The sequence below is a fragment of the Nocardia yamanashiensis NBRC 100130 genome (assembly GCF_001613325.1).
Classification (GTDB): domain Bacteria; phylum Actinomycetota; class Actinomycetes; order Mycobacteriales; family Mycobacteriaceae; genus Nocardia; species Nocardia yamanashiensis.
This window is the reverse complement of record NZ_BDCD01000014.1, coordinates 54,704-110,775: the sequence shown is the minus strand read 5'-3', so window position 1 is coordinate 110,775 and position 56,072 is coordinate 54,704. Positions and strand designations below refer to the sequence as shown.

57 protein-coding genes and 1 pseudogene (2 of these 58 running past the window's edge) are annotated in these 56,072 nt (G+C 66.8%); 32 read left to right on the top strand and 26 right to left on the bottom strand.

What is annotated here, in order from left to right:
- Both NY1_RS15080 and NY1_RS15075 read right to left on the bottom strand, forming a co-directional pair.
- Positions 1-761: the 5' portion of an amidase family protein gene (locus NY1_RS15080; protein ID WP_067712784.1), read on the bottom strand. It extends 649 nt beyond the left edge of the window; only the first 761 of its 1,410 coding nucleotides appear in the window; it begins with the start codon at positions 759-761; its stop codon lies off the left edge, out of view.
- Between the two features lie 92 nt (positions 762-853).
- Entirely contained in the window at positions 854-1,792 is a 939-nt protein-coding gene (locus tag NY1_RS15075; protein WP_218028359.1) for a LysR family transcriptional regulator, read from the bottom strand.
- A 117-nt stretch (positions 1,793-1,909) separates the two neighbouring features.
- Here NY1_RS15075 and NY1_RS15070 point away from each other — a divergent pair, with 117 nt between their 5' ends.
- Together NY1_RS15070 and NY1_RS15065 are read left to right on the top strand one after the other, a co-directional pair.
- Entirely contained in the window at positions 1,910-3,220 is a 1,311-nt protein-coding gene (locus NY1_RS15070; RefSeq protein ID WP_067712781.1) for an FAD-binding oxidoreductase, read from the top strand.
- Between the two features lie 38 nt (positions 3,221-3,258).
- Positions 3,259-3,723, top strand: a complete 465-nt coding sequence (locus NY1_RS15065; protein ID WP_267888417.1) for a DUF4267 domain-containing protein — start codon at positions 3,259-3,261, stop codon at positions 3,721-3,723.
- 590 nt (positions 3,724-4,313) lie between these two features.
- On the opposite strand, the gene NY1_RS15060 is transcribed toward NY1_RS15065, so the two are convergent.
- The gene (locus tag NY1_RS15060) at positions 4,314-4,649 is read right to left on the bottom strand and encodes a hypothetical protein (RefSeq protein ID WP_067712779.1); all 336 of its coding nucleotides are present in this window, start codon (positions 4,647-4,649) and stop codon (positions 4,314-4,316) included.
- Positions 4,650-4,807: 158 nt separating this feature from the next.
- On the opposite strand from NY1_RS15060, the gene NY1_RS15055 reads away from it, so the two are divergent.
- Complete coding sequence (locus tag NY1_RS15055; RefSeq protein ID WP_067712776.1) at positions 4,808-5,305, top strand: NUDIX hydrolase; 498 nt, start codon at positions 4,808-4,810, stop codon at positions 5,303-5,305.
- Positions 5,306-5,315: 10 nt separating this feature from the next.
- A pseudogene (locus NY1_RS42000) lies at positions 5,316-5,549 on the top strand (transposase); the annotation flags it as partial.
- Positions 5,550-5,740: 191 nt separating this feature from the next.
- On the opposite strand, the gene NY1_RS42925 reads toward NY1_RS42000, so the two are convergent.
- From NY1_RS42925 to NY1_RS15035, 4 genes are all read right to left on the bottom strand, one after another.
- On the bottom strand, positions 5,741-6,025 hold the full coding sequence (locus NY1_RS42925) for an RpnC/YadD family protein (protein ID WP_157762253.1): 285 nt from the start codon (positions 6,023-6,025) through the stop codon (positions 5,741-5,743).
- A 9-nt stretch (positions 6,026-6,034) separates the two neighbouring features.
- A complete protein-coding gene (locus NY1_RS15045) occupies positions 6,035-6,307 on the bottom strand; it encodes an Rpn family recombination-promoting nuclease/putative transposase (protein WP_067712773.1) in 273 nt (90 codons plus the stop codon).
- Positions 6,308-6,445: 138 nt separating this feature from the next.
- Positions 6,446-7,339, bottom strand: coding sequence for an SMI1/KNR4 family protein (locus NY1_RS15040; RefSeq protein ID WP_157762252.1), 894 nt, complete (start codon positions 7,337-7,339; stop codon positions 6,446-6,448).
- Positions 7,340-7,465: 126 nt separating this feature from the next.
- The gene (locus tag NY1_RS15035; protein WP_169815355.1) at positions 7,466-7,816 is read right to left on the bottom strand and encodes a DUF732 domain-containing protein; all 351 of its coding nucleotides are present in this window, start codon (positions 7,814-7,816) and stop codon (positions 7,466-7,468) included.
- A 274-nt stretch (positions 7,817-8,090) separates the two neighbouring features.
- On the opposite strand from NY1_RS15035, the gene NY1_RS15030 reads away from it, so the two are divergent.
- The 5 genes from NY1_RS15030 to NY1_RS15010 all read left to right on the top strand — a co-directional run bounded on the left by NY1_RS15030 (position 8,091) and on the right by NY1_RS15010 (position 14,046).
- Positions 8,091-8,756, top strand: a complete 666-nt coding sequence (locus NY1_RS15030; RefSeq protein WP_369690440.1) for a response regulator — start codon at positions 8,091-8,093, stop codon at positions 8,754-8,756.
- Positions 8,753-9,352, top strand: a complete 600-nt coding sequence (locus NY1_RS15025; protein WP_157762251.1) for a hypothetical protein — start codon at positions 8,753-8,755, stop codon at positions 9,350-9,352. Before NY1_RS15030 ends, NY1_RS15025 begins: the two co-directional genes overlap by 4 nt.
- A gap of 42 nt (positions 9,353-9,394) precedes the next feature.
- Complete coding sequence (locus NY1_RS15020; protein ID WP_157762250.1) at positions 9,395-10,555, top strand: sensor histidine kinase; 1,161 nt, start codon at positions 9,395-9,397, stop codon at positions 10,553-10,555.
- Positions 10,556-10,747: 192 nt separating this feature from the next.
- A complete protein-coding gene (locus NY1_RS43735) occupies positions 10,748-12,055 on the top strand; it encodes a hypothetical protein (protein WP_169815354.1) in 1,308 nt (435 codons plus the stop codon).
- Positions 12,052-14,046, top strand: a complete 1,995-nt coding sequence (locus NY1_RS15010) for a tetratricopeptide repeat protein (RefSeq protein WP_067712751.1) — start codon at positions 12,052-12,054, stop codon at positions 14,044-14,046. Before NY1_RS43735 ends, NY1_RS15010 begins: the two co-directional genes overlap by 4 nt.
- A gap of 3 nt (positions 14,047-14,049) precedes the next feature.
- Here NY1_RS15010 and NY1_RS15005 read toward each other — a convergent pair whose 3' ends face one another.
- The 3 genes from NY1_RS15005 to NY1_RS14995 form a co-directional block, all read right to left on the bottom strand.
- The gene (locus NY1_RS15005; RefSeq protein WP_067712748.1) at positions 14,050-15,360 is read right to left on the bottom strand and encodes a bifunctional o-acetylhomoserine/o-acetylserine sulfhydrylase; all 1,311 of its coding nucleotides are present in this window, start codon (positions 15,358-15,360) and stop codon (positions 14,050-14,052) included.
- A gap of 31 nt (positions 15,361-15,391) precedes the next feature.
- Positions 15,392-15,907, bottom strand: a complete 516-nt coding sequence (locus NY1_RS15000) for an OsmC family protein (protein WP_067712745.1) — start codon at positions 15,905-15,907, stop codon at positions 15,392-15,394.
- A 108-nt stretch (positions 15,908-16,015) separates the two neighbouring features.
- Entirely contained in the window at positions 16,016-16,495 is a 480-nt protein-coding gene (locus NY1_RS14995; protein WP_067712741.1) for a winged helix-turn-helix transcriptional regulator, read from the bottom strand.
- Between the two features lie 77 nt (positions 16,496-16,572).
- Between NY1_RS14995 and NY1_RS14990 the strand changes: the two genes are divergently transcribed.
- Positions 16,573-17,001 (top strand): tautomerase family protein, encoded by a 429-nt coding sequence (locus tag NY1_RS14990; RefSeq protein ID WP_067712738.1) that lies wholly within the window; start codon positions 16,573-16,575, stop codon positions 16,999-17,001.
- A 38-nt stretch (positions 17,002-17,039) separates the two neighbouring features.
- Here the strand turns inward: NY1_RS14990 and NY1_RS14985 are convergent, their stop codons facing one another.
- The 3 genes from NY1_RS14985 to NY1_RS14975 form a co-directional block, all read right to left on the bottom strand.
- Positions 17,040-18,002, bottom strand: coding sequence for a helix-turn-helix domain-containing protein (locus NY1_RS14985; RefSeq protein ID WP_067712736.1), 963 nt, complete (start codon positions 18,000-18,002; stop codon positions 17,040-17,042).
- 287 nt (positions 18,003-18,289) lie between these two features.
- Positions 18,290-20,104, bottom strand: a complete 1,815-nt coding sequence (locus NY1_RS14980; protein ID WP_067712733.1) for an acyl-CoA dehydrogenase family protein — start codon at positions 20,102-20,104, stop codon at positions 18,290-18,292.
- A gap of 135 nt (positions 20,105-20,239) precedes the next feature.
- Complete coding sequence (locus tag NY1_RS14975) at positions 20,240-21,469, bottom strand: cytochrome P450 family protein (protein ID WP_067712731.1); 1,230 nt, start codon at positions 21,467-21,469, stop codon at positions 20,240-20,242.
- Between the two features lie 568 nt (positions 21,470-22,037).
- Here NY1_RS14975 and NY1_RS14970 point away from each other — a divergent pair.
- The gene (locus NY1_RS14970; protein ID WP_067713535.1) at positions 22,038-22,853 is read left to right on the top strand and encodes an immunity 49 family protein; all 816 of its coding nucleotides are present in this window, start codon (positions 22,038-22,040) and stop codon (positions 22,851-22,853) included.
- Positions 22,854-22,859: 6 nt separating this feature from the next.
- Here the strand turns inward: NY1_RS14970 and NY1_RS14965 are convergent, their stop codons facing one another.
- Positions 22,860-23,507 (bottom strand): nitroreductase family protein, encoded by a 648-nt coding sequence (locus NY1_RS14965; protein WP_067712728.1) that lies wholly within the window; start codon positions 23,505-23,507, stop codon positions 22,860-22,862.
- Between the two features lie 153 nt (positions 23,508-23,660).
- Here NY1_RS14965 and NY1_RS14960 point away from each other — a divergent pair, with 153 nt between their 5' ends.
- A complete protein-coding gene (locus tag NY1_RS14960; RefSeq protein WP_067712725.1) occupies positions 23,661-24,113 on the top strand; it encodes a MarR family winged helix-turn-helix transcriptional regulator in 453 nt (150 codons plus the stop codon).
- Between the two features lie 24 nt (positions 24,114-24,137).
- Here the strand turns inward: NY1_RS14960 and NY1_RS14955 are convergent, their stop codons facing one another.
- The 4 genes from NY1_RS14955 to NY1_RS14940 all read right to left on the bottom strand — a co-directional run bounded on the left by NY1_RS14955 (position 24,138) and on the right by NY1_RS14940 (position 27,440).
- Positions 24,138-24,719 (bottom strand): hypothetical protein, encoded by a 582-nt coding sequence (locus NY1_RS14955; protein ID WP_067712722.1) that lies wholly within the window; start codon positions 24,717-24,719, stop codon positions 24,138-24,140.
- A 244-nt stretch (positions 24,720-24,963) separates the two neighbouring features.
- Positions 24,964-25,203, bottom strand: a complete 240-nt coding sequence (locus NY1_RS14950) for a hypothetical protein (protein WP_067712719.1) — start codon at positions 25,201-25,203, stop codon at positions 24,964-24,966.
- A gap of 335 nt (positions 25,204-25,538) precedes the next feature.
- Positions 25,539-26,180 (bottom strand): DUF6585 family protein, encoded by a 642-nt coding sequence (locus NY1_RS14945; protein WP_157762247.1) that lies wholly within the window; start codon positions 26,178-26,180, stop codon positions 25,539-25,541.
- Positions 26,181-26,339: 159 nt separating this feature from the next.
- Positions 26,340-27,440 carry a carboxylate-amine ligase gene (locus NY1_RS14940; RefSeq protein ID WP_067712716.1) on the bottom strand — a complete coding sequence of 367 codons (1,101 nt, stop codon included), beginning with the start codon at positions 27,438-27,440 and terminating at the stop codon, positions 26,340-26,342.
- Positions 27,441-27,557: 117 nt separating this feature from the next.
- Here NY1_RS14940 and NY1_RS14935 point away from each other — a divergent pair, with 117 nt between their 5' ends.
- Complete coding sequence (locus tag NY1_RS14935; RefSeq protein ID WP_067712715.1) at positions 27,558-28,079, top strand: hypothetical protein; 522 nt, start codon at positions 27,558-27,560, stop codon at positions 28,077-28,079.
- Positions 28,080-28,097: 18 nt separating this feature from the next.
- Here the strand turns inward: NY1_RS14935 and NY1_RS14930 are convergent, their stop codons facing one another.
- A complete protein-coding gene (locus NY1_RS14930; RefSeq protein ID WP_067712712.1) occupies positions 28,098-29,102 on the bottom strand; it encodes a LacI family DNA-binding transcriptional regulator in 1,005 nt (334 codons plus the stop codon).
- Positions 29,103-29,258: 156 nt separating this feature from the next.
- Between NY1_RS14930 and NY1_RS14925 the strand changes: the two genes are divergently transcribed.
- The 7 genes from NY1_RS14925 (at position 29,259) to NY1_RS14895 (ending at position 35,871) form a co-directional block, all read left to right on the top strand.
- A complete protein-coding gene (locus tag NY1_RS14925; RefSeq protein ID WP_067712710.1) occupies positions 29,259-30,281 on the top strand; it encodes a sugar ABC transporter substrate-binding protein in 1,023 nt (340 codons plus the stop codon).
- Entirely contained in the window at positions 30,278-31,255 is a 978-nt protein-coding gene (locus tag NY1_RS14920) for an ABC transporter permease (protein WP_233434338.1), read from the top strand. The genes NY1_RS14925 and NY1_RS14920 overlap by 4 nt, the downstream gene beginning before the upstream one ends.
- An 8-nt stretch (positions 31,256-31,263) precedes the next feature.
- The gene (locus NY1_RS14915; protein WP_067712708.1) at positions 31,264-32,031 is read left to right on the top strand and encodes an ATP-binding cassette domain-containing protein; all 768 of its coding nucleotides are present in this window, start codon (positions 31,264-31,266) and stop codon (positions 32,029-32,031) included.
- Positions 32,028-32,969 carry a ribokinase gene (locus tag NY1_RS14910; RefSeq protein ID WP_067712705.1) on the top strand — a complete coding sequence of 314 codons (942 nt, stop codon included), beginning with the start codon at positions 32,028-32,030 and terminating at the stop codon, positions 32,967-32,969. Before NY1_RS14915 ends, NY1_RS14910 begins: the two co-directional genes overlap by 4 nt.
- 29 nt (positions 32,970-32,998) lie before the next feature.
- Entirely contained in the window at positions 32,999-33,388 is a 390-nt protein-coding gene (rbsD, locus tag NY1_RS14905) for a D-ribose pyranase (RefSeq protein ID WP_067712702.1), read from the top strand.
- A 105-nt stretch (positions 33,389-33,493) separates the two neighbouring features.
- A complete protein-coding gene (gene xylA, locus NY1_RS14900) occupies positions 33,494-34,687 on the top strand; it encodes a xylose isomerase (protein WP_233434337.1) in 1,194 nt (397 codons plus the stop codon).
- A complete protein-coding gene (locus tag NY1_RS14895; RefSeq protein WP_084534982.1) occupies positions 34,684-35,871 on the top strand; it encodes an ROK family protein in 1,188 nt (395 codons plus the stop codon). The genes xylA and NY1_RS14895 overlap by 4 nt, the downstream gene beginning before the upstream one ends.
- Positions 35,872-35,897: 26 nt before the next feature.
- Here NY1_RS14895 and NY1_RS14890 read toward each other — a convergent pair whose 3' ends face one another.
- Positions 35,898-37,355, bottom strand: coding sequence for a cytosine permease (locus NY1_RS14890; RefSeq protein ID WP_067712700.1), 1,458 nt, complete (start codon positions 37,353-37,355; stop codon positions 35,898-35,900).
- A gap of 107 nt (positions 37,356-37,462) precedes the next feature.
- Between NY1_RS14890 and NY1_RS14885 the strand changes: the two genes are divergently transcribed.
- Positions 37,463-39,016 (top strand): helix-turn-helix domain-containing protein, encoded by a 1,554-nt coding sequence (locus NY1_RS14885; RefSeq protein ID WP_067712697.1) that lies wholly within the window; start codon positions 37,463-37,465, stop codon positions 39,014-39,016.
- Positions 39,017-39,062: 46 nt separating this feature from the next.
- On the opposite strand, the gene NY1_RS14880 is transcribed toward NY1_RS14885, so the two are convergent.
- From NY1_RS14880 to NY1_RS14870, 3 genes are read right to left on the bottom strand one after another with little or no spacing between them, the layout of a single operon-like run.
- A complete protein-coding gene (locus tag NY1_RS14880; protein WP_067712694.1) occupies positions 39,063-39,932 on the bottom strand; it encodes a polysaccharide deacetylase family protein in 870 nt (289 codons plus the stop codon).
- Complete coding sequence (locus NY1_RS14875; protein WP_067712691.1) at positions 39,929-41,050, bottom strand: oxidoreductase; 1,122 nt, start codon at positions 41,048-41,050, stop codon at positions 39,929-39,931. Before NY1_RS14875 ends, NY1_RS14880 begins: the two co-directional genes overlap by 4 nt.
- A complete protein-coding gene (locus NY1_RS14870; protein WP_067712688.1) occupies positions 41,050-41,679 on the bottom strand; it encodes a DUF1989 domain-containing protein in 630 nt (209 codons plus the stop codon). Before NY1_RS14870 ends, NY1_RS14875 begins: the two co-directional genes overlap by 1 nt.
- 120 nt (positions 41,680-41,799) lie before the next feature.
- Here NY1_RS14870 and NY1_RS14865 point away from each other — a divergent pair, with 120 nt between their 5' ends.
- Entirely contained in the window at positions 41,800-43,134 is a 1,335-nt protein-coding gene (locus NY1_RS14865) for an amidase family protein (RefSeq protein ID WP_084534981.1), read from the top strand.
- Between the two features lie 10 nt (positions 43,135-43,144).
- Here NY1_RS14865 and NY1_RS14860 read toward each other — a convergent pair whose 3' ends face one another.
- Positions 43,145-44,338, bottom strand: a complete 1,194-nt coding sequence (locus NY1_RS14860; protein ID WP_067712683.1) for an alcohol dehydrogenase catalytic domain-containing protein — start codon at positions 44,336-44,338, stop codon at positions 43,145-43,147.
- A gap of 97 nt (positions 44,339-44,435) precedes the next feature.
- A complete protein-coding gene (locus NY1_RS14855; RefSeq protein WP_067712680.1) occupies positions 44,436-44,870 on the bottom strand; it encodes a nuclear transport factor 2 family protein in 435 nt (144 codons plus the stop codon).
- 15 nt (positions 44,871-44,885) lie between these two features.
- Between NY1_RS14855 and NY1_RS14850 the strand changes: the two genes are divergently transcribed.
- Positions 44,886-45,494, top strand: a complete 609-nt coding sequence (locus NY1_RS14850; protein ID WP_218028358.1) for a hypothetical protein — start codon at positions 44,886-44,888, stop codon at positions 45,492-45,494.
- Positions 45,495-45,499: 5 nt separating this feature from the next.
- Here the strand turns inward: NY1_RS14850 and NY1_RS14845 are convergent, their stop codons facing one another.
- Complete coding sequence (locus tag NY1_RS14845) at positions 45,500-46,717, bottom strand: MFS transporter (protein WP_084535030.1); 1,218 nt, start codon at positions 46,715-46,717, stop codon at positions 45,500-45,502.
- Between the two features lie 88 nt (positions 46,718-46,805).
- Between NY1_RS14845 and NY1_RS14840 the strand changes: the two genes are divergently transcribed.
- From NY1_RS14840 to NY1_RS14800, 9 genes are all read left to right on the top strand, one after another.
- On the top strand, positions 46,806-47,258 hold the full coding sequence (locus NY1_RS14840) for a winged helix-turn-helix transcriptional regulator (protein ID WP_067712675.1): 453 nt from the start codon (positions 46,806-46,808) through the stop codon (positions 47,256-47,258).
- A 127-nt stretch (positions 47,259-47,385) separates the two neighbouring features.
- On the top strand, positions 47,386-47,757 hold the full coding sequence (locus NY1_RS14835; protein ID WP_157762246.1) for a hypothetical protein: 372 nt from the start codon (positions 47,386-47,388) through the stop codon (positions 47,755-47,757).
- Between the two features lie 609 nt (positions 47,758-48,366).
- Positions 48,367-49,515, top strand: a complete 1,149-nt coding sequence (sfnG, locus tag NY1_RS14830; protein WP_067712669.1) for a dimethylsulfone monooxygenase SfnG — start codon at positions 48,367-48,369, stop codon at positions 49,513-49,515.
- Positions 49,512-50,735, top strand: a complete 1,224-nt coding sequence (locus NY1_RS14825; protein ID WP_067712666.1) for an acyl-CoA dehydrogenase family protein — start codon at positions 49,512-49,514, stop codon at positions 50,733-50,735. The genes sfnG and NY1_RS14825 overlap by 4 nt, the downstream gene beginning before the upstream one ends.
- Complete coding sequence (locus tag NY1_RS14820) at positions 50,732-52,216, top strand: LLM class flavin-dependent oxidoreductase (RefSeq protein WP_067712663.1); 1,485 nt, start codon at positions 50,732-50,734, stop codon at positions 52,214-52,216. Before NY1_RS14825 ends, NY1_RS14820 begins: the two co-directional genes overlap by 4 nt.
- Complete coding sequence (locus NY1_RS14815) at positions 52,213-53,589, top strand: styrene monooxygenase/indole monooxygenase family protein (RefSeq protein WP_067712658.1); 1,377 nt, start codon at positions 52,213-52,215, stop codon at positions 53,587-53,589. The genes NY1_RS14820 and NY1_RS14815 overlap by 4 nt, the downstream gene beginning before the upstream one ends.
- Positions 53,590-53,646: 57 nt before the next feature.
- The gene (locus NY1_RS14810) at positions 53,647-54,855 is read left to right on the top strand and encodes an SfnB family sulfur acquisition oxidoreductase (RefSeq protein WP_067712657.1); all 1,209 of its coding nucleotides are present in this window, start codon (positions 53,647-53,649) and stop codon (positions 54,853-54,855) included.
- Positions 54,856-55,075: 220 nt separating this feature from the next.
- Positions 55,076-55,351, top strand: coding sequence for a GlsB/YeaQ/YmgE family stress response membrane protein (locus NY1_RS14805; RefSeq protein WP_067712655.1), 276 nt, complete (start codon positions 55,076-55,078; stop codon positions 55,349-55,351).
- A 431-nt stretch (positions 55,352-55,782) separates the two neighbouring features.
- Positions 55,783-56,072: the 5' portion of a hypothetical protein gene (locus tag NY1_RS14800; protein ID WP_067713524.1), read on the top strand. 247 nt of this gene lie beyond the right edge of the window; only the first 290 of its 537 coding nucleotides appear in the window; the start codon lies at positions 55,783-55,785; its stop codon lies off the right edge, out of view.

The following is a 56,072-nucleotide window of genomic DNA, read 5'->3' as shown; positions in this document are numbered from 1 at the left end:
TCCCGCACCGTGATCCAGGCCGGATCACGCGGGTCACCGTCGCGCATGAGCTCGAACGCCAGCCGCAGATCCGCGATCGTACGCGCCAGCGGGCCGGGGGAAGCGAAGAGCTGATTGGTCGGCGCGGGCGCCGCACCGGGCAGGCTCGAGGCCACCGCGACCGCGCCGGGTGTGGTACGCAGCGAGGCCACGCCGCAGAACGCGGCCGGAACCCGCAGTGACCCACCGAAATCGGTGCCCAGGCCGAGCGGGACCATGCCCGTCGCGACGGCCACCGCGTCCCCGCCGCTGGAGCCTCCCGGGCTGCGGGTGGCGTCCCACGGATTGACGGTAGGGCCTGCGGCGTCGTTGTCGGTATGCCAGCGCGTGGCGAAGTCGGGCATATTGCCGCGGGCGATGGGGATCGCGCCCGCGCGCCGCAGGGCCGCCACCGCCGGGGCGTCCTCGGTGGCGATCGCCAACGCGGAGAACGCCCCGACACCCCAATCTGTCGGACTGCCAGCGAGATCGAGATTGTTCTTGACGGTGAACGGGACGCCGGCCAACGGGCCGCGCACTTCGCCACGGTCGACAGCCTCCGCCTCGGCGAGCGCGGCGTCGGCCAACACGGCGGTTGTTGCGTTGACCACCGGATCGATGTCGGCGATCCGCCTCAGATGCGCGGCAACGACATCGACGGCCGTCGCTTCGCGGTCGGCGATCAAGCCGGCCAGAGTCCGCGCGTCGTAGGTCCACAACGCGGTCGTTCGAGTGCTGGTCACCGTCGGCTCCCGTGCTGGTTGAGCGAGAAAAGGTCCATGCCCAACCTTCGGTCGCGCCGCCGGATTCGATCAACGGGAGATCGGCGAACGACTCATAACCCGGGCTTATCGGCCTGTGTCGGAACGCTTTCGGCGATGGCGGCGAAAGCGCGGATCAGATCTGTTTCCGCACCGCGTCGCCACACCAGCGCCCAGCGGGCGGGCGGTGCTTCCGGCATCGGGATGTAGGCGACATCGGGTCGGGAGTAGTACCGGGAGGCGTGCGCGTGCACGGGCGTGATGGCCTTGCCCGCCGCCACCAGCATGATCAAGTCCTGGAAGGTATCGGCCTGCGCGGTGCGCTCGATGGCGCGGCCGCTGGGGCTGGTGAAGGGGACCGCCGAAGCCATCCAGTAGTCCGGTGCCTGATCGGCGGGGTCGGGTGCGGCGCCCGGGCCGAATACCCCGTAGTCGGCGAGATCCTCGTAGGAAGCCGAATCCTGTTGGGCCAGTGGATTGTCCGCAGCGACGAGCAGCATGTACGGCTCTTCGTACAGGACCGGCCCGATGACCAGGTCCGGTTCCTCGATCGGCAGCCAGCTCACCAGAACATCGAGTTCGTCGGCCCGCAATGCCCCGAACGGATTGCTGAAGTGCACGTGCTCGATGTGCACGCTGCAGTGGGGGTACCGGTCTCCGAAGACCTTCAGTAGCGGGCGGAGTTCCTCGAGACTGCTGCTGGTCACTCCGATCCGCAGCAGGCCGTCGTCGCCGTAGCGCGCAGAGCGTCTCGCACGGTTCAGGCTCACGCGCAGGTCGCGGTAGTTGCTTTGCAGGTCGTCGAACAGCCGCCGCCCGACCGGGGTCGGTGCCACCACCCGGCTGGATCGCTCGAAGAGCTTGCCGCCGACCTGGTCTTCCAGTTTTCTGATCACCTGGCTGACTCGCGCTTGCGAGAGGTAGAGACGTTCGGCGGTGCGGCCGAAGTGCAGTTCGGCCGACAGGGTCAGGAAGATCTCGATGTCGCGCAGTTCGATATCGCGCAGATCCATAAGCGTTTCCGATCAATCAAGTCAGCTTATCCGTTCATATGAAGTCGCTCGTTGATCGACTCCGGCGGGGGCTCGAGGCTGTAAGGGCCAGGAAACGACCATCGACGAGAGCGAATCATGCTGTCCCACCATCGTTTGCGAACCATCACGCGCGGGAAGGTCGTGCTGGCGGGCGACGACGAATACGACGCCGCGCGGATGGCGTGGAATCCGGACGTCGACCAGCTCGCGGTGGCGGTCGTCCACGCGATGGACGTCGCCGACATCGTCGCCGTGGTCGGGTACGCCCGCAGTGCGGGACTTTCCGTCGCGGCACAGCCCACCGGCCTCGGCGCTTGCGGAAACGTCGCGGGGGCCATCGTGGTCCGAACCGACAACCTCGATCGCGTCGAGATCGATCCAGCGCGCCGGCGCGTGCGTATCGGGGCGGGAGTTCGGTGGGGGCCGATGCTGACCGTGGCCGGCTCGTACGGGCTCACCGGACTCGCGGGCAGCTGGCCATCCCTCAGCGCCGTCGGGCACCCGCTCGGTGGCGGTTTGTCGTGGTTCGGCCGCAAGTACGGGTGGGCCGCAGACCATGTGCGCTCCTTCGACGTCGTCGACGCCCACGGCCGCCGAGTCCGGGTGAGCGAGGAGTCCGACCCCGAGTTGTTCTGGGGAATGCGCGGCGGCGGTGGAGATTTCGCGTTCGTAACGGCGGTCGAGTTCGACCTTCTTCCCGCCCCGCCCTGCTATGGCGGCCGGATGATCTGGCCGACCGCGTACACCGCCGCCGTGCGCGAGGCATTCCTCGACATCACCGAGCACGCGCCGCTGGAGCTGACTGTCCGGCTCGACCGCCTCCGGCTGCCACAGGGGCCATCGGTGATCGCGATCGCCACCGCCTACCTGGGCGTGCCCGAGCGTGGACGAGAGTTGCTTCGCCGCTTCGACCGCATCGGTGAACTCATCGCGGACACTCGTCGTGAACGGTCCCCGGCCGAGCTGGGGCAGATCGACGACGAACCGATCATGCCCAGTTCCAGCCCGTCGCGGACCGAACTGCTCACCGTCCTCGACCAGGCCGCCACCGAGACTCTGCTGACCGTGCCGATCGATCCGCTGACAGGCATCCAGCTCCAGCAGTTGGGCGGGGCGCTGGCCGCACCAACCCGCGGCGCGAATCCGCCGGTCAGCGAAGCATTCGCGCTGTCCTTGCAAGCCCGCACCGCCGATCCCGACGAGGCCGCCGCCGTCCTCGCCGCCCAAAGGCACCTGCTGGCCGAACTCGGTCCGCGAATCAGCGGCCGCAAGCCCTACGCCTTCCTCACCACTGGCGATTCCAGCGCGCAGGCGTTCCCCGCGGCCACGCTGGCGCGGTTGCGAAAACTCAAACGCGCTCGCGACCCCCACGCGGTTTTCCGCGCCAACTTCGCGATCCCCGCCTGATTCACGCGTATCCACCTGAGAAGAAAGCAGAAAGTACTGTGCTACAGCAGGATTCACCCAAAACCTCCCGATCGGGACGCGAAAGCCGCACCAGAGCACTCGCTCTCACGCTCTCCGCTATCGGCGCCGGCTTCATCATCTTCACCGGAACCGGCTATCTCCTCGCACCGCAGTCGATGGCAGCCAATTTCGGGCTGCCCACCACTCCGGACGAAGCGGCCAACGGTTTTCTGAACATCAAAGGAGTCCGGGACATCGCCACCGGCTTGGTCATCCTGGCAGTACTCGCAACCCGTCAATACCGTGCGGTCGGCCCGGTCACCCTTGCCATCGCACTCATCCCCACCGGCGACATGCTCACCATCCTGCTGCGGCGGGGCTCCACCGTCACCGCCCTCAGCGTCCACGGCCTGACCGCGGCCCTGGTCGCGGCGACCGGCCTCCTCTGGATGCACACCATGCGCTCTCGCCGAACAACGCATCGCTCCACCAACGTGAAGTAGACATGCCCTACAGCCAGCGCGTCAGGGGACAGCTCGGACCCAATCCCTCCGCGCACGTGTGCGTTTCACTGGAGCGGGACCGTTCGACCCCGGGCCGCGCCCTGGCATTGATTTCCCAGAACCGAGCAAGGCGTCCGGTGACCGGCCGGTTGACGTAGATCTGCGTGAATGCCATGACGTGACTCCGAGTTCGGTCGGTGCGTGCCGGGGCGTTCCCGGCGACACCGCAAACCTAGGAGCGTCGCCCGAACTCGGTCTTGTACAGAAGCGACAACATCTCACCGCGTCGCGACTCACACCGTGTTGCCCATCTTCTGCAGCGCCAAGGTCCAGGCCGGAAAGCCGCCGGGGCGCACCGAAAACCCTGCCGGTGATCGCCTATACCCATGGCGCGGGTTAGGTTTGCCGGCGCGGGGCGAATCGAGGTCTACCACGCTGATGACGCGGTTGGAATGCGCGACTCGAAGAACCCTTCGGCCCGTAGTTGTTCTTCGCCCCAGAGCAGCGGGAGGTCTTCGTTGGCCTGGCAAGCCAGCAGCCCGCCGAGCTGAGCCCCTGGCCAAAACTCCTCGGCCGGGGGCTTTTCGCTGTCAGGACCTTTCAAGCATCCGGCGGAACTCCTCCGCGTGCGGCCCGGACAGCTCGTAACTCACGGTTGCCGGCGCCGCGGGGCCGACGCCCGGGGGCGTCGGCCCTGGAACCTCGGTGCTGACATCGTCGGCAAGCAGCGCGGCCAGCAGATCTTCTTTGCCGAACCAGTTGTGCCCGTTGGAGGCTGTGATGCGGGCCGCGTGTCGAAGCGTCGCCACTACCGAGGGCGCTCCGGTAACCGTGACCTGGCATTCGTCGGATTCGTCGGCCATGACGCCAGATTGGACTTCCAGCCCGGTGCAGGTGATCGTCCGGGAGCGCTCGTCGACCGACATCTCCAGGACGTCCTCACCGAAGGGATTACGCTGACTTATAGAGCATTGACCAGCTGAATCAGCGATTTCGCCCCATTGATGCCGAGATCGGCCCACCCCGTTAGGGTGTGGGCCGATCGTCGTTGCGATCACCCGAGCATCGGTGGAGGAACTCCCGCATGGCTACTGGTATCGAAGGCGCGAATGTCATCATCACCAACCCCCGAGGCCAGATCCTGCTGTTCCTGCGAGACGACAAGCCCGACATCCCGTTCCCGAACTCCTGGGCGCTGCCCGGCGGACACGTCGAACCCGGCGAGACACCGCTGGCCTGCCTGGTGCGCGAGATCGACGAAGAAATGTGCGTCCAACTCGATCCCGCGACCCCCACCCTGCTCTGCTCACGGCTGCGGCCCTGGGGCATGCTCGAACACACCTTCACCACAATGCTCGATCTCGACCTCGACCGAATCGTGCTCACCGAAGGCCAACAGTTGGGTTGGTTCGGCGCCACCGACATCGCCACGATCCGCCTGGGATTCGAGGAACACGACCTACTGACCGAATACTTCACCCAGCTGCGCGTCACGGCAGTCGACCTCGGACAGCGAGCCGTGCAAGCCCGTGTCGGATGCGTTGCCCACCACCGTATCCTGCTCGGGAACCCGCGACACTGAAATCGGGTCCAAGACCGTGGTCACCGAGATCGGGTGGGGTGCCATTGATGTTCCTCGGGACACGAGTTCTTCGTTCGATCCAAAGATCGTCAAGAAGCGGCAACAACGCTTGTCCAGGGTCGATGAGATCGCATTGTCTTTGACGGCAAAGGGTTTGAAGGCCGGGGAGATCTCGGCGCATTTTGCCGAGATCTATGGCACCAGCGTTTCCAAGGGAACGATCTCGGTGAATACATCGACGGTGGCGACCTGTCCGGTGTTCAGCGGGTCGGTCGCCGCCGAGGCGTTCGGCTACTCCGCAGCCTCGAAGCGAACCCTGTCGCCCTGCCCTATGACGACACAGCACCGTGGACCTTGCCCTACGACCGGAACATTTGCTCTCGAACGTTACTTCAGTCCCTTCGGGTGGGCCATCTTGCATCAGGTTCGAGATGGTCAGTGCTCGAATACTTCTCCGAGCGTGTCGGCGGTGAGTACGCGGGCTGTCCACTGCTGAAGTTGGTCGACGGATGCGTTGTGGACTCGGTCTGCGATCAGGCTGGGGACGGGTCCGAATCGTAATTCCAGCTGTTCGAGGAGGGTCGTTGCCCGGCCCTCGGCCAGGCCCTCAGCGCGGCCTTGCGCTTGGAGTCGTTCCGCGGTGGTCATCAGTGCCCCCTTGGCCTCGGGTCCGAGCTGGTCGACCACGGGCTCCAGATCGGTGCGATCGGTGTCACCCATATACAGAATTTACGTCAGCGCGGCCTCGAGTTCGCCTCCGCCAGCGCGGGCGAGTATGCCCAGACAGCGCATGATCGATCGCAGATCGTCGAGTCCGAGTCTGGGTTTGCTGGGCGCGGTCCAGGATCCACCGTCGGGGTCACAGAGCAGGACCACGGGTAACACCATCGGGACCGTGTGGGATTTCGGGTTGGCTTTGACCCAGCGTCGCCAGAACGCGATCTCGTATTCGGCGAGGCGGAGAGCCATCCGTGAGTCGGAGGTGCTCTGGTGCTCGAGCATTTCACGATAAGACCTGCGAGGCGGTCGGTTCGGTTGGCGCCTTCCCATGATCGGTCGGGCCCCTTCTCGGGGCGGGTTCGAACGGGATCCCCGGCAGTGGTCGCCTACGAGGTCCGGATCAGATGCTCTCGGTTCCTCTCACGCCGCCCACTCCCAGGAGTCGATGCGCCAGATCGAGTGTTCGCTGACCACTCCGACGCGCACCTCGTGTGGAGCCTGTCCGGTGGCCGGGTGGAAGAGCGCGGTGGCGGTCAGGGATTGCCTCCGGCTGTCTTGAAGATCGAACTCGATACCGCAGTAGTCGAGGACAGGTGCGGCGCCGTGGTACCAAATGCCTTGCCGTAGCTGGTTTATCGCCTGCAGCGGGAAGTGGTCGAATTCGGTGCGCCACCTGTGTGAGAGGGTGTGGCGGATGAGAGGGCTACTGCCGGTGTCGATCCCGCGGAGCAGGCGGCCGACTTGGGAATGCACCTGGGCGGACTCGTCTCGGTGGTTGTCATCGGATGGCTGCTCGTTCCGCTGTGTGAGTAGACGCAGGACGTGGAGCAGATCCCCGGAGAATTCCTTATCCCAGTGGTGGTAGGCGATTTCGGTGGTGGCGGCGAGCCCGGTGATCGGGAAGGCGGCGATCAGTGCGCCCGGCCTGGTTTCGTGCTCGCCGATCACCACGTGTGCTCGGCCCGGAGGCGTCAGTGGAAAGACCGGATCGATCACCACATCGTCGCTGAATTCGTATCTCGGCAGAAATGAGCGCAAATCGATTCGGCGGCTTTCGAATTGGCCGGTACGTTCCAGCCAGCGTGCCGATGCGCCGAGTTCCTCGAGAGGGTAGAGCACCCAGTTGTGCAACCCCTCGAACCCGTTGCAGTGCGACATGAAATTCTTGTAGAGGGTGTCGAAGTGAATGCCGAGCCGCAGCTCGGCGGCGTCGATCTGGTTCGAGGACGCCGGGCGCCCCGGTGTCGCTCCCGTTGTCACAATCCGAGTCATAATGTCGCGGAATGCCACAAACTCCGACGGTATCAGCGCCAACCGCGACTTGCCTCGGGGAGACGGGGCACGGTATCGAATCGAACGAGCCGCGAACACACGTTGACCCGGAATTTTGATCGGTCTCAGCGGGCATCACGTTTTCGCGAGTGCTGGGCGTGTCGAGACCTAGTCGGGCATCAGCATGGCCGCGTGGGCGTTCTCCGTGCAGAGGATGACCGCTGCGCTGGATCCGATCGTTCGTGCCTGATCCCTGCTCAAACCCCCGTCCATCGCGGCGGTGATCATGCCTTCCAAGGTCGGAACGTCGACGCCGCGCTTTTCGTACACCTCGCACATCGCATAGCCGATTTCCAGCAGACCGCTGTCCGACACCCACATCAGCGAAGGCGACCGGTCCCGTGCGGCTTTGAGGAAGCGCTGCTCCTCCTTGGGGCTTACCCCCGCATTCGCCCAGCCGGTGCTCGCCACGATCGCGGCGCACGCCAGCGCCGCCACCGCAGTGCTCTTTCCCAACATCATTCGTTCCTGTCTGTCGTCCGGCTTTGTCCGGCAAGCGTATGAAAGACATCCGACAGGAGCGGCAGCTGCGGCGAGCAGTGGATCCGTGGCGCGGGATGAACTCCGAAGGCGCAGTCGCCCAGACCCTTCGGCTCTGTGCCGAACGGGAAGTCAGGGGCCGTCGGCATTCTCGGTCGGCCGGACGCCATCCTGGCGTGGTATGCCTTGATACCACGCCGGTGCGATGACGCACACGCCCCGCGTCGGTCACACTCGCGAGATGAGCATCTCCGTGGTCGTCGCCGACGACCAGCCACTGATCCGCGCGGGAATCGTCATGCTGCTCACCGCCGAACCGGACATCGTTGTGGTCGGGGAGGCTTCCGACGGTCGCGAGGCTGTCGAGCTCGCTGCCGCGCGGCGTCCCGATGTGGTTCTGATGGACATCCAGATGCCCGGCACCGATGGGATCGCCGCTACTCGTGCGCTGACCGCAGATGACGCATCCCGCGAGGCCGATCACCTGACGAAGGTGTTGGTCCTGACCACTTTCGATGATGACGACGCGGTCTATGGCGCCCTGCGCAGCGGGGCCAGTGGCTTCCTGCTCAAGCATGCGGCGCCTGGCGATCTGGTCGTCGCGGTGCGCAAGGTCGCTGCCGGTGAGGCGTGGATCGACCCCGCGGTGGCTCGCAAGGTCATTGCCGCGCTCGGTGGCGGTAATGCGTCGGGGCGGCGATCGCCCGAACTGATCGAGCGGCTCACCCCGCGGGAACGTGAGGTCCTGGTGCTCATGGCGCTCGGCCTGTCCAACGCCGAGATCCGAGATCGCCTGGTCGTGAGTGAGGCGACCGTCAAAACGCATGTGGCGCGGATCGTCATGAAGACCGGGTCGCGGGATCGCACCCAGGCGGTCGTGCTGGCGTATCAGAGTGGCCTCGTCGTCCCCGGCCGTTGACGAGGCTCGTTTCTTCGTACGCGGGTGCCCGCGCGAGCGCACAATCTCTGGTGAAGATGCTTGGCCCCGACGTGGAACGTGAGGAACAAATGACGTCTGCTTCCACCGGTGTATTCGCCGCGCTGCAGGTGCCGGACAACCGGAATCGCCTCGCCACAGGCACTTTGGTCGCACCGGATGTGGTGGTGTTCCCTGCGATCGCGCGCGCGGCATTCGAACAGGTGCACACCGGCCACGTGCTGGTGATACCCGCGGCCACAGGTACTGCCGAACGCGTTGAGGTCGAACGGATCTCGGCGTACGGACCGGAAGACGCCGAGGAACTGTGCGCGGTGGTCCGGCTGGCCGCGCCCGCAGCGGTGGCACCGGATCAGGCGGTGACCGCCGCCGAGCTGCGCGAGGCGGTGCTATCCAATAACGGTGACCTCGGCCAGGCGATGCGGCAGCTGAACTGCCTCCCGGTCGTCGAACCTGCCGAACAGACCGATCCGGCCGACTGCGATGACCCCGATCCCGCTCCGGCCGCGCTCGTGCAGGTCCACCACGATCCGGAGCGGTTCGCGTTCTCACTCTGCAACTTTCTGCGTTTCTGCTGACCGAAGTCCTGGCGCGCGAGTCGAGGAGCAGTGGGGGCCGGGGTGAGACCATCGCGGCGCGACGCGGTGGTCGCCGGAGTCGCGGCGATCCTGGATGTCGTCGTCTTCTCCGATCTGCTGTTGCCGTTGCCGCCCGGCTTGCACACCGGCGCGGGGCTGGTCGTGCTGTGGGCCGCCGTCGGTTGCGGTGTGCTGCTGTGGCGGCGGACCGCGCCGTTGACCGTCGTCATCGTGCTGTGCGCGCATGCCGTCATCGCCGCGCCACTGCTGTCCTACCGGCCGGTTCTGCTGGTGTGCGTGGCGCTGGAAGCCGTTGCCGCGCTGCGCACACGGCGCGATGTCCTGCTCGCGCTGTCGGTGTGCACGGTGGCGGTCGCGGCATGGGTGGACGCCGAGATGCGCACGAGTCCGCTGGTGGTGAGCAATGCGAAAGCGGCCGGCGTCGGAGCGGTCTACTTCGGGCTGCTGCTCGCCGCGATCGGGCTGGGCCTGTGGCAGCGCAGCGGTGTGCGCAGGCATCGCGAGGTGGCGCGGCGCGGTGTGGAGGAAGCCCGCCTGGCGGTGCTGGCCGAGCGCCGCAGAATGGCGCGGGAGCTGCACGACATCGTCGGGTCGACCGTGACGGTGATGATGTTGCAGGCCGCGGGCGCGCGCCGGATCATGGCGACCGACCCGGCGCGCGCGGACGGCGCGCTGGCGGCGGTGGACGAGCTGGGAGTGCAGGCGATGGGGGAGCTGCACCGGCTGCTCGGCATCCTGCGGGCCGCCGAACCATCGAATGATGAACTCCAGCACGCGATTACGGATCTGCCCGGCTTGGCCGACGCGGACCAGCTCTTCGACTCGCTGCGTGCCGCGGGATTACAGCTCGGCGTCACCGAGGACGGGCGCCGCGAAAGACTCGACCCCAGTGTCGATCTCACCTGCTACCGCATATTGCAGGAAGCGCTGACGAATGTGGCCAAGCACGCGGGCGCGGGCGCATGCGCCGAGGTCCGGCTGAGGTGGGAGAAGCACACGGTCACGATCACAGTCGACGACGACGGCGGCGGGGTCGGTAATGCCGGGACGGTCGGCGGGAACGGGTTGATCGGGCTGTCGGAGCGAGTTTCGATCGCCGGCGGACAGTTCGAGGCGGGCCGCCGCGCCGGTGGCGGATTCCAGGTCTCGGCGACCTTGCCGTGCGGGCGCACCCGCGGTTGAGCGGCGACTCGGCGTACCGCGAGAAGTGGACGCCCGCATCGGCCTCCGACGGCACGGCGTAATACCTGCGCAGGCTGACGATTCAGGCTTCTTTTCTCGGCATTCTCGATTCGTGCCGATGAAGGGAGGTGATGTCGTGAAGAAGATCAAGGTGCGCAAGCCGGGAACGGTTCGCCTGACCGCTCCGCCGTATTGCTACTGCAACTGCTGCTGTGCGGCCGACGAAGCACAGTAGTCCACCCATTCTGGTTATCGCTCAGACGCAAGGCCGGAGACATCGGGTCTCTGGCCTTGTCCACCCTTTTCTCAGGACCGATCATGACTCTTCGCGCCGGCGAACACCGTATTCACTTCCACCCGTTGACTCTATTGCCAGAGGGCGCGGACGTGGTCGTCGGCCGTACCGATATCGATTCTTACGCGGTATTTCCCGCCGACGGCGCCGCGCTGCTCGAGGAATTGCGATCCGGACGCGGACCGGTGGACGCCGCGGAGTGGTATTTCCGGACCTACGGGGAATCGGTGGACATCGGCGAATTCCTCGATACACTGCGGGAATTGGATTTTCTGGCCGACGCGGACGTCGCCGCTGACGACCGCGAGCCGGTCCGTTGGCAGCGGCTTGGACTCGCGTTGTTCTCGACGCCCGCCTGGCTCTGCTACGCCGCACTGATCGCCGTCGGCATCGGCGCGGTGTGCGCCGACCCGCGGCTGCTGCCGCACCGGCACCACGTGTTCTTCTCGCACTACCTGCTGGTCGTCGAGGCGGTACTGTTCTTCGGCCAGCTGCCGCTGACATTGCTGCACGAGTCGTTCCACGTCCTCGCGGGCCGGCGGCTCGGCCTGCGTTCCCGCGTCAAGATCGGGCGCAGGCTGTATTTCCTGGTCTTCGAAACCGTCATCGACGGACTCGTCGTCGTCCCCAAACGCCGTCGCTATCTGCCGATGCTGGCCGGCATGCTCGCCGATGTACTCGCCATGGCCGCACTGACGACGGTCGCATGGCTGACCACGACGCCCGACGGGGCATTCTCGCTCGCCGGCAGAATTTGTCTCGCCCTGGTGTTCACGTCGGTGCTGCGCCTGGTCTGGCAGTTCTATTTCTTCCTGCGTACCGATATCTATTACCTGGTCACCAGTGTGCTCGGCTGCGTGGATCTGCACACGGTGAGCGGCCAATTGCTGCGCAATACCGTTCACCGGTGGACGGGCCGCACCGATCGGCTCGTCGACGAAAGCCAGTGGCACCCACGCGATCGGCAAGTCGCTCGATGGTACGCACCGCTGCACGCCATCGGCTATACCGCGATGCTGACCGTATTCACGCTGGTGATGATTCCGCTGGGCTGGCGGTTCCTCTCCGGCGCGTTCCACACCATTTTCTCCGGCACCGCGAACGTCGCCTCTTTCGTCGATGCCAGTGTCCTGCTCACTCTCAATCTCGGCCAGCTGGCCACGGCGCTGGTCATGTTCGTCAAGGAACGGAAGCAAAACCGATGACAACACACGCCCCGACCGAAACACGTGTTCTCGCGGTCGTCGATGCCGACCACCGCCTGCGCGGTCCGTACAGCGCGACAGGCAGCCTGCTCCGCGCGATCGCCCCGGACCTGCTCGACCATCATCCCGACCTGGTTCAGCGGCACGACGTCGAATTGATCGCGGCCGCACCGGAATTGGCCGACCTGATCCGATGCCGCCGAGCGACCCTGATGGCCACCGCGGCGCCCGAGGAACGCACCCGCTACTACCCGGCGGCCTATACCCAGCGCTTGGCCAACGGCATCGTCGATCTGCTCGCGGAGTACTGCCGCAGGCGCGCGGGCGGACCGTGGCAGGTAATGATCCACAATGCGGAGCTGGCCGACCCGACCGATGAAGAGCTGCTGGCGATCCTCGTCCGCCGGGCCGATCCGTCCGTGCTGCAGATCGTGATCCACCCCGAAGGCGACGTAGCCGAACACCTGGCGACGTCCGCGACGATGTCCGCCGTACAGCACAACCAGTGGGCGGCGGAACTGATTGCGCGCGAGGAATTCTCACTCCACCTAGGCGCGATCCCGTTCCACCTCGAACGCGGCTCCGACCCCGGCGGCGCGGGCGCGGAGGCCAACGAGCGCGCCTTGCAGCACTGCGTGATGCAGGGCTACTACGACGCCACCATCCGGTTCGGGCAGCGGGTGCTCGAACTCCTGGACTGGGAACGCGATCCGCAGCGATGCTGGCTGGCCACCGTGAAGATGTGCACCGCGCTGGCGGCGCTGAATCGTCCGGCGGAGGCCGAGGAACTCTACGACGAAGCGTGCCGGCGCAGCACACTGCCGAGCGTCCACCTGCACGCCGCCTACGGCCGGGCGATGCTCTACACCCGCTTCTACGCCGGTAACCGCGACCATGCGCGCGCGAAGGCCTGGATCAACACCGCCATCGCCATCGCCTCGCTCGGCAGTGAAAAACAGCGACGCGCTTACAATCTCACCTTCCAGGAGAACGGCCGCGCCCTGATCGAAATGCATCTGGGAAATCTCGCGGAGTCGCTGCGGCTGGTCGAGAACGGGCTCGCCAGGCTCGACGCCGAGGTCGATCCCGGCCGATTCGATCCGCACCGATCGGTGCTCAGCTACAACCGCGCCCAATTGCTGGCCCGGATCGGTTCACCGCAGCAAGCCCTCGACGCGTACGCCACCGTTATCGCCATGGACCCCAACCACTCCGAGTACTACGGCGAACGGGCGGGGCTCTACCGCAAGCTCGGGCAGATCGACAGTTCGCTCGCCGACTACGCACGCGCCATCGCGCTGAGCCCGCCATACCCGCAGGTGCACTTCAACCGTGGCGATCTGCTGATGGAGCTGGCGGACTACGCCGGTGCGATAGCCGATTTCGATCGCGCGCTCGAGCTGGACGACACCCTGGTGGACGCCTACGTGAACCGCGCCGCCTGCCACCTCGAACTCGGTGATCTCGATGCCGCGTCCCGCGATGTGGCGTCCGGCCTCGCCCTCGATCCGGACCAGGCCGAATTGCATTGCGTGCGAGGAATGATCGAGCAGCAGCACGGCCGGAGCGCCGCCGCCCGGCGCGCGTTCGACCAGGCGAGACGATTGGATCCCACCCTGGTCGCCGCGTGGGCCAACGCCGGCGTCCTGGCGTTCGATGACGGCGACACCACCGAATCGATCACCTGTTTCGACCGTGCGCTGGCGATCGACGACGATCCGGTGGTCCGGGCCAATCGCGGTATCGCACACGCGAGCCGCGGCGATCACGCGCAAGCGCTCGCCGATTTCGGCGCCGCCTTGGCCGACGGCGATCCGGACAGCGCGCCCGAGCTGCTGTATCGCCGCGGCCTCATCGAGTTGAGTTTCGGCGACCCGCAGGCCGGTCTACGTGACCTGCGGGCCAGTGCGGCGGCCGCGGATGACGAGTTCGCGCAGCGGGCCCGTGCGGAACTCGCGCGAATCGCCACTGCCGCGGCGCCGTCCGACTGAGACTCAGGAAGCCACCGCCGCGAAGCCGTTGCGCAGGTCCGCGAGAATGTCCTCGATCCCTTCGATGCCGACCGCGAGACGAACCAGACCGGGGGTGACGCCGGCGGCGAGTTGCTGCTCGGGGGTGAGCTGGGAGTGGGTGGTGGAGGCGGGGTGGATGACCAGCGAGCGTACGTCGCCGATATTGGCGACGTGGCTGTGCAGGGTCAGGGCATCGACGAAACGCTTGCCCGCGTCCACGCCGCCCGCCAGTTCGAATCCGACGATCGCGCCGACGCCCTTGGGCGCCAGCTGCTTTCCGCGTTCGTGCCACGGCGAGGTGGGCAGCCCCGCGTAGAAGACCGTGGTGACTTCCGGCCGTCCGATCAGGAATTCGGCCACCGCCTGCGCGTTCTGCACATGGCGTTCGATGCGCAGGCTCAAGGTTTCCAGGCCCTGGCTGATGAGGAAGGCGTTGAATGGGGAGATGGCCGCGCCGAGATCGCGCAGCAGTTGCACGCGGGCCTTGAGCGCGTAGGCGGGCGCGCCGAGGTCGGCGTAGACGACGCCGTGGTAGCTCGGGTCGGGTTCGGTGAAGCCGGGGAATCGTCCACCGCGCCAATCGAAGGTGCCGCCGTCGACGATCACGCCCGCGATGGCCGCGCCGTGGCCGCCCAGGTATTTGGTCGCCGAATGCACGACGATGTCGGCGCCGTGGGCCAGCGGCTGGATCAAATACGGTGTCGCGACGGTGTTGTCGACGATGAGCGGAATCCCGGACCCGTGCGCGACCTCGGCGATTCCGGGGATGTCGAGGATGTGGTTCTGGGGGTTGGACACGGTTTCTCCGTAGAACGCCTTGGTATTCGGGCGGATGGCGGCGCGCCACTGCTCGAGGTCGTCCGGGTCGTCGACGAAGCTCACCTCGATACCCAGTCGGGGCAGGGTGTACCGGAACAGGTTGTAGGTGCCGCCGTACAGGCGCGGGCTGGACACGATGTGGTCGCCCGCTCCGGCGATATTGAGAATCGCGAAGGTCTCCGCGGCCTGCCCCGAGGCCAGCAGCAGCGCCGCTACACCGTTTTCCAGGGCGGCGATGCGCTGCTCGACCGCGTCCTGGGTGGGGTTCATGATGCGGGTGTAGATATTGCCCGGCTCGGCCAGACCGAAAAGCGCCGCGGCATGGGCGGTGTCGCGGAAGGCGTAGGAGGTGGTCTGGTAGATCGGCAGTGCGCGAGCGTTGGTGGCGCCGTCGGGGCTCTGCCCGACATGGATCTGCTTGGTCTCGAAACTCCAAGTGGCGGTGGGGTCTTCGGGCAGGGCTGCTTCGGTCATCGGGGGCCTCCGGATGGTCGGGGGAGTGGGACTACTGGGTGACGAGGGTGGTGTGGACCGGCGTATGGCCGGTGCTGAGATCCAGGACCGGGCAGTGCGCGTCCACCGCACGCTGCAATTCGGCATAGCGTTCAGCGGTCTCGGGCCCGCTGATGCGGACATTGACCCGTACCGCCTGGAATCCGGCGCGGACGTTGTCGTCGAGGCCGAAGAACCCGCGCACATCCAGATCGCCCTCGGCGTCGATGGCCAGATCCTCGACCGTGATTCCCAGCCGTTGCGCCCAGAAGCGATAGGTGACCACCTGGCAGGCGATCAACGAGGCGAGATACACCTCGACCGGGTTCGGTGCGGTGCCCTCGCCGCCGAGTGCGGGCGGTTCGTCGACCCGAACCGTGTACTTGCCCAGTGCGATCGCGCTGCCCACGGTGCCCTCGGGTGTTCCCGAGGCCCGGAATACCACCTGGGCCTTGCCGGGATCCTCGGCGACGGCATGCGCGGTGGCGTCGACGATCGCATTCAACGACGTGTTCAGCTCGGTGGTCATGCCCCGTGACGGTAGGTCGTCCGCGCTGGGGCGGCGAGGTTTACAGTCGCCTCGAGCTCAAAGGAGCAACCGCTCAGCGCAATCTGCGCGGGCGGCCGTCGACGCTGCTCAGGCGGTAGCGGTCAGCGGTTTCGCACCCGGTCCCGGCGTGACCGTCACATCCTCACCCGTGGTCGCGAGGGTGTGGCCTTCGGTGCAGGTCAACGTCAATCGCACGGTTCCGCCGCAATCACGATGGTGGTAGGTCGTGGCGGGCCCGGCCTCGTCCGCGAGATGAGCGTCGCCCCACTCGTGCAGAGCGGCCAGGATCGGGAACAGCTCACGTCCGGCCGCGGTGAGGTGATATTCGTGGCGTTCTCGCTGACCGGGTGCCTGATAGGGCTGCCGCACAAGTAATCCGGCCGCTACCAGGGAGTCGAGCCGCCGCGACAGCACCGCTGCGGAGACGTCGAGGTGCCGTTGCATCTGATCGAACCGGCGCAGACCGCGAAACACCTCGCGCAGCACGACGAGAACCCAAGGGCGACCGACGATTTCGGCCGTCCGCCCGACACTGCAATTGGAGGGATCCTGTTCGCTCCAGTCCATCCCCACACCGTACCTGACTTCCAATGTGAAAGTCAGGTACGCTCATCTGACTTCACAATCGAAAGTCAGGACGAGCAATGCCACTGGTTCGAATCTCCCTGCGCGACAACCTCGACCCCGCACACCAACGCGCCATCGCCGACGCCGTCCACAACGCCCTGGTCACCACCATCGGCATCCCACCCGGCGACCGCTTCCAGGTGATCGAACCGCGCCGCCCCGCCGACCTCATCTTCGACCCCGACTACCTCGGCATCGAACGCCGCGACGTCATATTCCTCCAGATCACCCTGGTGCGCGGCCGCCCGCCCGAGCTCAAACAGCGCCTCTACCGAACGATCGCCACCGAACTGTCCGCCATCGGCGTCCGCCCCGAGGACATCGTGATCACCCTGACCGAGAACGACCGCGCCGACTGGTCGATCGGCAACGGCCACGCCCAGCTACTGGACACGGAACTGCTTGCACGCCACGGAATCTCCCCGGCCACCCCCGGGGCGGACTGACTGCTCTGCGCGCCCAGGACGGTCGCCTTGGTTCCGGCTTATGGCTGGCCAGGGCTGGCGGCGTCGTCGCCGAACAGCTTTTCCCGCATCTCGGCCGGCGTGTGACCGTAGCGTGCTCGATAGGCCTGCCGGAAGCTGCGCGTGCTGGGAAATCCTTCGTCGAAGGCAAGTCTGTCCATGTCGACGGGCAATGCGCTGCGGAGGCGTTGATGTGCCCGGTTGACGCGGACCTCACGCAATATCGCGGCTGCCGGCGGGTACCCGGCCCGTTGCAGCACTTTGTAAAGGGTGCGCTCGCCGATGCCCAGCATTTTGGCGATGGCTTCGGGGGTCACGTCGGGGTTCCTCGCGTGCTCTTCGATGAGAGTGCGTGCGCGGTAGGCCTCGACGGCACGCTTGCCGAGCGGGGCCGCCGGATACGGATTGACGACTCCGTTGAGTACCTCGATCGCGCTGCCGTAGGCGACGCTCCAGTCCACCGCCGTCCAGCCGGGGGCCCCTCCGAGCAATCGAACCTGGGCGTCGAGCATGCGCACCAACGGGCGGGTTTCATCCAGCGCGAGCGGGGCTTGTTCGGCGTGCTTCACATCCACCGAGTCCTTGTCGATGGTCATGATGAGTGCCGTGATTTCGCCCTCGTGCGTCATGAACAACGGCTGGTGCCAACGGAACAAGCCGACTTTGCCGGGATGGAAGAACTCTCTGGAATCGCCTTGCTCGAACCTGAAATGCCCCTTCAGCGGGATGAGGATCCGATAGCTCTGGTCATCGTCGTCGGTTCGGATATGGCGTCTGGTGCGCCGGTAGTCCAGCGGTGTGGTGGAGAAGGTGACGACCTGCCGTGATGGGCCGAGCCGCTGGGCGAATGCCGATGAGCGGAAACCGTCGTGGAACGTCAGGCCCACCGTTCCCTGCTTGTCCTTGAGGTATTCGTCCCAGGACCCGGCCGGATCCTTCTCGTCGGATTGGAAACCCTGCGTCTGATACTCCGCAGCGGTCATATGGAGCCCCGTTCACGATCGCCTTCCAAGCACGAACCGGGCCATGACGTTACACGGGCAGGAAACGACTCCGAACGGGCAGGAAAGTGGTCGAGCCGGGGCACCGCCGAGACCTACTGTGCGGGACAGACTTTCGCGAGTCTCCACAGCCGGCACCGGAGGGGAGTCCACGATCGCCACCGTGGGCGACTACGTGGACCAGGTGTTCGACAGTCCGACACGTCGGATTCGCATGAGAGATCCCGCGGTCCGGCATCGGCCGGGCCGCGGGATGCGGTGGACCGAGCTCAGGAGCGCGGGAAGGTGCCATCCTGCCAGTCGGCATGATCTTGCCAGGCTCGGATGTAGTCGGGGGAGAAGATCGGCCCGGGCAGCACCGGGGTAGCGAACGCGGCAACCATGGTGGGCAGGTGAGCGATCAGGGTCGCCTGATGGCGGTGCAGCTCGGCGACGACCAGCGTCAGCCGCGTGCCGGCGAGATGGTGGTGGGCGATGTACCAGGCCGCGTGCCTCTGAACGATGGCCAAGGCGTAGGCGGCCGCCGCGGCGGTAGCCAGTTTCATCGCTGTCGGATCGGTTGACTGGTTGGCTTCTGCGAAAAGTGCGGTGGCGGCGAGCCGTTCGGCGGTGGCGGTGGCCAAAGCGATGGCCGCGGAGTCCGGTCCTGCCGCCACACCCGACGCGCGGAAGGTGCCGTTGTGCACGTCATCGGCGATCGCGCGTTCTCGCACGGCCAGCAGTTCGATGTACCAGGGCAGCCGTTCCGGTGTGCCGGGAAAGGCCAGCGCGGTCAGATCGTGGCCCCGCTTGCCGGCGGTGACCTGCAGGATCTGGTTCTCGCCTTCGGCGGTGATGATGGCCTCGAGGTTCCCGATCCAGTCGAGCAAGTGGTTGACCCGCAGCGCCCCCTGGGCGGCGGTGCGGCGGCGGCACACGGTCAGGACCCGCTCGGCGGTATCGGAGAGCAGGGGTTTGGCCAACATCGACCACAGCCCGGACACGGGGTCGGAAGGAGCTGTGCCGGTGCGCAGTTCGCGGATGCGGCGCCCGAGCACGCTGGCCGCGTACACCTCGGCGAGCGCCGAGACCGCTTGGCTCTGTACGGCGTCGCGGTCGGCCATCAAGGTGCCGGAGCCGGGACGGCGTTGATAGGCGTAGTTGACCAGTCCTGCCAGGGCGGCGCGGGCGCTGGCGATCGCCGCATTGGCCAGGTCGAGCCGGCCGTTGCCCAGTACGGCGACGGCGGCATGGAATCGGTGCCGGGCCGGCAGCGCACAGCGGAAGGTGCCGTCGGCGTCGAACCTGGCCCAGTCGCCGCCGAGAAGCGCGTCGCGGGGGAGCGCGACGTTGTCGAATCGCACCATGGCATGGTCCATCGGTGCGGAGGATTTGTCGGGCAGCCGGACGATGTCGACACCGTCGGTGACGCCGGCCGCGGTGCGCAGCCGGAGCAGGAAGGGCAGGACGCCTTCGTCGCGGCCGTCGATGAGCAGGCGCGCGGTCACCACCGCCGTCTTGGGGACATGCGGGTCGGCGACGTTGGGCATGAATTTCACGGCGGCCGCGCACGGCGTGGTGAGTCGGAATCCACCCGTTTCCGGATCGAAGGTCGCGGTGGTCTGCTGGTCGGCGCCGTTGGTGCCACCGAGTTCGGTCAGCATGAGCACGCCCAACGCGGCGGCGGTGTCGAGTTCGTCGAGGCATTGCCGCTGGTAGTCCGAGCCGTTGCCCAAGGCGAGGATTGCGCCGATGGCGAGGTCGAAGTGTCCGGTCAAGATGAGCAGCAGTCGTGGCGCTGCGATCTGCGCCCAATCGCACAGCGCGCCACGCAATTGTGTGTCGCCGGCGATCTCACGTGCCGGTAGCCCGAGTTCGGCGATCACCGCCCGCAGCAGTTCGGGCGCTGATTCGGTCTGTTCGGCGTAAGTGAATCCCGAGCGGGGCAGATCGGCCAGGGCGACGACGATATCGCGGACTCGCAACTGCAGTTCGGTGTGTGCTCCGAAGATCAACTCCCGCAGTGCGTCCGCGGTCGCGACCTCGGTGACAACCGGTCGCGGGCGGATGGGAGAGGTCTTCGGGGACAGGTCTTCGATTGTCATGGGGTAACCACTTCCGTGCCGACGGTCCACGTCGTTCCGGCGGCGCAGCTTGTGGTTGCGCGCCCGATGGCCTGGTGGATCGTGTTCCTACACAAAGCGTCTCGTCCGGATGGCCGTACCGGGCGAGCGCGAGTTTCAGTGCAACCCTCCTGTCGGGATCGTGAGCGGGGGAGAAGGCGGGAAATTGATCGGGAAGGCGGCCAGCGCGCGATGGAACGGTCCCGGTCGCCAGGTCAGCTGTTCGGCGGGCATTGCCAGCCGCAATTCGGGCAGGGCGTCGAAGAGCTGGTCGATGGCTTCCTGCACGATCATGACCGAGGCGATCCGGGCTTGCCCCGGGCAGGCGTGCGGGCCGGCGCTCCAGGCCAGATTCCAGCCGTTGCGGGCGTATTCGCCGTTGTTCATCTCCGGGTCGTTGCTGCACGCCGCCATGCTGATGATCACCGGCTGAGTGGCCGGCAGCCATACGTTGTCGACGAGGATCGGGTGCCGGGGGTAGGACAGGCAATAGTTCGCCAACGGTGGATCGGTGGCGAGGATTTCATCGATCGCGTCGGCGGTAGGCGGGGCGAATCCGGCTTCGTTGGGTGCGAAGCGGGAGTCGGTCAGCATGAGCAGCAAGGTGTTGGCGATGAGATTCTGCGGGATCTCCACACCGGCCGAGTAGTGGGTCACCAGCTGGTGGATCATCTCGTCGTCGGTGAGCTCCGCCGGATGCATGACCAGTCGCGTGGTGACGTCTTCCGCGGGGCTCTGGCGTTTGAGGTGGGTGAGTTCGAGCAGCGCGCCGTTGAGCATGGCGTTGACCGTGGCGGTGTCGACGCCCTCGAACATCGCCGCGCTGGCTCGCGCCACCCGTTCCCCGATGTGCGCGGGGCAACCGAGCAGCCGGTTGATCATCGAAAACACCAGCGGCAGTATGTATTGGCTGATCAGCTCGGCGTGCCCGTCGCCGCAGAAGGTGTTGATCAACGGGATGGCGACCTGTTCGACTTCCGATCGCAGCCGGTGCGGGTCCAGACCGGCGAGCGCGTCGGTTGTCGCGGTCCGGTACCGCTTGTGCGCGCCTCCGTCCGACCGCAGCGCGTTGGGACGCCACTCCACCATCGGCAGGAAGTCGAGATCCGGCGGGACGGTCGCTTGCCAGCCGCGCGGATCGGCGGGGAAGTGATCGGGATCGTTCAGGATGCGGACCGCCGTGCGGTACTTGATGACCAGTGTCGCGGGCACCCCGGGCGCCAACTCGATCGGCACCAGAGACCCGTAGTCCCGACGCATACGCCGGTAGGCGGTATGGGGGTCGGCCGCGAACTCCGGTGCGTACAGCGGGATTCGCGGTCCGAGATGTTCGACCGGTACCGGCATCTCGTCGGTCCGGCCGGCCGGGGCCTGAGGTGAACTCACCTGTATGTCATCTCCTTAGGATGCTGGCAGCGGAAGCGAGGGTGAACAGGCCGCCGGGACTCGAGGGCAGCATGATTGGGCTGATGGCGTGCGGGCGCTCGACCTACGGTCGGTGCTGTGTCATTGCCGCCGATGTGCCACGGCCCAGCGTATGCATTTGCCCTGCAACCTGATCCAGCTCCCGGTACCTCCAGAACCGGAGCCTCAGAAATCGCTGGTTAGGGGCACCGGGACCACGGCGGCTACTTCAAGAATCACCAAATCTCCATTGCCGTAACGTGTCTCGATAACGGCATAATGATACGTGGCAACCCTGCGCCCCGCAGATTAACCAAGCTCGTCAACCTTGGGGACTCGACGGGTTCACGTGCAGGCCACCCCAGGGTTGCCAACGGCATGCCGGGCCGGTAGCTATCCGTTCAGCTCAGGCAACTCTTCGCCAGCGGGGCAACCGATTACCATCCAAGGCGATTCGAGCACGACGGAGAGGTGTCGCCGGGTGGGTAGCAGGGGGGTGCGCAGGCATCGGATGGAGATCGCCGACGCCGAGGGTGAGTTCGCCGGCATGCGAGCGGAGATCGAGGAGCATCTCGATCGAGTCGAGGCCCATCCGCGGCGGATGAGCAGCGTGCTGGAGGCGGCGTTGTGGCTGGCGGGGCTGCGGTCGGCGGTGGATCCGGGTGCGTGCATGGCTGAGACCTGGGAAGCGTTCGAACTGGTGATGGACGCGTCCTCGGCGATCTTCGAGGTGGCAGTCGCTGCCGAAGGGGTGGTTCGGGCGCGGATCGGGGAGCGCAGCTTTTCGATTGCGGCCGGGGCGACAGCTGGTTACGCGGATGCGGGTAACTGGGCGACGGCGTTCTATTTCGCGGTGATATGCCGCGATCAGGAGCGGTTGGCGATGCTGTCGCAGGTTCCGATCGAGTTGTTGCGTGCTACCGGAGCGGAGTTCGACGGCTACATCTACCACTGGGTGGATGCGTTGCAGCAGTATTGGCGGGAAGAGGCCGGGCTCGTCGAGGCGTTACGGTCGGCATTGGAAGGGGCCGACCCGGAGAAGGCGGGGATCGGGTCGCCGGAGCTGATGCTCGAGATCCTCTACCCGCCGATCAACCTGTTCTACCGGTTCCTCGCCGAGGACCTCGGCGAGTTCAACGCCGGGCTGGTGCAAGCGCTGGAATCGCATGACCGGTACTGGAATTCGGACGAGCACGGGCGTCGACACTCTCGTATCGGAATGGTTGCTGCCGGTCCGCTCGCCATGGCTTGCCTGGCGTGTGACGCGGGGCTCGCGATCGAAGTGAAGTCCGAGTACTTGCCGCAGCGGATCCTGAACCGCCTCTGACCATCGTCACCAGTGCTGCCAATGCAGCACCTGCTCGCGCGGAACGCGGACCGCCGGTTTGAAATCGGTGCCGATCGTGAAGGCGAGCGGCAGGAACGCGGCCAGCATGATGTCGTCGTAGGGGACGCCGAGGACCGCGGACAGTTCGCGTTCCAGGGGCGCCTGGGCGGTGGTCCATACCGTGCCCAGGCCGCGTGCGCGGGCGGCGAGCATGAAGCTCCAGACGGCCGGGAGGATGGAACCCCAGGTGCCGGACTGGATTTCGACGGAGGAGCGATCGGTGCGGCCTTCCACCGCCGGAATGACGAACGCCGGCACCCGGTGGATGTTGTCGGCCAGATAGCGCAGGCCGTCGAAGACGCGAGCGGTGCTCCCGGAATCAAAATGCATGCGGCGCAAGTCGTTTGCGGTGAGCGGCGCGGATTCGCCGATCGTGAGCGCGCGGCGGAAGATATCGGCGACCTCGCGGCGCTGCGCGGCCTCGGTGACAGCCAGGAAGTGCCAGCGCTGCCGATTACGCCCGGTAGGAGCCTGCGTCGCGAGGTCGACACATTCCTCGATGAGCCCGAGCGGCACCGGTCGGCTGAAGTCGAGGCGGCGGCGGACGGCGCGCGTGGTGGACAGCAACTCGTCCGGAGTGAGGTCGAGGGTCATGGCAGCTCCTGAAGCCCAGCGGTTTTCCCGTGATTGTCTGCCCGAAAATCATCTGTGCGCAGACGATCTGACCGTAGATCGCAATATCATCTGCTGTCAAACAATCTGGGCACAGACGATTTGATAGAGTGGCCGGCAAGAACGAGGAGGACCATGCCGCCCGCCGAACCCAACTATTTCCCCGCACTCGCCGCCGAACGACCCGATATCGCCCTCTGCCGAGCATCCACCCTGGTAGCGCGCGCCGCGGAAACACACGCCGCCGCAACGCAATTGGGCGTAGGCCAGCACCTTGTCCTGAAAATGCTCACCGAGGTAGGCGCATGCTCACAACAAACCCTGAGCGCCGAACTGCGAATCGATCGCAGCGTAATGGTCAACCTCTGCGACGACCTGGAGCGCTCGGGCTACGTACAGCGCGAAAGGAATCCACGCGACCGCCGCTCATACGCGGTGACCGTCACCGCAGCCGGCAAGCGCCGCCTACGCACAGCCGAAGCCGCAGTCCCGTCCTTCCTGGACGAAACCTTCGCCGCACTCACCACCGACGAGCGGGCACAACTCACCACGCTCCTGGGCAAACTGCTGTCGCCCGAATCGCGCTGATGATGATCAAACGTCAGGCATGGCCTATTGCATCATCTGGGTGCCGTCTCGGCGGGCGATGAGTAGTTCAGCGATCCGGTGAGGCTGCTCGACCGCGGTGCACTGCGTCAGCGAGTCGGCGAGGACATCGATCGCATTCCGGGGGAGTTCCTCGAGGTCGATGAGGGGGAGCAGTAGGAGCAGCTGGCGGGCCTGGCATGGTCCGGTGTTCGCCGCGTCGGCGGCTGCCGCCTGGTCCCATGAAAGGACCTGCCCTGCACCGTCTTGGGTACTGGCCACGGTTCTGGGACGAGTCGCTGCCGGGTCGTGGAATACGAGATCGATGGCGATGTCGTCAGGGATTGTGCGGTAGACGATGTCGATTCGCGGGCCGGAGGGCAGCGTCACGGTGAAGACCGGCCAGTCCTCGGAGGCGTAGATCGCCTTGTCGAAAGCTTCGGCGTCGTCCCAGTCGGGGCCGATCAGCAGCTCCTGTACGCCGATGTCGTGAAAGAACGAGCCCAGGTAGGAGATCCAGAACAGGTGCTCCTCCAGCAGTTCGGGGTGCCAGCTGTAGGGCCCGCCGCCGTAGCCGCGGATCTGGTCGTCGGGGCAGGCTTGGATCATAGTGTTCGAGCCGAATCCTCCGTGCTGGTCCGCGCTTTCGGTGCACGGAAGCGATTCTGCATAGCCGAGTCCTGCCCGCGCGAGGTTGGCGAGGTGGTCAATTGCTGCGGGTTTTGGGTTTGACGCAGATCTGGCGGTAGCCGGCGAGTTGGGAGTCGATGTCGTAGACGACCGGGTCGCCGTAGGTGGCGCCAGGAACCGTGTTGCAGTCGGCGCCGCGGAGTCCGTCAACGGAGACGAGTTGCTAGACCACGACGTAGTTGGCCGCGGAGTCCGAGCAGGCAACCCTTTTGGCGCTCTTGCTGAATTCCCCGTTGTTGCCTCCTTCGGCGTGCAGGCACTCACCGGGTTGGGCTGTGAACGGATCGGGATTGAGCGCGGTCGGCGCGGAGTCGTCACCGCTCGAGGTGAGCAAGAGGGTTCCGCCGATTCCGGCCGCAGCACCGAGCACGGCCACCGCGGCGAAAGCGAGAAACAGCACCATCCGACGCGGGCGACGGACCGCTGGCGGAGGGAATCCGCTGGGAATATCTTGCCGCATAACAGTTTCCGATGGATGACCATAGGGCCCCGGCGGTGGCTGCTGGTGCGGATACGTCACGACGATTCCCCTCCCGATACGGACGGGGCGCGGATGCGCCGCACCGTCAGCCCCCTATTTCATGATCACAGTAGCAACCGATACGGGCAGCTCGCGAAAACCGTCTCCGGGCAAGAGGCGTTACGGTGCCGGCGGGTAGACGGGGTTGTTCTGTGGCGCGCCGTAGGGGCCGGTGGGCGCGGTGCCGGGATGCTGCGGGTAGCCCTGCGGCGAGGCGATTACGTGGATTGTTTGCGCAGGTGTTCGACCAGGGAGGCGACCAGCGGCAGGTGAGGGACGTCGGAAGCTTTGGTCACGATCGGCGTCCACTTGCCGCGGCGGAAGAAGGCGATGAAGTGCGGTTCGAGTTTCACCTCCGTGATGTCGGACCAGGCGAGGGTGTTCTTGGTGGTGTGCAGTTGCCGGGCATCGAGGCGCAGATGGCCGAAGGTCAGCACCTCACCGGATGCCAAGGCGGCGAGTGCTTCGCCGAGGTCGGTGTAGCGCGGTGCGTTCGGATCGGGTCGTGGATTCGAAGTGGCTGAGCGCGTGGAGGATTCCGTGCCGGCGGCGTCGTCGGTGGAGCGCAGCCCGCCCACGATGCCCGCACCGCCGAGCACGACGAACAGGGTGCCGAGTCCGCCGGTCCACCAGGCGGTGCTGCGTTTGTCGGCGTCTTCCTCCGCGGCGCTGTAGACGCGGCCGCCCCCGTTGGGGTTGGAGCGGTGCTCGCAGGTGTCGCTGGCGCGCATGGTCTCTCGACCGCATTGCCCCGTTTCGTCGAGGACGCTGTAGCAGACGAAGAACAGCCCCGCGCCCAGCAACAGGGCGACGATGCCACCGAAGATCAAGCTGCCTTTGTCCGATCGTGTTTCTGCCACAGCGGCGTCGCACCCCTTGTAATCGATTGGCCGGGTTCGTATCTGCTTCGGCGTCCAGCCGTGAGCCCCCGCGAACACGATCGCACACGCGCCGTGGCGTGGCGACAGGACTGCACGACGTCGGCGGTTCCCGGCTGGATGCTCGAGTGATGAGTCGATCTAACAGCCTTGTACGGTCGCGTCGCGTAGCAGTGTGACGACGTCAGCGATCCGGCCGTTTGTGTGCAGTGCGGTGAGCTGTCGCTGGGCACCGTTGCCGTCGCGGAGTACTTGGGCGAGGGAGTCGGTGACCAGTTCGGTTGCGCCGAGTTCGTCCAGGGCCGGGTGGAGGTGGGTGACGAGGCGGGTGAGCATTTCCGGTGCTGCGACTACGCGTCGTTCGATGGGGTCGAGGGCGTTGCCGTCCAGGCCGAAGCGGGCGGCGTTCCAGTAGGCGGCGCGGAGTACCTCGTCGGGGATTGTGGGTGCGGGGCGGTTGTGTGCGAGGGATTCGAGGGCTGTGATGGCGGTGGCTCGGATCAGGGTTGCGAGCAGGGCCGTCTCGGCAACGGTGGCGGGTATGTCGCTGACGCGGATCTCCAGGGTCGGGAATGATTCGGAGGGGCGGATATCCCAATAGACCATCTTGCGGTCCAGGATGCAGCCGCTGGCGACCATCATCTCGACCATTGCGTCGTAGTCGGCCTCGGATTCGAAGTACGGGGGTGGTCCGGCGCTCGGCCAGCGCCGCCACAGAACGCTGCGCCAGCTGGCGTATCCGGTTTCGGTGCCGCGGTAGATCGGTGAGTTGGCGGTGAGGGCCAGGTAGGTCGGTAGCCAGGCGCGCACGTAGTTGCTGACCTGGAGGGCGGTTTCGCGGTCCGGCATGCCGACGTGGACGTGACATCCGCACAGGCCCTGTTCGTGGGCCAGCATGCCGAAGGTGTCGCTGATGCGGCGGTATCGAGGCGTGTCGGTGACCGGGAAATCCTGTGGCACCGTGGGCGGTATCGCCACGGCGAGCAGTTGGGCGTCGTTTTGCCGGGCGCATTCGGCGACGTCGCGGCGTAACGATCCCAACTCATCGAGTAGCTTCTCGATTTCCGTGTGGACGCTGGTGCTTGTTTCGACCTGGCATCGGGTCAATTCCAGCTGTAGCTCCACACCGGCGTCCGCGGCCGTTCGAGCTACCGCGGTGTTCTTGGCCACGGGCATTCCGGTACCCGGGTCGGTGAGCAGGAACTCCTCTTCGACACCCACCGTGACAGCGTGCGCATCCATACCGGCCGAAATGCCCGGAGCGGACCGTGGCAAACATCTGGTCACAAGATGTGGCGGACGACGACACGGGTGTCGGGGAAGAACGAAATGGCTGGGTTTGCTGGCTAGGCTTTCCGGATGAGCAGCTGGATCGTCGAGGGTAGCGCGGTCGACGATCAGGATGTGGTCCACCTGATCGTGGACATCCACGACAGCGGTGATTGGCGGCTGCGCTGCACCGGAGGGCCGGCCCAGCCGGAGCCGGCGCCCGGGCGGGCACGTTGCCTGCGGTGCGCGCTCAAAGCCGCCGAAGCGTTCCGGCTCGGGGAACAGCCGCTGCATGTGGTGAAAGAGTGGATGCGGGTAGACCATACGGCGTTTCCCCGGGCGGCGATGGCGCCTATGCCTGTGCCGCAACGTCGTTCGAGGTCGGCGGTAGCCGATGAGCCGGACGGTAGCCCGAACGCCGAGCTGGTGCTCGATCTGACGGATCCGGACTTGCGCTACGTCATGACCGACGCGTTGTCGAGATGGGCGGCGCTGCAGCGACGCAAGGCCCGCGCCGAAGCCGACGGAGACCTGACCGATACCCGCAACCGTTGGGCGGATCTCGCCGACGCGGTCCGTATCCGTGCCGAGATCGTCGCCGACGGCGACTGAAGTGGGCGCCTTCGCCGGTCAGAAATCGTCGGCGCAGCCGCAGGAACCCCCGGTCCGCAGTTCGGCCGGAAGGCGGATGACGCCCGGCTGGGGCATATCGCCTTCTATCTGTGCGAGAAGCAAATTCACTGCCAGCTCGCCCATCCGGCGAGTCGGTTGCACCATCGTGGTCAGTCCGGGCCGGGTGTATCGGGAGTATTCGATGCCGTCGAAAGCGATGACGGCCAGATCGTCGGGGACACGCAGACCGGCATCGTAGGCGGCGCGCAGCATGCCCATCGCTTGCAGGTCGCTGGTGACGAACACGGCGGTCGGTGGCTGTGGCGTGTCGATCAATTCGGTGAGCGCCCGGTAGCCGGCGGCGCCGCCGAAGTCGGTGCGGACTATCGGCCCTTCGGGTAATCCGGCCGCGGCCAAAGCGTTTCGATAACCCTGCACGCGTTCTTCGGCGGTGGATACATGTGGCCCGCTCAGGCAGGCGATGCGCCGGTGACCGTGGCCGATCAGATGCGCCACGGCTTCCTCCGCACCGGCGACCGAATCGCAGAGCACATGGGCGCACCGTGCCGGGTCGATGATGCGGTCCAGGGCGACCAGCGTCATGCCCGCCTGCTCACAGGCATCGGCGATGCCGGTCTCCCAGGCCGAAGAAATCGCCAGCAGCCCTTCGACCCGCCGGTCGATGAACGAGCGCACGTAGGCCTGTTCGCGATCGGGGTCCCCGGCGGCATTGCCCACGAACAGCGGATATCCCCGGGCGAAAGCGGCCGCTTCGATCACCGCGGCGAGTTCGGCGAAGAACGGATTCGCCCCGTCGGGTATGACCAGGCCGAGCGCGTGCCCCCGATTGGTGCGCAGGCTGCGCGCGGACACATTGGGCCGGTAGCCGAGTTCGGCGATGGCGGCTTCGATGCGCGCCCTCGTCGCGGGGGCGACCTGGCGTGGCCCGCCATTGAGCACGTAGCTGACCAGCGCGGGCGATGTGCCCGCCAGCCGGGCCACGTCGGCCCGTGTGACTGCCATCGAGTTGTCTCCTTGTCGCGCAACGTTTATCCAAGCATCGATCCCGCCGATGGACCGAATGGGCCTTGACAGAGCATGACCCACGTCACACACTACTGGTCAACTCGTGTTGATCAACACGAGTTGATACTACGGAACAGATGAGGTCGTTCACCGATGCACGCACGATTTCGCCGAGCGCTCATACCTTTTGCCCTGATCACCACGGTCGCCGCCCTGGCCACCGGTTGCGGCCGGGGCGCGGACTCCGAGGCCGGGGGCTTCAAGATCGCGATCGTCACCCGCAACTTCACCAACCCCTACTGGGCGGCCCTGCGCGACGGCGCGCTGGCCGAGGGCGACAAGCGCGGCGTGAAGGTCGTCGTGCAGGCCGGGCAGTCCGAGACCGACGCCGACGGCGAGAACGCCCAGATCTCCACCATGGCCGCACAGGGTTACGACTGCTTCGGCGTGGTCCCGGTCAACGGCACGAATGTCATCACGCCCTTGAGTGCGGTCGCGCGCAAGAACATTCCGATTCTCAACCTGGACACCCAGATCGATCCGAAAGCCTCCGCGGCGGCGGGCGTCTCGTATGCCAGTTTCATCGGTTCGGACAATCTCGATGCCGGCCGGATCGCGGGCCAGAAGATGCTGGAAGGTCTGGGCGGCAGCGGGAAAGTCGCGATCCTGCAGGGGATCGCCGGTGAACAGAACGGCATCAACCGCGATCAGGGCTTCACCGAGACCGTGGCGGGCAAGCTCGAGATCGTCCAGAAGGTGCCCGCCGACTACGAGCAGGACAAGGGCCTGCAGGTGACCGAGGCGATTCTGCGCGCGCATCCCGACATCACCGGCATCTTCGCCGCCAACGACACCATGGGACTCGGTGCGGCACAGGCGATCAAGAACGCCGGCAAGTCCGGTCAGATCAAGGTCATCTCGGTCGATGGCATCCAGGCCGCGCTCGAAGCGGTCAAATCCGGCAGCCTCTACGGCACGGTGACCCAGTACCCCTACGCCGAAGGCCAGCTGGCCGTCCAGAGTTGCCTGGCGCGGCAGCAGGGCAAGGAACTGCCGGCCCGCGTGGTCGCACCGATCGCCTTCATCGGCAAAGACAATGTCGAACAGCAGATTTCGGCGTTCCCGCGCCCGATCGTCACCTTCGACAATCCGATCGAAGGGCTGCTGACGAAGTGATCGCCACCGCAGGCGGCGTCCCAGCCGCTCCCCGGGAACGCGCGGGTCGCACGGAGATCCTGTCCAGGATCGCGGAATACGCGGCGCCGCTGGCGTTGGTGGTGCTGTGGGTGGCGTTCTTCATCGCCACCCCGTACTTCCTGACGCTGGACAATATCGGCGACCTGCTGGTCGCTTCGACCATTCTGACCGTGCTGGCGCTGGGACAGCAGTTCGCCATCACCGCCGGCGGGATCGACCTGTCGGTCGGGGCCAATCTGCCTTGGGCCGCAGCGCTTCTCGGGTATCTCACCACTCACGGGTACGCGCTGCCGATCGGGATCGCCGCCGCGATTCTCGGCGGGCTGGCCGTCGGCGTGATCAACGGGGTGCTTGTCGGCCGCTTCGGGATGACCGATTTCGTGGCGACCCTCGGCATGTTGAGCGTGCTCAGCGGCATCACCCTGCTGCTGACCCACGGCAATACCGCGGCGGTGAACTCGCGGTTCCTGCAACGGCTCGCCCTCGACGGCGTCGGGCCGGTGCGCTGGTTCTGGCTGCTGGCGCTGCTGGCGGCCCTGGTCGCGGCGGGCATCATCTTCCGCACCCGGATCGGCACCCATCTGCTCGCGACCGGCGGCCGGCTGGAAGCCGCGCGCGATACCGGCATCGCGGTCAACCGGATTCGCTTGTTCGCCTACGCCATGTCCGGCCTGCTGTGCGGGATCGCGGGCGTGATGCTGGTGGCCCGCAACGGCGGCGCGGATCCCTCGCTGCAGACCACCTATCTGCTCAGCTCCATCGCGGCCGTGGTGCTCGGCGGCTCCTCACTGGCGGGCGGTAAGGCATCGGTGCTCGGAACCGTGTGCGGCGCGGTGCTTTTCACCTCGCTCGTCAACGGATTCACCATTCTGGGCATCTCGCAGTACTACCAGCCGGTCGCGGTCGGCGCGGTCCTGCTGCTCGCCGCGGGCATCTCCCGATTCCGAAAGTAGGTCAGGCCATGACGATTCCACTGCTGGAGGCCCGGGATCTCACCAAATCCTTCGATTCGGTGCGGGCGCTGTCCGGGGTGAGCCTGAGCATTCCGGAAGGCGAGGTTACGGCGCTGGTCGGCGACAACGGCGCAGGCAAGTCGACCCTGGTGCGGTGCCTCACCGGCGTGCAGTCGCCCGATACCGGGCAGATACTCTTCCGCGGCGAGCCGGTCCAGCTGCGCTCGCCGGAGCACGCCCGGCGCATGGGCATCGAGACCGTCTATCAGGATCTGGCGCTCATCGATGATCTGACCGTGTGGCAGAACCTGTTTCTCAACCGGGAGCTGGTCTATCCACTCGGCATCGTGCGCCGCCGGGCGATGATCGAGCGCAGCGGTGAGATCCTGCGCGATCTGGATGTGGATGTGCCGTCGGTGCGCACCACCGTGCGCAGGATGAGCGGTGGGCAGCGGCAGAGCATCGCTATCGCGCGGGCGGTGGCGTGGGGCAAGTCCATGGTGATCATGGATGAGCCGACCGCCGCGCTGGGTGTGCGTGAAACCGCCGCGGTGGAGCGGCTGGTGCGTGGGCTGCGCGAGCGGGGCGTCACCGTGCTCATCATCAGTCACGACCTCGGCCAGGTCATGCGCATCTGCGACAACGTGGTGGTGTTGCGGCGTGGCCGGACGGTGGCCGCGCACCGTATCGACGAGGTGGATGGCGACCGGTTGGTCGCGCTGATCACCGGCGCCGCGCCCGGCAATCTCGACGTCGGTGTGGAGGCGGCCTCGTGAGTGTGGTCGTGCTTGGGTCGGTCAATCACGACGTGGTGTGCGAAGTGGAGCGACTGCCCGGCCCGGGGGAGACGATCCTCGCGGCCGCGACGCGAACCAATCTGGGCGGAAAAGGGTCCAATCAGGCGGTGGCCGCGGCGAAGGCCGGCGCGTCGGTCGAGTTCGTGGCCAGGATCGGCGAGGATCCCGACCCCGCGCTGCGGAAATCGCTGTGTGAGTACAGCGTCGGGCTCGAAGCGGTCGTGGAAGTCCCCGGCACTCGCACCGGGACCGCGTACATCACCGTCGCGGCGGGAGAGAACCAGATCGTCGTCGATCCCGGCGCGAACTTCCGGTGGGAGAGCGATGCCGAGCTCGACCGCTCCGTGGCTGCCGAGCAGATCGCGGCGGCCGAGGTCGTCGTGGCGCAACTGGAAGTACCGATACGGGTGGTGCGGTGGGCGGCACGGCACGCGCGCCGGTTCATTCTCAATGCCGCGCCCGCCACCGACCTGCCCGCCGACCTGCTGCGTCGATGTGATCCGTTGATAGTCAACGAATCAGAGCTCGCCGCAGTGACCGGTCACCCGATAACGACACCACAGGAAGCCTGCGTTCAGGCCCGTAACCTGTGCTTGAACGGTGTGCCCGCGGTGGTGGCCACGCTCGGTGCCGCCGGAGCCGTCTGGGCGCGTCGTGACGGCTCGGCGGCCGTGGCCGCGGGGTATCAGCCCGCGCCCCGGATCGACTCGGCCGATTCCACCGGCGCCGGTGACGCCTTCGTGGGCGCGCTCGCCACCGTGCTCGCCGATGGCGCCGACCTCCCCTCCGGGGTGGCTTTCGCGACCGCCGCTGCCGCGCTCGCGGTGCAGTCGCCCGGCACCCACGCCGCCTACCCCTCCCGCGACCAGATCATCGCCACGCTCCCCGCCGTTCCACCGGCCCGCGACCCGCACTGATCTGCCCTGCTCACAAAGGATTTCGACAATTGCGTACCTCCGGAATCATCCACGCCGGACTCCTGTCCGCGCTCACCGCCCTGCGGCACACCGACCTTTTCGCGGTCAGCGATTCCGGCCTCCCGGTACCCGTCGGCGTACCGGTCATCGATCTCGGAATCAGTTATGGATTACCGCGATTCGAGCCGGTGCTCGACGCCATTCTGAGCGAGGTCACCGTAGAGGCGGCATGGGGCAGTCGCGACGTGACCGAGCACAACCCCGCGACCGCGACGCTGCTGAGCGAACGCTTGCCGATGGAGTTGCTCGACCACTCCGACTTCAAGGCTCGAATCGCCGACTGCCGCTTCGTGGTCCGTACCGGCGAGGCGCTGCCGTATGCGAACGTTCTTTTGCGCGCGGGAGTGCCCTGGCTGTGAGGCCCGGGATCGAATTGTTCTAGCGTGCAGCGTCTTTCGCGTGGTCCGGGGGGCCTAGTGCCTGTCCCGCGTAGCCTGAAATGACTTAGTTCAGTATCTGAACAAATGGAGATGCAGATGTTGACGCCGACTCCTGCGGACAAGTTCTCGTTCGGTTTGTGGACCGTGGGCTGGCGGGGGAGGGACCCGTTCGGGGAGGCCACCCGGCCCGAGCTGGACGCTGTGGAGGCAGTGCATCGGCTGGCCGAACTCGGGGCCTACGGCCTCAGCTTCCATGACGATGATCTGTTCCCGTTCGGGGCGTCCGCCAGTGAACGACAGCGGCGCATCGACCGATTGCGCAAGGCGCTGGCCGACACCGGGATGGTGGTGCCGATGGTCACCACGAACCTGTTCACCCACCCGGTGTTCAAGGATGGCGGATTCACCAGCAACGACCGGGATGTGCGCCGGTTCGCGCTGCGCAAGGTACTGCACAATGTGGAGCTGGCCGCCGAACTTGGTGCGAGAACCTATGTGCTGTGGGGCGGTCGCGAAGGCGCGGAATACGACAGCGCCAAGGATGTGCGCGCGGCACTGGACCGCTACCGCGAAAGCGTCGATCTGCTCACCGAATTCGTGGTCGATCGCGGCTACGACCTGCGGTTCGCGATCGAACCCAAACCCAACGAGCCGCGCGGCGACATCCTGCTGCCGACCGTGGGCCACGCGCTCGCGTTCATCACCACCCTGGCCCATCCGGAATTGGTGGGCGTCAACCCCGAAGTGGGACACGAGCAGATGGCGGGTTTGAACTTCGCCCACGGGATCGCGCAGGCACTGTGGCAGGGCAAACTGTTCCACATCGACCTGAACGGCCAGCGCAGCATCAAATACGACCAGGACCTGGTGTTCGGGCACGGCGACCTGATGAATGCCTTCAGCCTGGTCGATCTGCTGGAGAACGGCGGCCCGGACGGAACACCCGCCTACGACGGCCCCCGCCATTTCGACTACAAACCATCCCGGACCGAAGACCCTGCGGGCGTGTGGGATTCGGCAGCCGCGAATATGCGCACCTACCTATTGCTGAAGGACCGCGCCCGCGCGTTTCGCGCGGACCCCGAAGTGCGACAGGCCCTGTCGCAGGCCGGAGTCGATGACCTGCGCACCCCGACACTCGCCGCGGGCGAGGGGTACGCGGAGTTGCTGGCCGATCCGGAAGCGGCCGATTTCGATCCGGATCGCGCCGGAGAACGTGGATACGGTTTCGTCCGGTTGAACCAGCTGGCACTGGAACATCTGCTGGGCGCACGGTGAGCCTGCCGACCGGGCCCGCACACCTGCGGCAGGTGCGCAGCGGAAACATGCAGGCGCTGCTGCTCGCCGTGCTCGACGGCCCGGCCTCGCGCGCCGAACTCGCCCAGCGCACGGGCCTGACCAAGGCCACGGTGGCCAGTCTGGTGGAACCGCTACTGCGGCATCGGATCCTGGCCGAGGATCCCGTGGTCAACACCGGTCGCGGGCGGCCGTCACGGCCCGTGCGATTCTCCGACACGGCTCCAGTGGCGATCGGCGCGGAAATCAACGTGTGTCATCTCGCTGTCAGCGTCCAGCGGCTGGACGGGTCCACCGTGGCCGAGCGGCGCACCGAAATGGACAACCGTCATCGTGACGCCGACGACCTGATCGAACGACTGACCGCGCTGGTCCGCGCCGCCATCACCGAATCGGATGGGACATTGCTGGGCGTCGGGCTGGCCGTGCCCGGCATCGTGCAGGACGAGACGGTCGTGCACGCACCGAACATCCCCGGCCTCACCGGGATTCGGCTCGGCGAGCACCTGGCCGCCGCACTCGGCCAGCCCACCGTGCCGATGGACAACGAGGCCAATCTCGCCGCACTAGCCCACGTGTGGCCGCACCGCTCGGCCGGTGACGACTTCGTCTACGTCTCGGGCGATATCGGCATAGGCGCAGGAATCGTCCTGGGCGGCAACCTGTTTCGCGGTCGCAGTGGCTTCGCCGGAGAACTCGGCCACGTCGTCATCGAACGCGGTGGCCGCCCCTGCCCCTGCGGCGGACACGGCTGCGTCGAGCAATACGCCGGCCTGCAAGCGATCTTCGCCGCCGTCGGCGCCCCCGGACTCCAAGCCCTGCACACCGCCTTGCGCCAGGGCGACCGCCGCACCCGATCCGCCGTCAACTGCGCCGGCTCGGCCCTGGGCACCGCACTCACCTCCCTGATCAATATCTGCGATGTCGCCACCGTCGTACTCGGCGGCAGCTACGCAACCTTCTTCGACGACCTAGCCCCCGGCGTACGCGCCGAACTCGGCACCGGCGTCCTCGCCGCCGCCCGCCGCCCCGTCACACTCACCGCATCCCCGCTAGGCCCCAGCGCAGCCGCCCGCGGCGCGGCGGCCCTCATCACCCGCCGTGCCTACCACGAACCCGAACTCCTGCTGGCCACCGACGTCGCTGGTAGTTACCAATTCCCTTGATTCACAGCACTACTCATTTGATTCGATTATTCGGTCCGCTGCGATCGCTGACCGGCGCGATCGGCCCGGTTGCGCGTGGCGGCCATCAGCAGGGCGTAGAGGCCGCCGGCGACGAGGCTGCCTGAGAGCCAGGAGAAGTCGGTGTTGCCGAGGATTCGGGCGAGGGGGCCTTGCATGGCGGGGACCAGGCCGTATTGCCAGCTCCAGCTGGCGATCAGCCCGGCGGCCAGGCTGAGCAGGCCGGGGATGTTGTAGCGGGCGTAGGCGGATGCGGTGGGGTCGCGGTAGAGGTCGGGGATGGACAGGGTGCGGCGGCGGATCAGGAAGTAGTCGACCAGCAGGATGGCCATCCAGGGGCTGATCCACATGAGGATGGAGACCATCCAATTGTCGAAGGCGTGGGCGAAGCTGTCGGAGTTGATGAAGATGGCGAGGACCAGCGCGGCGATCACACCGGCGAAGAGGGTGATCTTCCAGCGCGCCACCCGGATTCCGATGGTCAGGGCCGCGAGCGAGCACGAGTAGAGGTTGAGGATGTTGGTGGCGATCGGGCCGTGCATGATCAGCAGCAGTACCGGGATCGCCAGCGCGCCGAAGGTTCCGACGACCAGCGCGGAGGGGTCCGCGCTGCCGCCCGCGCTGGCCAGGCAGGCGCCCAGCGCGGCCAGCCACACCGTGGGCACGTACATGCCGGCCGCGGAGGCCCAGAACACGGTGCGGGAGCGCAGCTGCGGGCGGGCGAAGCGGCTGTAGTCGGCGGCGTACGGGATCCAGGTCAGGCCCCAGCCGATGCCGATGGCGGTGACGAGCTGGGTAGCGGCGGTGAGCTTTTCGGCGGGCGTGTCGGCGGTGGCGGTTGACCAGTCCAGGTGGGTGCGCGCCAGAGCCACCACGGTCATCACCAGCATGACGGCGATGGTCAGCGGCACGGAGTACTTCTCGAACGCGCGGATCGCGTAGAAGCCGTACAGTGCGAGACCAAGCTGCACCCCCATGATGACTACCGCCACCAGGATTTTCAGGCCCAGTCCGCCATGGATGCCGAGTTGGTCGAGGACGGCCAGTACTAGGTCGAGCACCACCCAGGTGTTCACGCCCACCCAGGCCATGGTGAGCAGCCCTTGCACCAGGGCGGGTAGTGCCGCGCCCCTGATGCCGAAGGCCGAGCGGCCCAGCACCATCTGATTGACGGCGGTGCGGTGGCCGATCACGTTGAACAGGCCGAAGATCGCGCAGCCGAACAGGTTTCCGATCACGACGACGAGCAGGGTCTCGAGCAGGCTGAGCCCGAGGGTGATGCCGAGCGCGCCCAGTACCCAGTTGATCGGGGCGATATTGGCGCCGCACCAGATCCAGAACAGTTCCCAGGGCGAGCAATCGCGTTCCTGGTCGGGGATGGGCAGCACACCGTGTTCGTCGAAGCGGACACCGGTCTCGGCCGGGGTGGTGACTTCGGCGGTGCCGGGCGGGTGAGAAGTGGACATAGCCGCGCTCCATTCGTAGTGAGGTACCTCATAAAAGCAGCGGAAATGCCGAGAGTGGGATGGGTATTCATCCACCAATGGCGGGCTGTCGCTGTACATTCGGCTAGATGTTGACCATCTGCCGATTGGTGGCGGATCCCGCTCTCGGGCTGCGCGTGGTGACCCCCGAACTCGTCGAGGCGCTGGACGCGGAGATCCATTGGCTGCACACCACCGAGCTCGCCGATCCATCGCCGTATGTGCGCACGGGCGAACTGGTGCTGACCAATGGCCTGTGGCAATCGCAGGTCTCGTCCGATCGCTTCGTGGCCGCGGTGGCCCGCGCGGGTGCGGCCGGACTGGTATTCGGGCTCACGGCGCAAACTCCCGCCCTGCCCGAAGAGCTGGTGGCACTGTGTCTTTCACACGGGCTGCCGCTGGTCGAATTGTGTATCGGCGTGCCGTTCGCGGCGCTCACCCGGGCTGCCGCGCGGATCCAGAACGAGGTGCTGCAGGCCGAGCTGACCGCGACGGTGCAGCGTGGTGACGCGCTGGCCACGGCGCTCTCGCGAGGCAGCGGCGCGGCGGGTGTGCTCGAAATCCTGCGTGGTGAAACGGAATTGCCGCTGCTGGTGGTCGACCGCAAGGGCCGTCGGCTGGCCTCGATCGGCTGCGAGCCGACCGATGAGCAGGTGCGTTTGGCTGCGGCCGCGCTCAATCGCACCCCGCCGCCCCTGGAAGTAGATCTTCTCGGCAATGGCCCGGCGGCGCTGTATCTGGTGGAAGGTGCGATGGGGGAGATCGACGCCGGCCTGTACTGCCTCGAGCCCGCCGCGACGCTGGCCGTCGCCGACCGGGAAGCGCTCGCGCAGGCGGCGAAATTCCTGAGTTTGGAAGTCACCAAACAGCAGGCGGTGCATGCGATCGAAGCGCGTTTCGCCGCCGAATTGCTGGAGATGATCCTGTCCGGCCCGCGCAGCAGCGGGGAAGTGGTGCGGCGTTTGCGCGCCTATGGTGTGCCGCCGGATCGGCCCTTGGGGGTGCTGGTGTCGGCGCCGGAGTCGGGCTCGGGCGCGCAGGCGCAGCCCGACGATATCGCGCACGCCGTCGGCGCGTTCTTCGCCGCGCACGGCATTCCGGCGTTCACTGCGGCGGGCAGCCGGGATGTGGTGTCGGTCTGCCTGTGGGAACGTTCGGCCGAGGACCTGACCCGCTTCGCTCGCGACCTGTCGGCGGAAACCGGCAGGCGCACGGCCGCCGAGCGGGTCGTGATCGGCATCGGCGACATCGCCTCGGCAGCGGGACTGCGTGATTCGCTGGTTCGCGCCCGCGAGGTCTGTCAGGTGCTACGCGCGCAGCGCACCCCCGACGTGGCGACCTTCGCCGATATCGCCACCTTCCGCATGCTGCTGGGCCTGCTCGACGACCAAGTGCGGCAACGCTTCTCGGACCAGGTGCTGGGCACGGTCCGCGAGCACGACGCGCGGGCTCACACCGATCTGGAACACACCCTGCGGACCTTCCTGGCTCACGACGGCCAATGGGCGGTCACTGCCGCGGCCCTGCACGTGCACGTCAATACGCTGCGTAATCGCATGTCCCGCATCGCCGAACTGACCGGCCGCAACGTCGGGCGGCTCGAGGACACCATCGACCTGTATCTGGCGCTGGTGGCGGATTGACCGAGAGCTCCGCATCGTCGCCGGTGCGGAGCTCTCGTCATATTTCTCAGTGCGGATAGACCGCGGCATCCACGTCGTAGGTCGGCAGGGGACGGTTCGGCGTGCCGGCGTCCTCGCGCGCCCAAGCCGCTACCTCCCGGCACCGTGCGAAGGTGACGTCGCCACATTCCTGGGCATAGGCGATCAGGTTGCGCAGCGCCAGCATTCGACCCGGGCGCCCAGTGAGAAACGGGTGCATGCACACGTTGAACAGGCATCCGTAGTGGCGCATGCCGTCGAGTTCGGCCCGCCACATCTGCTCGACCTTGACCGGGGACTCGATGACCGACCCGATCCGGGGTTCGGGCAGGTAGGCGTACTGCTCCCAGTCGTCGAGCGACCAGTGCACGGGCAGTTCCACGACCGGACCGTGCGGGGTGTCCACGTGGTAGGGCCGGTCGTCGCCCATCAGCGAGGAATCGTAGACCAGGCCGAATTCGGTGAGCAGGGACAGCGTTTGATGGCTGGCGCTCCACATGGCCGCGCGATATCCGCTGATCTCGATGTCCTGCTTGGTGAAGACGTCGAGGGCACGTTCGAAGTCGGCGCGTTCCTCGGCGGCCGACAGCGTGGTGGGCGGGCGGTGGCTGTAGGAGTGGTGCGCCACCTCGTGCCCGCGTTCCACGATCGACGCGGCCAGGCCCGGGCGGTGTTCGGCGACCCAGCCCGGCACGAAGAACGTTGCGGGGACACTCATTTCGTCGAGCAGATCGAGAATGCGCGGCACCCCCACCTCCGGCCCGTACGCCTGATGCGACATCACCATCGGCTGGTCGGCGTAATGCCGTCCTTCGGCGAGGATCGGCGTCTCGGCGTCCACGTCGAAGGTCAGCGTCGCCACCGCCGCCGCGCCGCGAGTCCAGGTCGGTGCGCTCATTTGCCGCTGCGTTCGCGCCAGGCGGCGGCGCAGTCCAGGTTTGCCATGGGGTGCAGCATCTCATGATCGAATGCCGCCAGTTCGGTCCCGGCCGCGACCTTGCGGGGCAGGTCCGGATTGGCGAGTGCGCCGGTGCCCAGCGACAGGATGTCGGCGTGCTCCCCGGTCAGCACGTCGGCGGCCTGCGACAGCTGATGCATGCCGCCATTGGCGATGACCGGGCGGCCGGAGACCTCGCGCGCCAGCTTGGTGATGGTCGTACCGCTGGGCAAGGCGGCCGTCTCGAGGAAATTGCGGCCTTCGCTGGCGATGTGCAGGTAGGTCGCTTCGGTCAAGGCCGCGAAGATGATTCGCGCGTCCGCCTCGCCACCGGGCCAGCGGTAGACGAAATCGTTGACCTTGGTCTGCGACAGCCGGACACCGACGGGATAGTCGCCGACGGCCTCGCGGATGGCGTGCAGCACCCGCGCGGTGAGGCGGATACGGTTCTCCACCGATCCGCCGTACTCGTCGGTGCGCTGATTGGTGTAGTCGGTGAGGAACTGATCGAGCAGATAGCCGTTGGCGCCGTGGATTTCAACGCCGTCGAATCCGGCCGCGCGGGCGTTCCGGGCCGCGGCGACGAATCCCGCGATCACATCGTCGATATCGCGAGTGGTCATTTCCCGGGGCGCGTTCCAAGCGCCGCCGACGCCGCCGTAGTCGACCATCATTTCCCCGCGCGGGCGCACGGCGGACGGGCCGATGGTCTCGAATCCGCGCGCGTTGCCCTGAGAGATGGCTCCGGCGTGCATGAGCTGGGCGATGATCGGAGTGTCAGCCGCATGGACGGCGTCGACGATCGTGCGCCATCCGGCGACGTGCTCGTCGGTGACCAGGCCGGGCTGGTTGAAATAGCCCTGACTGTGCGTGGCATCGGGATGAATGCCCTCGCTGATGATCAGACCGAATCCGCCGGTGGCATAGCCGCGGTAGTACTCGGCCATCTGCGCGGTCGGGGTGCCGTCGGGGGTGGCCGAGACCCGGGTCATGGGCGCGACCGCGAAACGGTTGCGCAGCGCCAGCGCGCCCAGGCCGGCCGGGGCGAGCGCGGGGTGGGTGAGTTCGGTGGTGGTCATCAGCTGTTCTCCTCGGGGGACTCGGGCAGGACGGTGAGTTGCAATGGCGTGGGCTTGGCCCCGTTGATGGGGTTATGGTCTTGCGGGCAGGCCGAAACCACGATCAGGCAATCCATTTCTGCGCGGAAGGTGATGGCGTCGCCGGGCACGGTGGGGGCTTCCAGCCAGGTCAGGGTCCCGTCGGCCGCGACCGGAATGCGCATGAAGACGTTGATCGGCTGCGGTATGAACGCGGGCGGAGCGTATCCGCGCTCGATCATGATCCGGTGCAGGTTGTCCGCGCAGCTGGCGTGATGCGGATCGCCGTAGGCCGCATAGCGTTCCGGATCGCAGGCCGCGATCAGCATGTCGTGCAGGCCCGGAGAAGTGTCGGCGGCGTAGGTCAGGATCGGCCGGCGCCGGTTGGTCACGAACGCCTCGCCGAGTGCGGGAAACAGCCGCGCGGTGTGCGTGCGGGTGTGTGCGGCGCTGTGGTATTCGGTGAGATCGTGTGCGTTGTAGGCGAATACATCACCCACCTGGCCGCCCTCGATGTCGGTGATCCGTAAGTACTCCCCGGCCCGCACGGCCGTCAATCGGGCTCGCCCGGCCGGTACGGTGACCGGCTCCGAGTAGCTCAACGTTGTCATGGCTACCAGTCAACCGAATGCCCCGCACGCCAGGGAATGGATGAACACACAGCATTCGGCTATTTCGGTAGATGTTTCGACATGTCGGACTGGGAATAGCCCTCGGTAGCGTCCTGTTCCATGACTACCGCTTCCGCTATGGCCTCGGCGCTCGCGGCGGGCGAGACGACCGCGACCGAGCTGGCCGGCCGCGCCATCGAGCGGGCGCGGCAACCGGATTCGGCCGCGGTGCTGATCACCGTCACCGCCGAGCGCGCCCGCTGGCAGGCCGATGCCGCCGACCGCCGACGTCTGCGCGGGGCTCGGCGCGGGCTGCTCGACGGTGTGCCGATCGTGTGGAAAGACCTCTTCGACCTACAGGGCACGGTGACGACCAAGGGTTCGGCCAGCCATCTGCACGACCAGCCCGCCGCCGTGGACAGCCGCTTGGTCCGGCGCGCCCACGACAGCGGTCTGGTTACCCTCGGCAAGACCAATCTGAGCGAATTCGCTTTCTCCGGGCTCGGAATCAACCTGTGCTTCGGCACTCCAGCCAATCCTGCCGACCCCGAACTGGTTCCCGGCGGCTCCTCCTCCGGCTCGGCGGTCGCGGTGGCCCGCGGCATCGTCCCGCTGGCGGTCGGCACCGACACGTCGGGATCGGTGCGCGTGCCCGCCGCCTTCTGCGGAATCATCGGGTTCCGTGCCAGCCCCGGCCGTTACGGTGTGCCCGACTTCGCACCGCTCTCACCGACACTCGACAGCATCGGCATCTTCGCCACCACCGTGAACGATATCCGCGAACTGGACCGCGTCCTCGCGTCCACTCGGGCCGCCGCGGCCACTCATTCCAGTCGATTCGTGATACCCGGCGGCGAATGGTCCGAAGATCTCGATCCCGTGGTAGCCGCCGACTTCAACGCCGCGGTCATCGAAATGCGTTGCGCCGGAGCCGATATCGAACTCCGCGACCTCGACTCACTCCGAACCGCGCAGAAGCTCATGGACGACCACGGCACCATCGTCGGCGCCGAAGCCTACGCCCTGCATCACCACCGCCTCGACTCCAGCCTGCCGATCGATCCGGCGACCCGCCGCCGACTCGAAAGCAACACGCACACAGCCGATTCCATCCCCGCCCTCTACACCGCAATGCCCACCCTGAGAAACGCGTTCACCGCCGAACTCGATGGCGCGACCCTCCTGTGTCCCACCGTCCGCCACGCGCCACCACGCCTGTCCGACCTATCCGACCCGGCCGCCTACGACAGCGCGAACGCCTCGACACTGCGCACCACCATGGCGCTCAGCTACCTGGGCACCTGCGGAATCACACTGCCCGTCAGAACCTCGAACTCCGGCCCGGCATCGGGATTGCTGCTGTCGCTGCCACTCGGACGCGACACCGACCTACTCGCGCAAGCCAGTTGGGTGGGTGGCATCCTAGAGGCTGTGAACCCGGCACCGATTTCGTGAGGCCCAGGGGTCACGGTTCCGTCGTGGGGTCCAGCACGATCTTCACCGCGCCGTCGGTCTTCTGCTGGAACATGCGGTAGGCGTCCGGTGCCGAAGCCAGCGGAAGTCGATGGGTGGCGAAGCTTTCCACGCCGAGCGGGTCGTCGTCGCCGAGCAGTGGCAGCAGGTCGCCGATCCAGCGTTTGACATTGGCTTGTCCCATCCGCAGCTGGATCTGCTTGTCGAACAGGATCCGCATCGGCACGGGATCGACCATGCCGCCGTATACGCCCACCAGCGAGATCGTGCCGCCGCGGCGCACCACGTCGATCGCGGTGTCGAACGCGGTGAGCCGGTCGATGCCGACGGTGTCGTTGACCTTCCGTGCCACCGCGCTCGGCAGCAGCGACGACGACCGCTGTGCCAGCGCGGCCAGCGGGGATCCGTGCGCTTCCATGCCGACCGCGTCGATCACCGAGTCGGTGCCCCGCCCGCCGGTGACATCCCGGATGATCGCGCCGAGGGGCCGGTCGAGGGTCGTGAGGTCGATGCATTCGATGCCGCGGGCCGCGACTCGGACGAGTCGTTCGGGCACGCGATCGACGCCGATCACCCGGTAGCCGCGATATGCCGCGATCCGGCAGGCCATATCGCCGATCGGCCCCAGTCCCAGCACCGTGACCGAGCCGCCGTCGGGCACCGCGGCGTATTCGACCGCTTGCCAGGCGGTGGGCAGGACATCGGACAGGTACAGGTAGCGGGCATCGTCCGGGCCGTGCGGAACGCTCACGTGGGTGGCGTCGGCACGGGGCACCCGCAGATATTCGGCCTGTCCTCCCGGGATCTGCCCGTAGAGCTTCGAGTAGCCGAACAAGGCCGCGCCACTGCCGTATTCACGGACCTGCGTCGTCTCGCACTGGGTGGTCAGCCCTTGATCGCACATGAAGCAGTGACCGCAGCTGATCTGGAACGGAATCACGACCCGATCCCCGGGAACCAACTCCGAGACCGCGGAACCGACTTCCTCCACGACGCCGATCGACTCGTGCCCGAGCACGTCCCCGGAACTCATGTACGCGCCGAGCACCTCGTACAGGTGCAGGTCGGACCCGCAGATCCCCGTCGAGGTCACCTTGATGACCGCATCGGTCGGTTCCTCGATCCGCGGATCGGGCACGGATTCGACCGAGACCTTGCGATGGCCCTGCCATGTCACGGCTTTCATAGGTTCTCCTCGATCGAGTGGGCGATTCGTTCGATCGCCTACCCGGCGCCGATCGGGTTATGCGTCACCCGGCCGACCATGGCGCCGGCGCCTCGCCTCAGGAGTCCAGCGGACGATCCTCGGTCCAGTCCAGGAGCAGCCGGCGTTCCCGGAACAACCAGTCGCCGCCGTCGCGCACGAAGATGTCCTGGTAGCGGATCTGCATGACGAACACCCGGGAACCGTCGCCGGTGTCGTAGACGTGCGAAGCGGTGCAATAGGTTTCGCCCTGCACCACGTCGCCGTCGAACGTCAGCAGTTGATTGTCGACGACGTGGCGGGTAGCCCGGTAACGATCCAAAGGCCGCATGGCCGCGGCGATGTTCGCACGGCCACGGACATCGGTGCGGGGCTTCTCCGGCCCCCACTCGACCACGAGCGCACCGTCCTCGGTGAACAGCCCGGCGAGAGCGGTATCGCGCCGCCGGTCGGCGTAGGCGGCATAGCGTTCCACCAGCTCGCGCAGCGCGAGGCGAGTGGGGACGTTGTCCATGGATCAGCCTCCTCGATGGGGAACCGAGAGAATACGCCGAATCCGTTCGCGGACAACACCGTCGGTCCCGCCTGCCGGGCGAGCCGATACGGTGGATGCGTGCTGAACCCGCCGGACCGAACCTTCCCACCCGCACTCACCGCACTGTCCACGGTCGAGTTCCCCTACGACGAATCCTCCGGATCGATCGACTACGAACCCTACGACGACTTCGACTCGGCCGCCGACACCACCGAGTGGCTGCGGGCCTGGACCGGCAACCAAGACCTCGACGGCGATGAGTTCCGGGTGTTCGCGCAAGACGGAACCGGCGGCCTGGTCGCCCTCTGGCTGATCCGGGCCGGCCGCCCACTGACCGAACAGCCGGTGATGTTCTTCGGGTCCGAGGGCCAGGTCGGCCCGGTCGCGAGCACCCTCGCCGATTTCCTCTGGCTGCTCGCCGCCGGCGTCGGCCCGATGGAGGCGGTCGAATACGGTTCCGACACCGGCATACCCCAGAAAGAATTGCGCGCCATCGCCGAAGCCCATTCAGGCATCCCCGTCCGGACACCCGCTGAGATCCTGTCCGCCGCCCGCGCGGAGTTCCCCGATTTCGCCACGACCGTCGAATCCTGGTGCCGCTGAACGGCTCACCGGATCGCCGAGTGACCCGCGGCGGTGGATTCTGGCATTGGCGCAGTCGCTGGTGCCGTTTCGGTCGATCGTGGTGGGCGGTTGGTTACCCAGACCGTCAGCGCACCGATCGCGAACGCGGCGCCGAGAATGCTGCACCCGGTCCATCCCGCGCGGGTGTACACGGCGGTGGTGGTGACCGCGCCGAGGGCCGAGCCGGCTGAGTAGAAGAGCATGTAACTGCCGATGACGGTGCTGGTCCGGTCCGGATGATGCAGCGTGAGTAGGTGCTGGTTGCTGACGTGCGCGGCCTGCACCGCGAAATCCAGGACGATCACGCCGGCGACCACCAGCCACAGTGACCATGATGCTTGTGCTGTCGCCAGCCACGAGACGGTCAGGAGTGCGAGCGCCGCTCCGGTGACCGTGTTCGCGAAACCGTTGTCCGCCCACCGTCCGGCTCGTCCCGCGCCGAGTGCGCCCGCCAGACCGGCGATCCCGAACAAGCCGATCTGGGCGGTGCTGAGCTGCCACGGTGCGGCTTGCAGCGGTAGTGCCAGGCCGCTCCAGAGTGCGCTGAAGGACGCGAACAAGAAGAAGGCGATCAGGCTGCGCGAGAGGAAGAGTCGCTCACGCAGCAGGGAGCGCGACGCGGTCAGCACCTGCCGGTATCGGGGGCGCTCGATGCGAGTGTCTGCCGGTAGGAACTTCGAGACGAGCAATGCGAGAACGACGAGAAGCAAAGCGAGCGCGGCGTAGACGCTGCGCCAGCCCCAGGCTGCGGCCAGTGCGCCGGAGGCGACTCGGGCGCCGAGAATGCCGATGACGACTCCGGAGGTGACCACGCCGAGGGTGCGGCCACGCTCGCGCGGCGCGGCGGTGGCCGCGGCGTAGGCGACCGTTGTCTGGACGACGACCGCGAACAGGCCGGCGACGGCAATTGCGGTGAGCAGCAACCACGTTCGGGCAGCGGTTGCCGCGACCGCGACGCCGAGGGCGGTGAGCAGCAGGTGCCCGATGATGAGCTTGCGCCGGTCGATCATGTCACCGAGCGGCACGAGCAGGATCAGCCCGGCCAGATAGCCGAGCTGCCCCGCCGTGACGATCCATCCCAAATCGCCCCCCGCCATACCCAGGTCGTCGCCGATCAGCGTCAGGATCGGCTGGGCGGAATAGATGGTCGCGACGGACACCGCGCAGATCGCGGCGAACAGCAGGCGCTGACCGAGAGACATGAGCACAGCAATCCAATCAGTAGCAGTTTGCAACTGTTCTGACCGTACGTCAGAATAGTTTCAATCAGCAACCGTTCTGGAGGATGTGATGACCGAACCGGTTACCGCCGACGGCGACTGGACCGACCCGAACTGCCCGGTCGCGCGCACCCTGGACATGGTCGGCGATCGCTGGAGCCTGCTGATCGTTCGCGATGCCATGGACGGCGCGCGCGCGTTCGGAGACTTCCAGCAGTCCACCGGAATCGCGCGCAATATCCTCACCGACCGGCTCCGGCGATTGGTCCACCACGGCATCCTCGAACGCACCACCGCACCGTCGGGCAAGCGGCAGATCTACACGCTCACTCCCGCCGGCCGGGACCTGTTCACCGTCGTCCTCGCTCTGCGTCAGTGGGGCGAGCGGCATGCGTTCGCGCGGGCCGAGGAGCATTCGGTGCTCGTCGACGAGCGCGGCCGCCCGATTCCCGAACTGCACCCGGTGACCTCGACCGGCGGCCCGGCGAACCCGGATACGACATCCGTACGGAAAATCCGATGATTTCGCGCCCGAACTGATCCGAGATGTGAACGGTGCTCGGCGAGTAGGCTGCGTTCAAAGGGGGGACGAGATGCTTCGGAACACTCGGTACGGGATCGTATATCGCCTGCTGACAGGGTTGGCGGGAGTGGTGCTGCTCCTCGCGCCGGCAACGGCGACAGCGCAAAGCCCCACCGTCGAATTGAATGCCTACTGTCAGGACCACGGGTCGACCGGACACCTGGCGAACGGCCGCACGGCGTATTGCGTTCAGGTGCAACGCACCGACGCGTTCGTGTGGTCCTACAGCCGCACCGGCATGGCTCACGATCCGAACGCTCGCGGCTACACCTGCGACGCCAACAGTTGCCGCTGGCCCGACGGCAGTAACGTCCCGAACTATCGCCGTTGCGGAATCCTGTGCGGGGAACCGCCGACCAGCGGCGATATCCAGAGCGGGCTCTACGACTGCTTCCAAGCGGGCACCGACTTCATGGAATGCGAATCGCGAATTCGCTGACACCGTGGCGAACACCCGGGGCCCGTCGTCGGTGACGTAGACGTGCGAAGAGGTGCAGTAGGTTTCGCCCTGCACCACATCGCCGTCGAACGTCAGCAAACGGGTCGTGGATCGGGTCGGAGCACACCTGTCGGTCGCGGTGCGCAATGGAGACGCCGGGCCGGTGAGGGCTGCGTGGGTCAACGCTGCGCGAAGCATACGCCGAGCACCGGGATACCGCGGTCGGCCTGCAGATCCTCAATGCCCGGATTGTGTTCATCGCGAACGTAACCGTCGTTTCGGCGAGGCAGGAGCTTTATTTTTTAGCGGGAATGGTCCGTTGAGCGTGGAGTTTCGAGACCGACTGGTGCACGTGGGGCAGGACGGCGGAATCAGAAACTGATTCGTGTGCTGCGGCCCGGCGGGGCCGTCGAGGACGATGGAGCGGCGATATGTCGATCGAGCGTTTCGAGAGTTGCGAGTGGGAGTTCACGCGGCGGCGGTATCTGGATCTGATGCGGATCGCCGGGCCGGGTTGTCGGGACTGACGAATCCCCGCCCGCGCTGTGCGCGCGGATGGGGTTTCGTGCGGAGTAGTTCACGATCTTCCCTTCTTCCCGAGGAGTATCTGTGTCCGCAGCCCATGAAAACGATGCTGTCGCAGCACCTTTGAAATTCGCCTACTGGGTGCCGAATGTCAGCGGCGGTCTCGTCGTCAGCAATATCGAGCAGCGCACCGACTGGAGTTACGACTACAACAAGAAGCTGGCTGTGCTGGCCGAGAACAACGGCTTCGAATACGCGCTGACCCAGGTGCGATACATGGCCAGCTACGGCGCGGCCTATCAGCACGAATCGACCAGTTTCAGTCTGGCGCTGCTGCTGGCCACCGAACGCCTGAAGGTTATTGCCGCGGTTCATCCCGGTCTCTGGCAGCCCGCGGTGCTGGCCAAACTGCTGGCCACCGCCGACCATCTCTCCGGTGGCCGGGCCGCGGTGAACGTGGTGAGCGGCTGGTTCAAGGGGGAGTTCACCGCTCTCGGCGAGCCGTGGCTCGAACACGATGAACGCTATCGGCGTTCGGAGGAATTCATCCGGGTGCTGCGCAAGAGCTGGACTGAGGACGCGGCCGAGTTCGCGGGCGACTTCTATCGCCTGCGCGGCTTCGACCTCAAGCCCAAACCGATTGCGGCCCACGGACGTCCGCATCCGGAGATCTTCCAAGGCGGCAATTCCACCGCGGCCCGGGCCATGGCGGGGCGGGTCTCGGACTGGTATTTCAGCAATGGCAAGGACTTCGACGGCATCACCGAGCAGATCACCGAGGTCCGCGCTTCGGCCGCCGAGCACGGCCGCACGGTTCGGTTCGGGCTCAATGGATTCCTCATCGCCCGCGACACCGAGGCCGAGGCGAAGGACACCCTGCGCGAGATCGTCGCCAAAGCCGACCCGGAGGCGGTCGAGGGATTCCGGGGCGCGGTGCAGCAGGCGGGCAACTCCACCGGCGACAAGCGCGGTATGTGGGCCGACTCCACGTTCGAGGATCTGGTCCAGTACAACGACGGATTCCGGTCCAAGCTCATCGGTACTCCCGAGCAGGTCGCGCGGCGGATCATCGAGTACAAGAAGCGCGGGGTGAACCTGCTGCTGCTCGGATTCCTGCACTACCACGAGGAAGTCGAGTATTTCGGCAAGCATGTGCTGCCGATCGTGCGCGAACTGGAGGCCGAATCGGCGGTAGGCGCGGGCACTCCCGAGCCGGTGGGGGTGGCGCGATGACCACCGTTGAGCACAAGACCACCACCGACGCCGAACTGGACGCGGTCTTCGGGCCGATCTTCGAGCGGATCGCCGCGGGCGCGGTCGAGCGCGAGACCGATCGGCGGCTGCCGTTCGAGGAAGTCGGCTGGTTGCGCGCGGCCAATTTCGGGGCGCTGCGGGTGCCGGTCGAATTCGGCGGCTACGGGGTCACGGTGCGGCAGCTGTTCCGGCAGCTGATCGCCCTGGCCGCCGCGGAATCGAATCTGCCGCAAGCCCTGCGGGTGCATTGGTCGTTCGTCGAGGACCAACTGCTGGCCGCAGACGGGCCGGAGCGGGAGCGCTGGCTGCGCGCGGTGGCGGAGGGCACGCTGGTCGGCAATGCGATCACCGAGCCGGGCGTCGGCGCGGTCGACCGCTACCGCACGCGCCTGACCCGCGACGGCGAGCATTGGCGGCTGGACGGGACGAAGTACTACAGCACCGGTTCGCTGTACGCGGATTACATTCTGGCGGCGGCGGATCGCGAGGGCGAGCGGGTCGGTGTGCTGGTGGATGCCAACGCCGAGGGGGTGCGCCAGCACGATGATTGGGACGGGTTCGGGCAGCGGCTCACCGCCAGCGGCACCACCGAATTCACCGGGGTGCTCGTCACCGACGAGCGCATCCTCGGCCCCGGATACGGGACGCCGGGTCCCACCTACGCGACGGCCTACCTGCAACTGGTGCAGCTGGCGGTGCTGGCCGGGATCGCCCGGCGCGCCGAACACGACGCCCGTGACTGGGTGGCGGCGCGCACCCGCGGCTACACCCACTCCGTCGCGGACCTGCCGCGCCGGGATCCGTTGGTACAGCAGGTGATCGGGCGGCTGTCGGCCGCCGCCTTCGCCGCCGAGGCCACGGTGCTCGCGGTCGCCGATGTGCTCGACGCGGTACTGGCCGACGGGGCGCGCGACGAAAAGCAGTTGGTGGCAGCCGAACTCGCCGCCGCGCAAGCCCAGCTCGCGGTCATCGACCTGGTACTGCCCGCGACCACGCTGCTGTTCGAAGTCGGTGGCGCGTCCGCGGTTTCGGAGCGGCTGCGGCTGGATCGGCACTGGCGCAACGCACGCACCATCTCGGTGCACAATCCGGCCATCCAGAAGGCGCGCGCCCTCGGCGATCATCTGCTCAACGGCGCCGACCTGCCGTTCGCGTGGAGTGCGGGCGAGCGCGTACCGGCGGCGGGAGCCGGGCAATGACCCGCCGCATCCGCTTCAACGCGTTCGACATGAACTGCGTGGCCCACCAGTCGCCGGGCCTGTGGCGGCATCCGGCGGATCAGTCGCATCGATACAAGGAGCTCGGCTACTGGACCGAGCTGGCGAAACTGCTGGAGCGCGGGCGCTTCGACGGCATCTTCATCGCCGACGTGCTGGGCACCTACGACGTGTACGGCGGCAACGACATCGCCGCCCTGCGTCAGGGTGCGCAGATCCCGGTGGCCGATCCGCTGCTGCTGGTCTCGGCCATGGCCGCGGTCACCGAGCACCTCGGTTTCGGGATCACCACCGGCACCGGGTTCGAGCACCCGTATCCCTTCGCGCGCCGGCTGTCCACCCTCGACCATCTCACCGGCGGCCGGCTGGGCTGGAACGTGGTCACCGGGTATCTGCCTTCGGCCGCAAGGAATTTCGGGGCCGACGATCAGCTCGACCACGACGATCGGTACGACCAGGCCGACGAATACCTCGAGGTGCTCTACAAGCTGTGGGAGGGCTCGTGGGAGGACGACGCGGTGGTGCGCGACACCGCGCGCGGCGTCTACGTGGATCCGGCGAAGGTGCACCACATCGGGCATCGCGGCAAGCACTACACGGTGCCGGGCATCCATCTGTCAGAACCGTCGCCGCAGCGGACGCCGGTGATATACCAGGCCGGGGCTTCGACACGCGGGGTGCGCTTCGCCGCCGAGAACGCCGAGGCCATTTTCGTGGCCGGTCCGTCCAAAAGGGTACTGGCACAAACGGTGTCCCGGATCCGGGACGCGCTGGAAGCCGCGGGCCGTGACCGCTACGCCGCCCGGATCTACGCACTGGCCACCATTGTCACCGATGCCACCGACGACGCCGCGCACAACAAGCACCGGGAGTACCTGTCCTACGCCAGTGTCGAGGGCGGGCTGGTGTTCATGTCCGGCTGGATGGGCATCGACCTGTCACGCTACGACCTGGACGATCCGATCGGCGAGGTGGAGAGCAATGCCATCCAGTCCGCGGTGGCCGCCTTCCAGGAGTTCGACGACGACGGCCGGGAATGGACCGTCCGCGATATCGGCCGCTGGGCGGGGATCGGCGGAATGGGGCCGGTCTTCGTCGGTTCCGGGGACACCGTCGCCGACCAGCTCCAGGACTGGGTGGCCGACACCGATCTCGACGGGTTCAACCTGGCCTACGCCATCACGCCGGGAAGTTTCGAAGACATTGTGCGCCATGTCGTTCCGGCGCTGACCGCCCGCGGCGCGTATGCCACCGAGTACGTTCCCGGCACCCTGCGCAACGCCTTGTTCGGTGCGGGCGACCGGCTACCGCCGGAGCATCGGGGCGCACGCTATCGCCTCGGGGGCGCGGGCTCGACCGCCCTGCCCGACGCTGTGGCCCGTCCGGGAGCCGCCGCAACCGATACCGCCGACCACGAGTCACTCTCCTCAGCTTCCGATCTCGAAAGGGTGATCCCCGCATGACTTCTCAGCTCGATTCCACCCGTACCGCCGCCGTCATCGGCGCCGGGCAGACCGGCGTCACCGCGGCCCTGGGCCTGCTCGACGCCGGATTCGACGTCACCCTCTACAGCGACCGCGACCAGCGCGCGCTGCGCGACGACGTCCCGGCCACCGGCACCGCGCTCGAATTCGGTGAAACCCAGCAGGCCGAAGCCGCACTCGGGCTCGACACCTACACCGCCCGCGCACCGCGGCACACCGGTCTGAGCGTGCGCATCGCGGGACCCGAGCAGGCCGAACTCATCGCCTTCGACGGACATTTCGACGGGTATGTGGGTGTTGCGGTCGATACGCGGCTCAAGGCCGACGAACGGCTGACCGCGTTCATCGAACGCGGCGGGCACTTCGTCGTCGAGCAAGTGACGCCCGAGAAGCTGGACAGTATCGCCGCCGATGTCGACCTCACACTGGTCGCCACCGGACGCGGCGGGCTGTCGGACCTGTTCGCGATCGACGAGTCCCGCAGCCCCTACGCCGCGCCGCAGCGTTCGTTGCTCACCGTCACCGTCACCGGGCTCGGCTACGACGAGAGCGTGTTCGCGCACCGCAGCCGGGCGGGCGGGGCGCACAGCCTGTTCTCCATCCTCGCCGATCAGGGCGAAGCCTGGTGGGGACCGTACCTGCACAAGGACATTGGTCCCAGCTGGGCCTTCCTGGGCTGGGCCAAGCCCGGCAGCGATTGGGAGAAGCGTTTCGCCGCAGCCGATTCCGCGGACTCCGCGCTGCGGATCGTGCAGCAGCTCTACCGCGACTACCTCGACTGGGACCTGCCCGAGGTGCTGGCCGCACAGACCATCGCCGCGGATCGGCACTCCTGGCTGAAAGGCGCTGTCCGCCCGGTGGTGCGCGCGGGTGCCGGGCGCACCGCGGGCGGTCACGTGGTGGCCTCGCTCGGCGACACCTCGGCCGCGTACGACCCGATCGCGGGGCAGGGCGCGCAGAGCGGACTGATCCAGGCTCAGCGCCTGGTCGCGGCCGCCGCCGTGCACGAAGGACCCTTCGACGAGGAGTGGATCACCGCGCAATACCGGGCGTTCCTGGCCGCGCGCGGTGACGCGGCGAACCGGGTGACGCGGTTGTTCCTCGGCGATCCCGAGTTCGCCGAGATCGGCGGCCAGCTGTTCGCCGCCGCCGCGGTCGAGCCGCGCTTCGCCGCCGCGCTCGTCGGCCTGCTGCATCGCCCGCAACCGTTCCTCGGCGTCGATTCCCTCGCTGCGGCAGGGCGATTCATCACCGAGGTCACCGGCCAGGACGCGGCCGAGCTGCTGGCTCGTTTCGAACCCGCCGGGCGCTTCGCTCGTTCCGCTTACGCCGGTGGCCTCGCCACCGCGTAACCGACTCGCCGATACAGGAGATGCCGTGACCACGACCGAGAATGCCCGAGGCACCCGATGACCGAGATCACCGACCGGCCGGTGACCGCACACGTGATCGCCGACGCCGACGAGGCATTGGCGGTCGCGGCACGGCTCGCCACCCACTTCGCCACCAATGCCGCCGGCCGCGACGCACGACGCGAGCTGCCACGCGCCGAGCTGGACGCGCTGTCCGCCAGCGGGCTGCTGGGCATCACCGTGCCGCGCGCCCACGGTGGCGCGGACGTGCCGACTTCGGTCGTGGTGGAAGTGTTCCGGCTGCTGGCGGCAGCCGACCCGAACATCGCCCAGATTCCGCACAGCCACTTCGTTTACGTGAACGCGTTGCGGCAGAACGGTGCCGCAGAGCTACAGCGCTATCTCTTCTCGGAAGTGCTGGCGGGCAAGCGATTCGGGAACGCGCAATCCGAGGCGGGCACCAAACACGTGCAGGACTACCGCACCCGCCTGCGGGCGCACCCCGACGGCGGCCATGTTCTCGACGGTGTCAAGCACTATTCGACCGGTGCGCTGTTCGCGCATTGGATTCCGGTGCTGGCCAAGAACGACGACGACCGGATCGTGGTGGCCTATGTCCCCGCCGACGCCGACGGCCTCACCGTCGTCGACGACTGGGACGGCATGGGGCAGCGAACCACCGCCAGTGGGTCGGTGCGTCTCGAGGGGGTGCGGGTTCCGTCGAATCACGTGGTCCCGCATCATCTCACCTTCACCGGGCCGCAGCTCTACGGCGCCCGGGCGCAGATCCTGCACACCGCGATCGACGCGGGCATCGCGCGCGGCGCACTGTCGGAGGCCGTCGAGTTCGTTCGCACCCGCAGCCGGCCGTGGTTCGAAGCCGGTGTCGAACAGGCCGCCGATGATCCGCTCACCATCCAGCGTTTCGGTGAATTGGAGGTCACGGTGCGCGCGGCCGAGGCACTGCTGTCGGTGGCGGCCGACACCATCGACCGGGCCGCCGGCGATCTCGACGACGACAGCGCCGCCGCCGCGTCCATCGCCGTCGCCACCGCGAAAGCCGCCGCCGACCGCGCCGCTCTGGACGTGACCAACGCGCTGTTCGAGGTGTCCGGGACCCGTTCGGCGCTGGATTCACTGAACCTGCATCGGCATTGGCGCAATGCCCGCACCCACACCTTGCACGACCCGGTGCGCTGGAAACTCCAGCACATCGGCCGCTATCTGCTCTCCGGCACCCCGCCCCCGCGGCACGGCGTCCTCTGAGGGAGCCTGGACAAGGGTCTCGCCTCGGCGCTCGGTGGGTCCTACCGAGGCGCGACCCTCGTATCGGCTCGGACGGTTCCACCTGCTGGGCCGACATCACCGCCGTACCCATGACAACCGTTCTCACACCAGCGTGATTGACCCCGATCTTGGCGGGTATGTCGGAGACGCATGCGGCTTCCCTTTTCGGAGGCCCGAGAGTGAGACAAGGAGCGAGCCGATGCTCGGACTGGGAATTCTGGGTTGGATCATTATCGGTGGCCTGGCGGGATGGATCGCCAGCAAGATCATGAAAACTGATGCCCAGCAGGGGATTCTGCTCAACATCGTCGTCGGCATCGTAGGCGGTCTGCTGGGCGGTTTCCTGCTGAAGCTGTTGGGCGTGGACGTCGAAGGCGGTGGCTTGTGGTTCAGCTTCTTCACCTGCTTGGGCGGTGCGGTAATTCTGCTGTTCCTGGTCAACCTGGTCACCGGCCGCCGAAACGCATTGCGCTGAGATCCCCCATGAGCTCGGATCCACGCGCCGAAAGACCCGCCCGTTCAGCCAGAAAGCAAACACACATCACCCGAACCGAATCGGACGATTCCGAGGACGCCGAGGTGCGCTGGCCGGAACCCAGCCGCCTCGAAGGGTGGTGGGACGAGGTCATGTATCCGACCCGCCCTCCCGCCTCAGCGTGAATCCGCCTGACCCACCCGGCCGTCCGCATAACTGCGGCATTGCCGGGTAGGCGGGGACTACCCGCTACCAGGGTCAGGAGGTGATGGTGATGTCACCGATGTGCACACAGATGACGGACATGCTCCGCAGCATGTGGAACATGATGTTCCCCAACATGCCGATGTAGTGCCTCCGCTCGACCACATCACTGGTCGCCCCACCGCAGCCGCGGTGGGGCGACCAGTTCGTTGCATACGCTTGTGACCATGAGTGACGACCAGACGCCGAAGGAGCGATTCCTCGTATGCCATGACTACGGGATGGGTGGGCTGTGGTGGTGGATGCAAGCGCGTTCGGCACGTGAGATCGCTGAGACTTTCGCTGAGGTCCGGGTCATCGACGATTGGGCGCGGTTGGCCGAGGCCGAGGATTGGGAGTTGGACGAGGTCGATATCGACGAGCCCGGCGATTCTGCGTTGAACAGCTTTCGCGCCAAACGGCTCGTTCAGCGGAGTCGGCCGGGCTTCGGAATGGTGGCAGACCGTGAGGTGCTGCA

Coding starts and splice junctions, on each gene's coding strand:
- NY1_RS15075 (WP_218028359.1), bottom strand. CDS start 1,792: ATGGATCTGCGCGATATCGAACTGCGCGACATCGAGATCTTCCTGACC.
- NY1_RS15070 (WP_067712781.1), top strand. CDS start 1,910: ATGCTGTCCCACCATCGTTTGCGAACCATCACGCGCGGGAAGGTCGTG.
- NY1_RS15060 (WP_067712779.1), bottom strand. CDS start 4,649: ATGTCGGTCGACGAGCGCTCCCGGACGATCACCTGCACCGGGCTGGAA.
- NY1_RS15055 (WP_067712776.1), top strand. CDS start 4,808: ATGGCTACTGGTATCGAAGGCGCGAATGTCATCATCACCAACCCCCGA.
- NY1_RS42925 (WP_157762253.1), bottom strand. CDS start 6,025: ATGGGTGACACCGATCGCACCGATCTGGAGCCCGTGGTCGACCAGCTC.
- NY1_RS15045 (WP_067712773.1), bottom strand. CDS start 6,307: ATGCTCGAGCACCAGAGCACCTCCGACTCACGGATGGCTCTCCGCCTC.
- NY1_RS15035 (WP_169815355.1), bottom strand. CDS start 7,816: ATGTTGGGAAAGAGCACTGCGGTGGCGGCGCTGGCGTGCGCCGCGATC.
- NY1_RS15010 (WP_067712751.1), top strand. CDS start 12,052: ATGACAACACACGCCCCGACCGAAACACGTGTTCTCGCGGTCGTCGAT.
- NY1_RS15005 (WP_067712748.1), bottom strand. CDS start 15,360: ATGACCGAAGCAGCCCTGCCCGAAGACCCCACCGCCACTTGGAGTTTC.
- NY1_RS15000 (WP_067712745.1), bottom strand. CDS start 15,907: ATGACCACCGAGCTGAACACGTCGTTGAATGCGATCGTCGACGCCACC.
- NY1_RS14995 (WP_067712741.1), bottom strand. CDS start 16,495: ATGGACTGGAGCGAACAGGATCCCTCCAATTGCAGTGTCGGGCGGACG.
- NY1_RS14990 (WP_067712738.1), top strand. CDS start 16,573: ATGCCACTGGTTCGAATCTCCCTGCGCGACAACCTCGACCCCGCACAC.
- NY1_RS14985 (WP_067712736.1), bottom strand. CDS start 18,002: ATGACCGCTGCGGAGTATCAGACGCAGGGTTTCCAATCCGACGAGAAG.
- NY1_RS14980 (WP_067712733.1), bottom strand. CDS start 20,104: ATGACAATCGAAGACCTGTCCCCGAAGACCTCTCCCATCCGCCCGCGA.
- NY1_RS14975 (WP_067712731.1), bottom strand. CDS start 21,469: ATGCCGGTACCGGTCGAACATCTCGGACCGCGAATCCCGCTGTACGCA.
- NY1_RS14970 (WP_067713535.1), top strand. CDS start 22,038: ATGGAGATCGCCGACGCCGAGGGTGAGTTCGCCGGCATGCGAGCGGAG.
- NY1_RS14965 (WP_067712728.1), bottom strand. CDS start 23,507: ATGACCCTCGACCTCACTCCGGACGAGTTGCTGTCCACCACGCGCGCC.
- NY1_RS14960 (WP_067712725.1), top strand. CDS start 23,661: ATGCCGCCCGCCGAACCCAACTATTTCCCCGCACTCGCCGCCGAACGA.
- NY1_RS14955 (WP_067712722.1), bottom strand. CDS start 24,719: ATGATCCAAGCCTGCCCCGACGACCAGATCCGCGGCTACGGCGGCGGG.
- NY1_RS14950 (WP_067712719.1), bottom strand. CDS start 25,203: ATGGTGCTGTTTCTCGCTTTCGCCGCGGTGGCCGTGCTCGGTGCTGCG.
- NY1_RS14940 (WP_067712716.1), bottom strand. CDS start 27,440: ATGGATGCGCACGCTGTCACGGTGGGTGTCGAAGAGGAGTTCCTGCTC.
- NY1_RS14935 (WP_067712715.1), top strand. CDS start 27,558: ATGAGCAGCTGGATCGTCGAGGGTAGCGCGGTCGACGATCAGGATGTG.
- NY1_RS14930 (WP_067712712.1), bottom strand. CDS start 29,102: ATGGCAGTCACACGGGCCGACGTGGCCCGGCTGGCGGGCACATCGCCC.
- NY1_RS14925 (WP_067712710.1), top strand. CDS start 29,259: ATGCACGCACGATTTCGCCGAGCGCTCATACCTTTTGCCCTGATCACC.
- NY1_RS14915 (WP_067712708.1), top strand. CDS start 31,264: ATGACGATTCCACTGCTGGAGGCCCGGGATCTCACCAAATCCTTCGAT.
- xylA (WP_233434337.1), top strand. CDS start 33,494: ATGGAGATGCAGATGTTGACGCCGACTCCTGCGGACAAGTTCTCGTTC.
- NY1_RS14890 (WP_067712700.1), bottom strand. CDS start 37,355: ATGTCCACTTCTCACCCGCCCGGCACCGCCGAAGTCACCACCCCGGCC.
- NY1_RS14885 (WP_067712697.1), top strand. CDS start 37,463: ATGTTGACCATCTGCCGATTGGTGGCGGATCCCGCTCTCGGGCTGCGC.
- NY1_RS14880 (WP_067712694.1), bottom strand. CDS start 39,932: ATGAGCGCACCGACCTGGACTCGCGGCGCGGCGGCGGTGGCGACGCTG.
- NY1_RS14875 (WP_067712691.1), bottom strand. CDS start 41,050: ATGACCACCACCGAACTCACCCACCCCGCGCTCGCCCCGGCCGGCCTG.
- NY1_RS14870 (WP_067712688.1), bottom strand. CDS start 41,679: ATGACAACGTTGAGCTACTCGGAGCCGGTCACCGTACCGGCCGGGCGA.
- NY1_RS14865 (WP_084534981.1), top strand. CDS start 41,800: ATGACTACCGCTTCCGCTATGGCCTCGGCGCTCGCGGCGGGCGAGACG.
- NY1_RS14860 (WP_067712683.1), bottom strand. CDS start 44,338: ATGAAAGCCGTGACATGGCAGGGCCATCGCAAGGTCTCGGTCGAATCC.
- NY1_RS14855 (WP_067712680.1), bottom strand. CDS start 44,870: ATGGACAACGTCCCCACTCGCCTCGCGCTGCGCGAGCTGGTGGAACGC.
- NY1_RS14850 (WP_218028358.1), top strand. CDS start 44,886: ATGGGGAACCGAGAGAATACGCCGAATCCGTTCGCGGACAACACCGTC.
- NY1_RS14845 (WP_084535030.1), bottom strand. CDS start 46,717: ATGTCTCTCGGTCAGCGCCTGCTGTTCGCCGCGATCTGCGCGGTGTCC.
- NY1_RS14840 (WP_067712675.1), top strand. CDS start 46,806: ATGACCGAACCGGTTACCGCCGACGGCGACTGGACCGACCCGAACTGC.
- NY1_RS14825 (WP_067712666.1), top strand. CDS start 49,512: ATGACCACCGTTGAGCACAAGACCACCACCGACGCCGAACTGGACGCG.
- NY1_RS14820 (WP_067712663.1), top strand. CDS start 50,732: ATGACCCGCCGCATCCGCTTCAACGCGTTCGACATGAACTGCGTGGCC.
- NY1_RS14815 (WP_067712658.1), top strand. CDS start 52,213: ATGACTTCTCAGCTCGATTCCACCCGTACCGCCGCCGTCATCGGCGCC.
- NY1_RS14810 (WP_067712657.1), top strand. CDS start 53,647: ATGACCGAGATCACCGACCGGCCGGTGACCGCACACGTGATCGCCGAC.
- NY1_RS14805 (WP_067712655.1), top strand. CDS start 55,076: ATGCTCGGACTGGGAATTCTGGGTTGGATCATTATCGGTGGCCTGGCG.